Annotated in this window: 51 protein-coding genes, 3 pseudogenes and 1 riboswitch (2 of these 55 cut by a window edge); of the genes and pseudogenes, 22 read left to right on the forward strand and 32 right to left on the reverse strand. The window is 45.0% G+C overall.

All coding sequences use genetic code 11. The features are described from left to right. The 3 genes from metF to A3CS_RS01000000110950 form a co-directional block, all read left to right on the forward strand. On the forward strand, positions 1-793 hold the 3' portion of the coding sequence (gene metF, locus A3CS_RS0105800; protein WP_005589001.1) for a methylenetetrahydrofolate reductase. It extends 92 nt beyond the left edge of the window; 793 of the gene's 885 nt are visible here — the last part of the coding sequence; the start codon falls outside the window, past its left edge; it ends in the stop codon at positions 791-793. A 149-nt stretch (positions 794-942) separates the two neighbouring features. Then, the gene (locus tag A3CS_RS0105805; RefSeq protein WP_005545842.1) at positions 943-1,758 is read left to right on the forward strand and encodes a shikimate 5-dehydrogenase; all 816 of its coding nucleotides are present in this window, start codon (positions 943-945) and stop codon (positions 1,756-1,758) included. Positions 1,759-1,906: 148 nt separating this feature from the next. Continuing rightward, on the forward strand, positions 1,907-2,494 hold the full coding sequence (locus A3CS_RS01000000110950; protein WP_019518322.1) for a hypothetical protein: 588 nt from the start codon (positions 1,907-1,909) through the stop codon (positions 2,492-2,494). Positions 2,495-3,722: 1,228 nt separating this feature from the next. Here the strand turns inward: A3CS_RS01000000110950 and hypE are convergent. The 12 genes from hypE to dsbC all read right to left on the reverse strand — a co-directional run bounded on the left by hypE (position 3,723) and on the right by dsbC (position 13,888). Further along, the gene (gene hypE, locus A3CS_RS0105825) at positions 3,723-4,736 is read right to left on the reverse strand and encodes a hydrogenase expression/formation protein HypE (RefSeq protein ID WP_005573702.1); all 1,014 of its coding nucleotides are present in this window, start codon (positions 4,734-4,736) and stop codon (positions 3,723-3,725) included. Beyond that, on the reverse strand, positions 4,736-5,848 hold the full coding sequence (gene hypD / locus A3CS_RS0105830) for a hydrogenase formation protein HypD (protein ID WP_005573700.1): 1,113 nt from the start codon (positions 5,846-5,848) through the stop codon (positions 4,736-4,738). The genes hypE and hypD overlap by 1 nt, the downstream gene beginning before the upstream one ends. A 26-nt stretch (positions 5,849-5,874) precedes the next feature. Further along, on the reverse strand, positions 5,875-6,684 hold the full coding sequence (hypB, locus tag A3CS_RS01000000110955) for a hydrogenase nickel incorporation protein HypB (protein ID WP_019518323.1): 810 nt from the start codon (positions 6,682-6,684) through the stop codon (positions 5,875-5,877). Between the two features lie 78 nt (positions 6,685-6,762). Then, a complete protein-coding gene (locus A3CS_RS0105840; protein WP_005545838.1) occupies positions 6,763-7,386 on the reverse strand; it encodes an energy-coupling factor ABC transporter ATP-binding protein in 624 nt (207 codons plus the stop codon). After that, positions 7,383-8,048, reverse strand: coding sequence for an energy-coupling factor transporter transmembrane component T family protein (locus A3CS_RS0105845; protein ID WP_005566748.1), 666 nt, complete (start codon positions 8,046-8,048; stop codon positions 7,383-7,385). The genes A3CS_RS0105840 and A3CS_RS0105845 overlap by 4 nt, the downstream gene beginning before the upstream one ends. Continuing rightward, a complete protein-coding gene (gene cbiM / locus A3CS_RS0105850; RefSeq protein WP_005545836.1) occupies positions 8,045-8,698 on the reverse strand; it encodes a cobalt transporter CbiM in 654 nt (217 codons plus the stop codon). The genes A3CS_RS0105845 and cbiM overlap by 4 nt, the downstream gene beginning before the upstream one ends. Next, complete coding sequence (locus A3CS_RS0105855; protein ID WP_005566749.1) at positions 8,698-9,201, reverse strand: hypothetical protein; 504 nt, start codon at positions 9,199-9,201, stop codon at positions 8,698-8,700. The genes cbiM and A3CS_RS0105855 overlap by 1 nt, the downstream gene beginning before the upstream one ends. Positions 9,202-9,207: 6 nt before the next feature. Next, on the reverse strand, positions 9,208-9,903 hold the full coding sequence (locus tag A3CS_RS0105860) for a DUF4198 domain-containing protein (protein WP_005538320.1): 696 nt from the start codon (positions 9,901-9,903) through the stop codon (positions 9,208-9,210). Positions 9,904-10,081: 178 nt separating this feature from the next. Next, the gene (locus tag A3CS_RS0105865; protein ID WP_005545834.1) at positions 10,082-10,774 is read right to left on the reverse strand and encodes a 5'-methylthioadenosine/adenosylhomocysteine nucleosidase; all 693 of its coding nucleotides are present in this window, start codon (positions 10,772-10,774) and stop codon (positions 10,082-10,084) included. A 16-nt stretch (positions 10,775-10,790) separates the two neighbouring features. Continuing rightward, the gene (locus tag A3CS_RS0105870; RefSeq protein WP_005545833.1) at positions 10,791-11,462 is read right to left on the reverse strand and encodes a thiol:disulfide interchange protein DsbA/DsbL; all 672 of its coding nucleotides are present in this window, start codon (positions 11,460-11,462) and stop codon (positions 10,791-10,793) included. Positions 11,463-11,470: 8 nt separating this feature from the next. Continuing rightward, positions 11,471-13,192, reverse strand: a complete 1,722-nt coding sequence (recJ, locus tag A3CS_RS0105875; RefSeq protein WP_005545832.1) for a single-stranded-DNA-specific exonuclease RecJ — start codon at positions 13,190-13,192, stop codon at positions 11,471-11,473. Positions 13,193-13,204: 12 nt separating this feature from the next. Beyond that, positions 13,205-13,888 (reverse strand): bifunctional protein-disulfide isomerase/oxidoreductase DsbC, encoded by a 684-nt coding sequence (dsbC, locus tag A3CS_RS0105880; RefSeq protein ID WP_005545830.1) that lies wholly within the window; start codon positions 13,886-13,888, stop codon positions 13,205-13,207. Positions 13,889-14,055: 167 nt separating this feature from the next. Between dsbC and prfB the strand changes: the two genes are divergently transcribed. The 7 genes from prfB to rnb all read left to right on the forward strand — a co-directional run bounded on the left by prfB (position 14,056) and on the right by rnb (position 21,880). Next, a protein-coding gene (prfB, locus tag A3CS_RS0105885) for a peptide chain release factor 2 (RefSeq protein ID WP_181893445.1) occupies positions 14,056-15,154 on the forward strand; the annotation gives its coding sequence in 2 pieces (ribosomal slippage) (positions 14,056-14,130 and positions 14,132-15,154; 1,098 coding nt in all). Between the two features lie 56 nt (positions 15,155-15,210). Beyond that, a complete protein-coding gene (gene lysS, locus A3CS_RS0105890; protein WP_005545825.1) occupies positions 15,211-16,719 on the forward strand; it encodes a lysine--tRNA ligase in 1,509 nt (502 codons plus the stop codon). Between the two features lie 39 nt (positions 16,720-16,758). Continuing rightward, positions 16,759-16,803, forward strand: a riboswitch (PreQ1 riboswitch). A gap of 105 nt (positions 16,804-16,908) precedes the next feature. Then, positions 16,909-17,334, forward strand: coding sequence for a 6-carboxytetrahydropterin synthase QueD (gene queD, locus A3CS_RS0105895; protein ID WP_005545823.1), 426 nt, complete (start codon positions 16,909-16,911; stop codon positions 17,332-17,334). A 26-nt stretch (positions 17,335-17,360) separates the two neighbouring features. Then, on the forward strand, positions 17,361-17,969 hold the full coding sequence (locus A3CS_RS0105900; RefSeq protein WP_014167720.1) for a 7-carboxy-7-deazaguanine synthase QueE: 609 nt from the start codon (positions 17,361-17,363) through the stop codon (positions 17,967-17,969). Between the two features lie 224 nt (positions 17,970-18,193). Then, complete coding sequence (locus A3CS_RS0105905) at positions 18,194-18,949, forward strand: Nif3-like dinuclear metal center hexameric protein (RefSeq protein WP_005566757.1); 756 nt, start codon at positions 18,194-18,196, stop codon at positions 18,947-18,949. A 90-nt stretch (positions 18,950-19,039) separates the two neighbouring features. Beyond that, positions 19,040-19,828, forward strand: a complete 789-nt coding sequence (locus tag A3CS_RS0105910; RefSeq protein ID WP_005545817.1) for an enoyl-ACP reductase FabI — start codon at positions 19,040-19,042, stop codon at positions 19,826-19,828. Between the two features lie 72 nt (positions 19,829-19,900). After that, positions 19,901-21,880, forward strand: coding sequence for an exoribonuclease II (rnb, locus tag A3CS_RS0105915; RefSeq protein ID WP_005545815.1), 1,980 nt, complete (start codon positions 19,901-19,903; stop codon positions 21,878-21,880). A gap of 118 nt (positions 21,881-21,998) precedes the next feature. On the opposite strand, the gene A3CS_RS0105925 is transcribed toward rnb, so the two are convergent. Beyond that, positions 21,999-22,481 carry a Dps family protein gene (locus tag A3CS_RS0105925; protein ID WP_005544145.1) on the reverse strand — a complete coding sequence of 161 codons (483 nt, stop codon included), beginning with the start codon at positions 22,479-22,481 and terminating at the stop codon, positions 21,999-22,001. Between the two features lie 208 nt (positions 22,482-22,689). Between A3CS_RS0105925 and A3CS_RS0105930 the strand changes: the two genes are divergently transcribed. The 5 genes from A3CS_RS0105930 (at position 22,690) to A3CS_RS1000000112255 (ending at position 26,300) form a co-directional block, all read left to right on the forward strand. Next, on the forward strand, positions 22,690-23,850 hold the full coding sequence (locus tag A3CS_RS0105930; protein WP_005545814.1) for an EmrA/EmrK family multidrug efflux transporter periplasmic adaptor subunit: 1,161 nt from the start codon (positions 22,690-22,692) through the stop codon (positions 23,848-23,850). A 9-nt stretch (positions 23,851-23,859) separates the two neighbouring features. Further along, the gene (locus A3CS_RS0105935; protein WP_005545812.1) at positions 23,860-25,377 is read left to right on the forward strand and encodes a DHA2 family efflux MFS transporter permease subunit; all 1,518 of its coding nucleotides are present in this window, start codon (positions 23,860-23,862) and stop codon (positions 25,375-25,377) included. Positions 25,378-25,520: 143 nt separating this feature from the next. Then, complete coding sequence (locus A3CS_RS0105940; RefSeq protein ID WP_005545810.1) at positions 25,521-25,802, forward strand: helix-turn-helix domain-containing protein; 282 nt, start codon at positions 25,521-25,523, stop codon at positions 25,800-25,802. 49 nt (positions 25,803-25,851) lie between these two features. Continuing rightward, positions 25,852-26,190 (forward strand): HipA N-terminal domain-containing protein, encoded by a 339-nt coding sequence (locus A3CS_RS1000000112250; protein WP_005573679.1) that lies wholly within the window; start codon positions 25,852-25,854, stop codon positions 26,188-26,190. Continuing rightward, positions 26,184-26,300, forward strand: a complete 117-nt coding sequence (locus tag A3CS_RS1000000112255; RefSeq protein WP_005545808.1) for a hypothetical protein — start codon at positions 26,184-26,186, stop codon at positions 26,298-26,300. The genes A3CS_RS1000000112250 and A3CS_RS1000000112255 overlap by 7 nt, the downstream gene beginning before the upstream one ends. A gap of 118 nt (positions 26,301-26,418) precedes the next feature. Here the strand turns inward: A3CS_RS1000000112255 and A3CS_RS0105960 are convergent, their stop codons facing one another. The 5 genes and pseudogenes from A3CS_RS0105960 to A3CS_RS0105980 form a co-directional block, all read right to left on the reverse strand. Continuing rightward, positions 26,419-27,312 (reverse strand): hypothetical protein, encoded by an 894-nt coding sequence (locus tag A3CS_RS0105960; RefSeq protein ID WP_005545804.1) that lies wholly within the window; start codon positions 27,310-27,312, stop codon positions 26,419-26,421. Between the two features lie 66 nt (positions 27,313-27,378). Then, positions 27,379-30,243, reverse strand: a complete 2,865-nt coding sequence (locus A3CS_RS0105965) for a valine--tRNA ligase (RefSeq protein WP_019518325.1) — start codon at positions 30,241-30,243, stop codon at positions 27,379-27,381. 83 nt (positions 30,244-30,326) lie between these two features. Continuing rightward, the gene (locus A3CS_RS1000000111525; protein WP_019518326.1) at positions 30,327-30,755 is read right to left on the reverse strand and encodes a DUF2726 domain-containing protein; all 429 of its coding nucleotides are present in this window, start codon (positions 30,753-30,755) and stop codon (positions 30,327-30,329) included. Between the two features lie 186 nt (positions 30,756-30,941). Beyond that, a pseudogene (gene yqfB / locus A3CS_RS1000000111865) lies at positions 30,942-31,247 on the reverse strand (N(4)-acetylcytidine aminohydrolase). A gap of 38 nt (positions 31,248-31,285) precedes the next feature. Further along, the gene (locus tag A3CS_RS0105980; RefSeq protein WP_005545265.1) at positions 31,286-31,735 is read right to left on the reverse strand and encodes a DNA polymerase III subunit chi; all 450 of its coding nucleotides are present in this window, start codon (positions 31,733-31,735) and stop codon (positions 31,286-31,288) included. Between the two features lie 209 nt (positions 31,736-31,944). Between A3CS_RS0105980 and fumC the strand changes: the two genes are divergently transcribed. Further along, positions 31,945-33,339, forward strand: coding sequence for a class II fumarate hydratase (fumC, locus tag A3CS_RS0105985; RefSeq protein WP_019518327.1), 1,395 nt, complete (start codon positions 31,945-31,947; stop codon positions 33,337-33,339). Between the two features lie 103 nt (positions 33,340-33,442). Beyond that, entirely contained in the window at positions 33,443-34,048 is a 606-nt protein-coding gene (locus A3CS_RS0105990) for a hypothetical protein (protein ID WP_005545269.1), read from the forward strand. A 23-nt stretch (positions 34,049-34,071) separates the two neighbouring features. Here A3CS_RS0105990 and A3CS_RS0105995 read toward each other — a convergent pair. The 3 genes and pseudogenes from A3CS_RS0105995 to nfsA all read right to left on the reverse strand — a co-directional run. Next, positions 34,072-34,347, reverse strand: a pseudogene (locus A3CS_RS0105995) (YqiA/YcfP family alpha/beta fold hydrolase); the annotation flags it as partial. After that, positions 34,344-35,261: an ATP-grasp domain-containing protein gene (locus A3CS_RS0106000; protein ID WP_005545271.1), complete on the reverse strand. Its 918-nt coding sequence runs from the start codon at positions 35,259-35,261 to the stop codon at positions 34,344-34,346. The pseudogene A3CS_RS0105995 and the gene A3CS_RS0106000, both read right to left, overlap by 4 nt. Before the next feature lie 6 nt (positions 35,262-35,267). Further along, positions 35,268-36,002 (reverse strand): oxygen-insensitive NADPH nitroreductase, encoded by a 735-nt coding sequence (gene nfsA / locus A3CS_RS0106005; protein ID WP_005545273.1) that lies wholly within the window; start codon positions 36,000-36,002, stop codon positions 35,268-35,270. A gap of 126 nt (positions 36,003-36,128) precedes the next feature. On the opposite strand from nfsA, the gene A3CS_RS0106010 reads away from it, so the two are divergent. Beyond that, complete coding sequence (locus A3CS_RS0106010) at positions 36,129-36,392, forward strand: GrxA family glutaredoxin (protein ID WP_005545275.1); 264 nt, start codon at positions 36,129-36,131, stop codon at positions 36,390-36,392. 254 nt (positions 36,393-36,646) lie between these two features. Here A3CS_RS0106010 and A3CS_RS0106015 read toward each other — a convergent pair whose 3' ends face one another. After that, a complete protein-coding gene (locus tag A3CS_RS0106015) occupies positions 36,647-36,874 on the reverse strand; it encodes a sugar-binding domain-containing protein (protein WP_005567402.1) in 228 nt (75 codons plus the stop codon). 261 nt (positions 36,875-37,135) lie between these two features. Between A3CS_RS0106015 and A3CS_RS0106020 the strand changes: the two genes are divergently transcribed. Further along, positions 37,136-38,350 (forward strand): aromatic amino acid transporter, encoded by a 1,215-nt coding sequence (locus A3CS_RS0106020; protein WP_005545280.1) that lies wholly within the window; start codon positions 37,136-37,138, stop codon positions 38,348-38,350. Between the two features lie 82 nt (positions 38,351-38,432). Here A3CS_RS0106020 and araD read toward each other — a convergent pair whose 3' ends face one another. The 4 genes from araD to ulaG all read right to left on the reverse strand — a co-directional run bounded on the left by araD (position 38,433) and on the right by ulaG (position 41,955). After that, complete coding sequence (araD, locus tag A3CS_RS0106025) at positions 38,433-39,128, reverse strand: L-ribulose-5-phosphate 4-epimerase (RefSeq protein WP_005545282.1); 696 nt, start codon at positions 39,126-39,128, stop codon at positions 38,433-38,435. Then, positions 39,122-39,982: an L-ribulose-5-phosphate 3-epimerase gene (locus A3CS_RS0106030; protein WP_005573669.1), complete on the reverse strand. Its 861-nt coding sequence runs from the start codon at positions 39,980-39,982 to the stop codon at positions 39,122-39,124. Before A3CS_RS0106030 ends, araD begins: the two co-directional genes overlap by 7 nt. 40 nt (positions 39,983-40,022) lie before the next feature. After that, entirely contained in the window at positions 40,023-40,772 is a 750-nt protein-coding gene (ulaR, locus tag A3CS_RS0106035; RefSeq protein WP_005545287.1) for an HTH-type transcriptional regulator UlaR, read from the reverse strand. A 91-nt stretch (positions 40,773-40,863) separates the two neighbouring features. Next, entirely contained in the window at positions 40,864-41,955 is a 1,092-nt protein-coding gene (ulaG, locus tag A3CS_RS0106040; protein WP_005541905.1) for an L-ascorbate 6-phosphate lactonase, read from the reverse strand. Positions 41,956-42,302: 347 nt separating this feature from the next. Here ulaG and A3CS_RS0106045 point away from each other — a divergent pair, with 347 nt between their 5' ends. The 3 genes from A3CS_RS0106045 (at position 42,303) to A3CS_RS0106055 (ending at position 45,342) form a co-directional block, all read left to right on the forward strand. Further along, positions 42,303-44,075: a PTS ascorbate-specific subunit IIBC gene (locus tag A3CS_RS0106045; RefSeq protein ID WP_005545289.1), complete on the forward strand. Its 1,773-nt coding sequence runs from the start codon at positions 42,303-42,305 to the stop codon at positions 44,073-44,075. A gap of 54 nt (positions 44,076-44,129) precedes the next feature. Then, the gene (locus A3CS_RS0106050; RefSeq protein WP_005545291.1) at positions 44,130-44,591 is read left to right on the forward strand and encodes a PTS sugar transporter subunit IIA; all 462 of its coding nucleotides are present in this window, start codon (positions 44,130-44,132) and stop codon (positions 44,589-44,591) included. Between the two features lie 76 nt (positions 44,592-44,667). Further along, positions 44,668-45,342 carry a 3-keto-L-gulonate-6-phosphate decarboxylase UlaD gene (locus A3CS_RS0106055; protein ID WP_005545293.1) on the forward strand — a complete coding sequence of 225 codons (675 nt, stop codon included), beginning with the start codon at positions 44,668-44,670 and terminating at the stop codon, positions 45,340-45,342. Positions 45,343-45,451: 109 nt separating this feature from the next. On the opposite strand, the gene pbpC is transcribed toward A3CS_RS0106055, so the two are convergent. The 6 genes and pseudogenes from pbpC to A3CS_RS01000000110965 form a co-directional block, all read right to left on the reverse strand. Then, complete coding sequence (pbpC, locus tag A3CS_RS0106060; protein ID WP_012820960.1) at positions 45,452-47,809, reverse strand: penicillin-binding protein 1C; 2,358 nt, start codon at positions 47,807-47,809, stop codon at positions 45,452-45,454. Between the two features lie 119 nt (positions 47,810-47,928). Beyond that, positions 47,929-48,945, reverse strand: coding sequence for a YeiH family putative sulfate export transporter (locus A3CS_RS0106065; RefSeq protein WP_005588835.1), 1,017 nt, complete (start codon positions 48,943-48,945; stop codon positions 47,929-47,931). Between the two features lie 163 nt (positions 48,946-49,108). Further along, on the reverse strand, positions 49,109-54,880 hold the full coding sequence (locus A3CS_RS0106070) for an alpha-2-macroglobulin (protein WP_019518328.1): 5,772 nt from the start codon (positions 54,878-54,880) through the stop codon (positions 49,109-49,111). Positions 54,881-54,930: 50 nt separating this feature from the next. Next, on the reverse strand, positions 54,931-56,379 hold the full coding sequence (tldD, locus tag A3CS_RS0106075) for a metalloprotease TldD (RefSeq protein WP_005545302.1): 1,449 nt from the start codon (positions 56,377-56,379) through the stop codon (positions 54,931-54,933). A gap of 295 nt (positions 56,380-56,674) precedes the next feature. Further along, positions 56,675-57,535 (reverse strand): ModD protein, encoded by an 861-nt coding sequence (gene modD, locus A3CS_RS0106080; RefSeq protein ID WP_019518329.1) that lies wholly within the window; start codon positions 57,533-57,535, stop codon positions 56,675-56,677. Then, a pseudogene (locus tag A3CS_RS01000000110965) lies at positions 57,532-57,671 on the reverse strand (ATP-binding cassette domain-containing protein); it runs 471 nt beyond the window's last position. The gene modD and the pseudogene A3CS_RS01000000110965 overlap by 4 nt, the downstream one beginning before the upstream one ends.

Consider the following 57,671-nt stretch of genomic DNA (forward strand, 5'->3'; position numbering starts at 1 on the left):
AAGTGAAAAAATGGAAAATCTTCTGTGGGAATCCATCCATCGCTTAAAAGTGCTAAAACCGAAATTTGTATCCGTGACTTACGGCGCCAATTCCGGCGAGCGTGAACGCACTCACGGGGTGGTGAAACGCATTAAGCAGGAAACCGGTCTGGAAGCTGCGCCGCATTTAACCGGTATTGACGCTACCTCGGACGAATTGCGTCGCATTGCCAAAGGTTATTGGGATAGCGGCATTCGTCGCATTGTGGCACTGCGCGGTGATGAGCCGAAAGGCTACGAGAAAAAACCATTTTATGCCGCCGATTTAGTAGCATTATTACGTGACGTAGCAGATTTTGATATTTCCGTGGCGGCATACCCTGAGGTTCATCCGGAAGCCAAATCGGCGCAAGCGGATTTAATTAATTTAAAACGTAAAATTGATGCCGGTGCCAATCATGTGATCACACAATTCTTTTTCGATATTGACAGCTATCTGCGGTTCCGCGATCGCTGCGCGTCTATCGGTATTGATGCAGAAATCGTGCCGGGGATTCTGCCGGTGACCAACTTCAAACAATTACAAAAAATGGCAGCAATCACTAATGTGAAAATTCCGGCTTGGATGAGCAAAATGTATGAAGGCTTGGATGATGACCAAACCACCCGCAATCTGGTGGCGGCGAGCATCGCCATGGACATGGTGCGTATACTGTCCCGCGAAGGGGTAAAAGACTTTCATTTCTACACCCTGAATCGCAGCGAACTCACCTATGCCATTTGCCACACGTTAGGCATTCGTCCGAGTTTGTAAGTTAAAAACACAAAAAGAAATGACCGCACTTTGATCTATATCCCGAGTATTTTTTATCAACTTACTCACACGCCTCACAAGGCGCGCGCCATCAGGAACTGCTATACTCACCGTATTATTTTCCATCCACACCAACGAAAAGGCTGACTATGCTCAACAAAGACACCCAACTCTGTATGTCCCTGTCCGGTCGTCCCGGCAATTTCGGTACACAATTTCACAATTACCTTTATCAAAAACTTGGTTTGAATTTCATTTATAAAGCCTTTACCACCAACGACATCGAACACGCAGTGAAAGGCGTGCGGGCGTTAGGGATTCGCGGTTGTGCGGTGTCCATGCCGTTTAAAGAAAGCTGTATGCCGTTTTTAGATGAAATCTCCCCTTCCGCACAAGCCATCAAATCGGTAAATACCATCGTCAACGACAACGGATTTTTACGTGCCTATAACACCGATTACATCGCCATCGTGAAACTTATCGAAAGATATCAACTGGATAAAAACGATTCCGTGATCGTGCACGGCAGTGGCGGCATGGCAAAAGCGGTGGTTGCCGCCTTTAAAAATTCCGGTTTTGAGAATGTCAAAATCTTTGCCCGTAACGAAAAAACAGGCAATTATTTAGCCGCACTTTATGGCTACGGCTACATCAATTCCCTCAACAACCAAAACGCCGACATTCTCATTAATGTCACCCCCATCGGCATGAAAGGAGGCAAAGAAGCATTCGATCTCGCCTTCCCCGAAACCATGATCCGCCACGCCAAAACCGCTTTTGACGTCGTCGCCCACCCCGCCGACACCCCGTTAATCAAAGCCGCCCAAGCCCTCGGCAAACAAACCATCTCCGGTGCCGAAGTCATCGTCTTACAAGCCGTCGAACAATTTGAACTCTACACCGGCAAACGACCAAGCGAGGAACTCATCGCCGAAGCCGTGGAATATGCAAGAAAGAATGCGTAAAGTGCGGTGGGTTTTGGAAGTGTTTTTACAACATTAATAATTATTGCTAGCGAAGGGATTAACTATTTCAAATAGTTGAGTTAGATCACAGACAAAAAATTAAGAAACTCCTATAATTAGAAAAGTCTAGTTATAGGAGTTTTTATTTATGAAAAAAATTTTTTTGATTAGTAGTATATTAACTATTACATCATGCTCGTCTTTTACTTCTGATAATATTCTTAGTGGAGATATATCTGTTAGTGATACATCTGTATCTGACGAAATTTTATGCCTTTCTGCATTCACTTCTGAAGTAAAACTACCAAAATCTAAAATTCAACAAAATATAATTAATGAGATAACTAAAAGAAATATTACACCAGAGCAATGCTACAGTTATGCAGTTTCCAAAGCTGGTGGAGTAGATTCTTTTTGTTCTGATTTCAATCGCGGATATGTATCAGGTGACAGTGCAAAAATGACTAGTTTTGGGCATTATATTACCTTGCAAGATATGCTGTCAGTACAAAAAACTTTGGGTATTGATTGCAATACAAAACAGTATGTACAGGAGTACAATAGAGCGCGTGAACAAAATAATTGGGTGAATGAACCATCTAGTGAAAATAATAATTTCTCAAAAGCATGGGGAATGTTTCAACCGAAAACAAATGTTATAAGTTGTATGTCACTTGGTTCTTCTACAATGTGTAATGACACAAAAGGTAATTCTTTGCATATAAATAAATGGTAAACACCCATCATTTTGATAGCACCAGCGTCCACGCTGGTGCTATCCTTTTGTCCAAGCGTGGACGCTTGAACTATCACAAAAACAAAAAATGTGCGGTCAAAATCTCAAACGTTTTCAACGCTAAAAAACAATCCTAAAACTCACCGCACTTCACTCTGATAGCACCAGTATCCAAGCCCTCTTGCCGACGCATATTTCATAACCTGTGCCCGAAATATTTGAAAGTTACAGCGCACGATGGGAAGCGTGCGCTATCATGGTGCGGCGAGATACTGTACGGCACACAAATTACATGAACCGAGCAGCAGATGGATGATTTTTACTACAATCGTAAGCCACGGCGTTTTTCGGATAATCGCCACTTATGTCTATTTGCCGATAATCCACACGGCTACATGTTTTCAATACAGGGTCGTCTTGTTCCATCACCTGAATGACGACGGGGAAGCTATCCGTTTATCGTATGAAGAAATCGGACCGAAAGGACCTAACATCGGGACTGCGGATTCTACAATGATCGAGCCATCCAAATGAAATGCGACGCCTTTCAAATCGGTTTCATTGAAATTGCCGTCGTGCGTAAACCTGCACGGGTCATTTCTTGTTTGGTATCCGTGCCCCTTGGTGGCACCGATGATGAAGCAGTTAAAAACATGCTCTCTCCCGATCTCCCAATAATAGGGCTGCCCTTTAACGGCAACATAAGGCTCGGGTAAGGGCTCTCGCGGGGTGGCGCAGGCGGTGACTAGGATACAGCAAAGACTCACCATCATAAAACGCCCTTTCCCGATCACTTGAATAATATGGTTCACTATAGTCATTTGTTATTATCTCCTAGATAGCCTTGGTGTTTTTTGCCTAGGGTAACAAGTTACCCTAGATTAAGCATAGTCATTCCCCTTTGGGGAATTTAGGGAACAGAAGTGCAGTCATAAAAAACAGTATTTTTAAGCGTTTTCAACGATAGAAAACGATTTCAAAATGTACCGCACTTTTTTGATGCTCCGACAAAACAGGGGGCCCCCATCTGAGCCGCCTGAGCGATTTGCAATTTTTAGGAAATTTTCGCCTGTTTGAGCCATGAAATGGCGAGTTCGAAAATTTTCGTTAAGAAAATTGCAAGTGAGCGAGGATAAGCGGTGAAGCTGGGGTGCACTTTTCTTTGCTTACTTTCTTTTATGCAAGTAAAAGAAAGTAAGGCGCCCATCGGGCGAAACCCGATAAAAAATCAACAAATCCTTGGTAACGGCTCATTCACCGGCAAATCCAACAGCCGTGACTGCCCGAAGCTGCCCAACAATCTCACTTTTTTATCCGTCGTCACTTCGCCGATGACTGCGGCATTTTTTCCCAGTTCGTGCGAGTGAAGTGCGGTCAGAATTTCAGGTGTTTTTTCAGGGGCGGCGATGATGACCAGTTTGCCTTCGTTAGCAAAATTCAGCGCTTCTAAGCCGAGCAGTTCGCAAATGCCGCGCACTTCAGGACGAAGCGGCAGGTCTTCTTCGTTGATTTGCATACCCAGTTGTTGGGTGGCGGCAAATTCGTGCAGCACCGCGTTTACCCCGCCACGGGTAGCGTCGCGGACGGCTTTCACGCCGTCAATGGGGCGCAATAAATCAATGAGCGGGGCAAGAACGGCGCAGTCGCTTTTCAGATCAGTCTGAATGCCAAGGTTTTCGCGCAGGTTCAAAATAGTAGCACCGTGTTCGCCGATGGTGCCGCTGACAATGATGTTATCGCCCGCTGTAATACGGTGCATTCCCCAATCGATACCACGCGGGATCACGCCGATGCCGCTGGTGTTGATGAAGATTTTATCTACCGCGCCTTTTTGCACTACTTTGGTATCGCCCGTCACCACCTGCACGCCGGCAGCTTTGCAGGCTTGCGCCATAGCTTGAATGATTTCTTTTAATTCGGTTAATGGTAAACCTTCTTCCAAAATAAAGCCGCAGGAAAGGTATTTGGGAATAGCGCCGCATACCGCCACATCATTTAACGTGCCGCATACGGCGAGCTTGCCGATGTTGCCACCAGGGAAGAAAATCGGGTCAATGACGAAACTGTCGGTGCTGAAAGAAAGCTGTTCGCCCTGCGCCATCAATTCCGCCAACGGCAAACGGGCTTGATCTTCTCCTTGGGCGAGAATCGGGTTGTCAAAGGCTTCGACGAAATAATACTGAATTAATTTTTGCATTGCCGCGCCGCCGTTGCCGTGCGCCATGGTAATAAAATCTGTCATTATTCTCTCCGGTATTGATAATAGGCGGCGCACGCCCCTTCTGAAGACACCATTAAGGCGCCGTAGGCATCATCCGGGTTGCATTGGCTGCCGAATAACGGGCAATCGCAAGGTTTACATTTGCCGGTGAGCACATCGCCGCAGCGGGAATTGGGGTCGTCCGCCACTTGTTGCGGGTGGCTGTGGAAATAGATTTCCGCGTCAAAACGTTTGTACGCGTCGGTGAGTTCCACGCCTGACTCTTCGATTTCGCCCAAACCGCGCCATTCGCTGGATTTCTTCAATTGGAACACTTCACGCATGGCTTGTTGCGCCAGCAGGTTGCCTTGGGAATGCACGATGCGTTTATATTGGTTTTCGATTTCACAACGCCCGTCCACGAATTGTTGCACCAACATCACGATGGCTTGCAGAATATCCAACGGCTCAAAGCCCGTAACCACAAAAGGCTTATGGTATTTATCCACAATGGATTGATAAGGCGAGGCGCCAATCACCATGCTCACATGGCCGGGCGCAATGAAGCCGTCAATTTTCACATAATCTTGCGAAAGCAGGCTGTGTAAAGTGGGGATAATGGTGATGTTTTGACATACCACCCAGAAATTTTGCAGATTCAGCTTGTTCGCCTGTTGAAGGGTCACCGCCGCGCTCGGCATAGTAGTTTCAAAACCGAGGGAAAAGAAAACCACGTTTTTTTCGGGATTGTTCACGGCGATATTCAGCGCGTCCAACGGCGAATAAACGATTCGCACATCGGCGCCTTTGGCTTTTGCCTCCAGCAAGGAACCGCACCGTCCTTTCACCCGCATGGCGTCACCGAAGGTGCAGAAAATCACATTGGGCTTTTGCGCGATTTCAATACACACATCAATGCGCCCCATGGGCAACACACACACCGGACAGCCCGGACCGTGAATAAACTCAATGCTTTTCGGCAACAGGCGATCCAAGCTGAATTTAAAAATCGTATGGGTATGACCGCCGCAGACTTCCATAAGATACAACGGATTTTCCGGCGTAAAGTGCGGTAGTTTTTCCATGAGTTTTTGCAAACGCTCCACCAAACTTTTCGCCAGTTTGGGATCACGAAATTCATCAATGAATTGCATAACAGTCCCCTTACTCCGCAAAAATGCTAGGCGTTTTGTAACCAATTTAACCAGTCTTTTAAGCCTTCGCCCGTGGTAGCGGAAAGTTGAATCACCTCAATTTGCGGGTTCACCTGTTTGGCGTAGGCGATACATTTTTCCACGTCGAAATTAAGGTAAGGCAGCAAGTCTATTTTGTTTAAAATCATGAGTTTGGAGGCAGCAAACATATGTGGGTATTTCAGCGGTTTGTCTTCGCCCTCGGTGACGGACAAAATCACCACTTTGGCTTTTTCGCCCAAATCAAATTCCGACGGGCAAACCAAATTGCCGACATTTTCAATGAATAAGAGGCTGTGTTGTTTCGGTTCCAGTTTGAACAAGGCGTCGTTGATCATCTGCGCATCCAAATGGCAACCTTTACCGGTGTTCACCTGAATCGCAGATACACCGGTGGCGCGAATGCGATCGGCGTCGTTTTCCGTTTGTTGATCGCCTTCAATCACATAACAAGTGCGGTCATTTTTCAGCGCGTTTAGCGTGGTAGTAAGCAAGGTGGTTTTGCCGGAACCCGGGCTAGACACCAAATTCAATGCAAGAATGTGCTGTTGTTGGAAAAGAAAACGGTTGTGCGCCGCAATTTGATTATTTTTACCTAATACGTCCTGCTCCACTTTCAACAAGCGTTTTTGCGTCTCGGATGTGTCGGACGGCTGCTGAGCCGAGTGAAATTTGAAATGAGAAAAGTCCGGATTTTTGACTGCACTTTGCGTGCCGTAGTGGCTGTCATGATGAGAATGTGCCACTTCGCCGATTCTTACTTGTTCGGGATACCCGCAACCAAAAGTCGTACACATATTATCCCCCTGATTTATCGCGATAAAATAAGTATGTATTAAGGATAGCACAACGCCTGCGCAGGGTTTTGATTGAGATCATAAAGTCAAAACTTCGTCCGCCAATTTTGCAGTAAAGCCGTGGTGATGGGACGCCACCAACATGGGCAACGACAATTCGCGCAAAAGTGCGGTCAGTTTTTCGGTATTTTTGCTATCCAAGCCGTTAGTCGGCTCATCTAACAGTAACATTTTCGGCTGCATCGCCAACACGCCCGCCAGTGCGGTAAAATTTTTTTCGCCGCCGGACAGGGTATGCACCGTGCGGTCTTGCAAATGGGCAATTCCCAGCCGTTCCAACTGTTGCAAAGCGATGGCATACGCCTGTTGACGCGGCAAGCCTTGATTTAACGGACCGAACGCCACATCGTCCAACACCGTCGGACCGAACAGTTGATCGTCGGCGTGCTGAAAACAAAAACCCACACTGCCACGAAAAGGAGCAAAATCCCGTTCTTCCCGACAAAGCTGCCCGAACAGGCGAATTTCTCCCCCCGCAATAGGAACAAAACCGAGCAACGCCAGTAATAAGGTGGTTTTTCCTGTGCCGATTTCGCCCCGGATAAAAAAACGTTGCCCCGCGTCAAGTTGAAAGGACAGATTATCAATAATCCGCCGTTCTCCCCGCTTAATTTGCAATCCTTTGACTTGTAAAACCGTCATTTTTCCCCGCCTAGCGTTTGTTGATTGCCGAATCGAAAGCTGCGACATTTCAACGCAATCTGCGCCGTTTCCGCTTTTAACAAGGCATGAACAAGCAATAACGCCACCCGTTGCGCAGTGATATATAACGTGCGGCGATTCAGTCCCGCGCGATACCCGCGCGCGCGCATTGCCAGATCCATTTTCTGCCGCAACTCGCCCAATAATGCAATGTAACGCACAGTCAACACAAAAAGCCAAATGAGCTTAGGCGGTAACGGCAATTTACCTATTGCCTGCACTAGCACCGCGTCGTTCATTTTCCACAAGAACAACCACAAGGAAAACAACAACAGATTCATACGTAACGTGATGAGCAGCGCCGTTTCCATGCCTTCGGGATTAAGCTCCATGCCCTCGGCACCGATCCGCCAGCTCAATGTTAGCCAAAGCAAAAACGTGAATCCATTTAACCACAGCCAACGTTTTATATAGGGGGAATAAGGTTCTGCATTGCCGTAAATGAATGCCGCCAACAACACCAACGCCGCACCGTTCAAGCAGAATAGCAAAGACGATTGGTGCAACGCACTGATGACTAAGCCCCAAAGAAACAAATAGATCAGGCGTAGATGAGGCGCGAAAAAGTGCGGTGCAAAAAAAAGACGAAAAACAGAACTCATTGCGCACACCGTTTGCTGTAACCGACGGCTTTTTGTGAGGTGGCGACAGGTTGCAGTGCGACGGGATACATTTTGCCGAGCAAAGAAATCACGCCGTAGCTGATAATGCCGTCCAGCACAAATACCGGCAAATGGGACAGCAACAACAGGGCGATTAAATCCTGATAATGTTTACCGCCGTCCAAGGCTAAAACCAAAGACGCCAACGCGCCCGCGCCACCTACACCAATCACGCCGACACCCACACCGGCGAACAATTTCGCCATTTTTCCCATGTCAGGATGCAAATAACCGCGTAATAAATAATGCGCCGCCACCGCCGGCAACGCCATCACGCACAAATTCACGCCTAACACGGCAAACCCACCGAAGGAAAAAAACAACACCTGTAACAACAAGGCGATAAAAAAGGCGGGAAACACCGCCCAACCAAGAAATAATCCCGCTATGCCGTTTAAAATCAAGTGTACGCTACCGATGCCAACCGGCACATGGATGGTGCCGGCAACAAAAAAAGCGGCGGCAAACAGTGCCGTTAACGGCAAACGTTCGTTATCCAGGCGACGCAACCCTACCGCTACACCGACCACTGCCAAAGCCACTCCGGCTAACAACACCGGTGTATGCAACACGCCTTCCGATAAATGCATTATTGATGTCCCTTTCTTAACTTACGGGCCTTCAGCCAAGCGGCAATGCCCGCAATTCCCACAATGTAACCGATTCCGCCTAAAATATCGTGCAGATAAATTTTATCGCGCAACTGCGCAATATCACCGCGTAACAACAGCAGACTTTCATCGCCCGCCCGAGTTGTTGCGCCGGCATTCGCCGTAATTCTGTCCGCCACGACCGTCGCCCGATGCCCTTCCTCACCTTCCACCACCACTTTCAACGCCATATTCGGATCCGCTTTTAACGGCAGGTGAAAATAACCGCCATTGTCGGTTTTGCCCGTCAGCAACGGCTGATTTTCCCCTTGGCGTAACACCTCCACATAGGTTTCGACGGCGGGGGTCATGTCGGAATAATAGGATTTTCCCGTCACGGTTTGCCCGTCATACTGGGCAAATACATAAAGGGCGTGCGTCCAAGCGTGAGGTGCAACACATAAGCCCAAAAGTGCGGTCAAAAAATACGGCGTTTTTTTCATTGCGCCCTACTCCGCCTCAAAGGTCAGCATATATTCCACCGAACGGCGATCGTAATCGGGGTTGCCTTTCACGTTTTCCGAAAATTCTGCCCAAACTTTGTTGTTGCCTTTTTGCGGTGTAAATTCGGCTATGCCTTTTTCATTAGTCAGATTGAACGGCGCGTCTTCACCCAATCCCACTTTAATATCTTTCACCGGCTTGCCGTTGTGTAACACCAAAATCGGTAGCGGTTTACCCGCTTGCGCTTTCTCTTGCGGCACCAGTTCATATTCCATGCCATGGGCTTTCAACGCCTGCGCGTCCCAACGCAACAACGCTTTGCCGAACTTCACCGGGTTCACGGCAAATTCCGCAGTGGGCTCTTGTTGTTTGCTTTTTTCTACATATTTGCCGCTTGGCAGCTTTGACCAGACGCCGTTATCAAAACGGATAAAAACTTGTGACGCATTTTCAGCATTGAGATAGGCTTCGCCTTGTTTAAATTGATGGGTTGCGTTAGTGAGGTTGCCGTTGTTATCCAGCAATTTAACGGTTTTTAGCTTGTGTTCCGGATAAATTTCCGTTTGTTCATGCCCGAATTTCACTACATATTGCCCGGTAGAATTCGCCTCCTTGACGGGTTCCAGCCATACGTTGTGAGCGTTAGCAACGGATGCCGCGAAAAGTGCGGTCAAAATAGCGGTTGTTTTTTCGAATTTCATGTGATCTCTCCTTTTATCAATTAAAATTTGATACCATAATAAAATATGAAGTAACTTTAGAATCAAGTGTTTTTTTGAGAAAAATACGGGAAAAATGAGAGAGATAAGTGTGTGGATAATTAGGTTTCCGCGTACGGCAAACGCGTACGCGGCGGGAATGCAGAGGGAAAATAAACCGTTAATTCAACTCCGCCAACATGGCGACAACCATGTCGGACGATTGTTTGGCAGCGAGCGGTAGAAATTCTTCAAAAGACATATTAGCTTTGCCATCGCCCGCATCGGAAATGGCGCGCACCACCACGAAAGGCACGTTAAACGCATGGCAAACTTGCGCAATAGCTGTGGCTTCCATTTCCACCGCGATGACATTTGGGAAATCCTGCTTAATCTGCGCCAAACGTTCTCCGCCTTGAATAAAGCTATCGCCGGAACAAATTAAACCGCGTTTTACCCGTTGCCCAAGCTGTTTTGCAGTACGTTCCGCCAATTCGACCAAACGGGCATCAGAAACAAAAGTGACAGGGCATGCGGGTAGCTGTCCTTTGGCATAACCGAAGGCGGTCACATCGGCGTCGTGGTATTGGGTTTCGGTGGATACAATCACATCACCGACGTGCAATCCCTCCGCCACCCCACCGGCGGAACCTGTGTTAATCACCAGGTTCGGTTTAGCAAGTTGCAATAAAGCGGTGGTGCCCATGGCAGCAGCGACTTTGCCAATACCCGATTGCAACAAGGCAATATTTTTGCCATGAATTTTACCTTCATAAATCGTACCGGAAACCAATTTTGTGACGTTTTTATCCGTCATTAACCCAACCAAAATTTCCACTTCCTGCGCCATGGCGCCGACAATACCAATTTTCATATTTATCCTTGCGTTATTATTTTCTATTTACTAAAAAATCCAACACGGCGAGCGCATAATCATCGTTATACAGCGTGCTGGCGGTCAAAACGTATTTGCCGTTGATGATCACATAAGGAAAGGTGAACACACCATACTCTTCCGTCATCAGCACGGCGTCATTCACTTTTTGGTGAATCTGATCGGAATGATACATTTCCAAGAAACTATCGCGCTCAATGCCTTGTTTTTGCAGCCAATGTACCAGATTTTCAATGCGGGATAATTTGATATAACGCTGCCGTTCCGAGGTTTCAAACAGTAATGCGGAAGACAGATGCTCCACATTTAAAGCTTGTAAACTGAAGAAAACACCGGCAGTGAAGCGCGCTTTGTTGGTAGCGACGGGGAATTCTTCCAATACTACACGATCACGGTTGATTTGCGTGTAAAGTTCTAAAATATCCTGTGCGGAGGAACAAACACGGCAGTCATAATCAAAAAAGAACTGAATAATAACGCGGTGATCATTACGGGCAGGCATGGCGATAGGATATTCGTAAGAGAAATAATCTTTGCCATCTTCAAATTCCGGACTTTCTTCATCAAGCAAAACAGCAGGATCAGGCGCAACGGATTCATCACCGGCTTGTGCCGCAGCGAATCCGCCTACGCATAATAGCATGATAAACAATCCGACCCGCAACATGACTGGCTCTAATTCTCTAAAGGTTCAATATAATCAATTAATAACTGAATATCCCGATTGCCGCGAAATTCATTAATGTCTAACTTATATACCAGTTTTGCTGTTTTTATTGATAAATCAGGATAATAGCGCGTATCCACATTAAATGCGATAGCATCCATCAATGGTCCGCCCAGTTTGGATTCCACCATCATTTTTAAATGTTTTTCCCCTACCAAGCGCTGTTGTAGGATTTTAAACTCGCCGTCAAATAAAGGTTCGGGGAAGGCTTGCCCCCAAGGGCCGGCAGATTTTAAACGTTCCGCCGTATTCAGATTCAGCTCATTCACGCTCAGTTCGCCATCCGTCCAAATGCTGCCTTGTAATTGTTCCTGAGCCAACAACTCACTGACCGTCTCGTTAAAAATGCGTTGAAAATCGGCAAAATAGTTTTCATTAATGCTTAAGCCCGCCGCCATTGCATGACCGCCGAATTTTAAAATTAAATCCGGGTGCTGCGAATAAACCCGTTCCAGCGCATCACGAATATGTAAACCCGGAATGGAGCGTGCGGAACCTTTTAAAATGCCATCTTGCTCCTGTGCAAAGGCAATCACCGGGCGGTGAAATTGGTCTTTAATACGCGATGCCACAATGCCCAGTACACCTTGATGCCAATCCGCCTGATACAGCACGATGGAATGTGGCAATTGGTTTTCAAGTGCGGTGAGATTTTGGCATATTTTTAAAGCTTCCAGCTTCATGCCCTGCTCGATTTCTTTGCGCGCTTGATTTAAGCCGTCTAATTCTAACGCCAAGGCACGGGCGCTTTCCATGTCTTCTGCTAGCAATAATTCAACGCCTACGGACATATTATCCAAACGTCCCGCCGCATTTAATCGCGGTGCAATAGAAAAACCCAAATCCGATGCGGAAAATCCCGCTAAATCCCGTTTTGCCACTTCTGCCAAAGCTCGAATACCAAAACGGCAACGCTGCGCTTTAATACGCGCCAAGCCCTGATACACCAGAATGCGATTGTTTTGATCCAACGGCACTACATCAGACACCGTACCTAACGCCACCAAATCCAGCAGTTCGGTGAAATTCGGCTGATTTTTGGCGTCAAACATGCCCAATTCACGAAATTTCGCCCGCAAAGCAAGCATAAGATAAAACGCCACGCCCACACCGGCAAGATTTTTCGACGGAAAACCGCAATGGGCAAGATTCGGATTGATGATGGCATCGGCACTCGGCAAGCTTTCCGGCGGCAAATGATGGTCGGTGACGATAACATTCACGCCCCGTTCTTTTAGAAACGCTACGCCCTCATGAGAAGACACACCATTATCCACCGTGATAAGCAGTTCAACATCCAGCGCCAATGCCTCTTGCGCCACTGCAACACTTAAACCGTAACCTTGCTCGAAGCGATTCGGTACCAAATAAGCTACGTTGACAAAACCAAGCTGGCGCAACGCCAACACCGCCAATGCCGTGCTTGTCGCACCGTCCGCATCGAAATCGCCGACGATAACGATTTTTTGCTGTTTTTCGTAGGCTTCCAGCAAAAGCGCTACAGCATCATCCAAACCGGACATCAGATTCGGGTTGTGAATGGCGGCTAAAGTGCGGTCTAACTGGCAAGCGTTTTTAATGTGCCGCGAGCGATAGAGACGATCCAAGAGCGGATCGTCACAGAGTTTATTACCTGCCGGCACTTCACGGCGTAAGATTTGTTTTTGCACAGATGACCTGTATTATCCTTCTAACGCCGCAAGTAAATCAGCAGGTTTTAGATAACCACCAATAACTTCGCCTTCACTGGTAATGATAGTCGGCGTTCCGTTTACACCAAATTGAGCGCCAAGCAAATAATGTTTTCTCACCACATTCGGGGTCTTCAATTCTTTTGGAAGATTGCCTTTTTCCGCTTCGTTTAAAGCGAATGTTGGGTCTTTTGCGGTAAAAATCGCTTCCATTTGCCCTGCAGTTTGACTCTCCATACCTGCACGCGGGAACGCCAAATAACGTACGGTAATGCCTAAGTCGTTATATTCTTTCACTTGTTGATGTAACAAATGGCAGTAATGGCAGGTAATATCCATAAATACAGTAATGACGTGTTTTTCATTTTTTGCCGGATACACAATCATTTCATTTTTCAGCGCATTTAATTTATCCAGCAACACTTTATTAGTGACGTTGCTAATGCCTTTATCGGTTAATTTGTAGATTTTACCTTGTAATAAATATTCGCCGTCTTCACTTGCGTAAAAAATGCCTTGGTCGCTTACGACAGTTTTCAAGCCTTTAATCGGTGAAGTTTGAATATCAATATCTTTCACACCAAGCTTTTCCAATTTACTTTTCAGTGCAACATCATTTGCCGTTACACTCATAGATATAGCCAAAAGAGAAAGCGTAGTAATAATTTTTTTCATTTCTGTTGTTCCTAAATAAGTGAAATTGAGCGTGAATTATAAAAGTAATTGACGCGTTATGCAAAATTCACAGAATTTCACAGTTGGAGTTTCGTTCGCTCTACCCAATTCCCGCAAAATCCCTTATAATCCCGCACTTAATTTACCTTTTTACGACATTCATTATCATGTTTGAAATTAATCCTATCAAAAATAAAATCGCCGATTTAACCGACCGCACTTCCGTGCTTCGGGGGTATCTTTGACTTCGACGCCAAACTGGAGCGTTTAGAAGAAGTCAACGCCGAACTGGAACAGCCTGACGTATGGAACGATGCAGAGAAAGCGCAGGCGCTCGGCAAAGAACGCGTTTCTTTAGAACTGGTGGTCAACACCATTAAAAATCTGGAACAAGGCTTGGAAGATGTGGACGGACTGTTGGAACTTGCCGTGGAAGCGGGTGATGAAGACACCTTCAACGAAGCCATCACCGAATTAAATGCGCTTGAACAACAACTCGAAAAATTAGAATTCCGCCGTATGTTCAGCGGTGAACACGATGCCTGCGATTGCTATGTGGATTTACAAGCGGGTTCAGGCGGTACGGAAGCGCAGGACTGGACGGAAATGTTATTGCGGATGTATTTGCGTTGGGCGGAAAGCAAAGGCTTCAAAACCGAATTAATGGAAGTTTCCGACGGCGATGTGGCAGGGTTGAAATCCGCCACCATCAAAGTGAGCGGCGAATACGCCTTCGGTTGGTTACGCACCGAAACCGGCATTCACCGTTTGGTGCGCAAAAGCCCGTTCGATTCCAATAACCGTCGCCATACCTCTTTCAGTGCCGCATTTGTGTATCCTGAAATTGACGACGACATTGACATCGAAATCAATCCGGCAGACTTGCGTATCGATGTCTATCGCGCGTCCGGCGCAGGCGGTCAGCACGTAAACAAAACCGAAAGTGCGGTGCGAATTACCCACATACCAAGCGGCATTGTAGTGCAATGTCAAAATGACCGTTCCCAGCACAAGAATAAAGACCAGGCAATGAAGCAGTTAAAAGCGAAGTTGTACGAGCTGGAATTGCAAAAGAAAAACGCCGACAAACAAGCCATGGAAGACAATAAATCCGACATCGGCTGGGGCAGCCAAATTCGTTCTTATGTGTTGGACGATTCCCGCATTAAAGATTTACGCACCGGCATTGAAAACCGCAATACGCAAGCGGTGTTAGACGGCGATTTGGATCGTTTTATTGAAGCGAGTTTAAAGGCCGGCTTGTAAAAGTGCGGTCGTTTTTAAGAACGTTTTTTAAAGTTAAAAATGAAAGGTAAACAAAAATGTCAGAACAAGAAGTCAAAGAATTAGACCTGAACGGCGAAATGTTGGTGCGTCGTGAAAAATTAGCCGCCTTGCGCGCCAAAGGCAATGCCTTCCCGAACCAATTCCGTCGCGATGCGCTTGCACAGGATTTGCACGATAAATATGATGCCGAAGAGGGCGAAGCATTAAAAGAAAAACACATTGAAGTTACCGTTGCCGGACGTATCATGACTCGTCGCGCCATGGGTAAAGCCACCTTTATCACCATTCAAGATATGAGCGGCAAAATTCAGCTTTATGTGGCGCGCAATAACTTGCCTGAAGGCGTGTATAAAGATGATGTAGGTCACTGGGATTTGGGTGACATTGTCGGTATTAAAGGTTCGCTATTCAAAACCAAAACCGACGAACTCACCGTGAAAGCCACCAAAGTTCAGTTATTAACCAAAGCCCTTCGCCCGCTGCCGGACAAATTCCACGGTTTAACCGACCAAGAAGTGCGTTATCGTCAACGTTATTTGGATTTAATTTCTAACGAAGAATCCCGCCGCACTTTCATCATTCGTTCTAAAGTCGTCGCCGGCATTCGTGAATATTTCCTTTCCAAAGGCTTCATGGAAGTGGAAACCCCAATGTTGCAAGTGATTCCGGGTGGTGCAGCGGCTCGTCCGTTTGTCACACATCACAATGCCTTAGACGTGGATATGTATTTGCGTATCGCACCGGAACTTTACTTAAAACGTTTAGTGGTGGGCGGCTTTGAACGCGTATTCGAATTGAACCGCAATTTCCGCAACGAAGGTGTTTCCGTGCGTCACAATCCCGAATTCACCATGCTGGAATACTACCAAGCCTACGCCGATTACCATGATTTAATGGACAACACCGAAGAATTATTGCGCAAATTGGCGATTAATATTTTAGGCACCACCATCGTGAAATATGGCGACTTAGAATTTGATTTCGGCAAACCGTTCGAGCGTATCACCTTACACGACGCCACCATTAAATACGGCGCCGAAAAAGGCATCGTAAAAGAAGATTTATACGACTTCGACCGTGCCAAAGCTACCGCAGAACGCTTAGGCATTGAAGTACAAAAATCCTGGGGCTTAGGCAGCATTGTGAACGCCATCTTTGAAGAAGTGGCAGAACATCACTTAATTCAGCCGACTTTTTTAATGGCTCACCCTGCTGAAATTTCACCGCTCGCCCGTCGTAACGATGAAAATCCGGAAGTCACAGACCGTTTTGAACTCTTCATCGGCGGACGTGAAATCGGTAACGGCTTCTCAGAATTAAACGACGCCGAAGACCAAAACGACCGTTTCGACGCACAAGTCGCCGCCAAAGAAGCCGGTGATGACGAAGCGATGTTTAAAGATGAAGACTTCGTGATCGCACTCGAACACGGCTTACCACCAACAGCTGGCGAGGGCTTAGGCATCGACCGCCTGGCAATGCTCTACGCCAACGCGCCATCTATCCGTGATGTGATTTTATTCCCGGCAATGCGGCAGAGGTAATAACCTTGAAAAAAGTGATGATCTGAAAAGGTCATCGCTTTTTCTGTAGTTCGCAAACCTCCTACATAAAAAAACTAGGTATCACATGACATTTCAACTTCTCCTTTCAAAACACATTTGTGATCACCGATTGAATTTTATTCGGGCGGCAATGCCTAAATAACGATTAACCGAATTAATAGGCTTAGTATGTTTAAAGTTTCTAAAGAATTTAGCTTTGATATGGCGCATCTGTTGGATGGGCATGATGGGAAGTGTCAGAATTTACACGGGCACACCTATAAATTGCAGGTGGAAGTGCGTGGAGATTTGTATCAGGAAGGCGCGAAACAAGGCATGGTTATTGATTTCAGCGATTTGAAGAAAATCGTCAATCACGCCATATTGGAACCGATGGATCACGCATTTATTTACGATCAAACCAGTGAACGTGAGAGCAAAATCGCATCTCTATTGCAACAGCTTGATTCTAAAACCTTCGGTGTCCCTTTTCGCACTACGGCGGAACAATTGGCTCAATTTATTTTTAATCAGTTGAAATATCAGAAAAACCTTCCCGTTTCCGCCATTCGTCTATGGGAAACGCCCACATCATTTTGCGAATATGGGGAATAAGTGCGGTGCAAAATAGCAGTGTTTTTATGCCTTCTTACAACATCGTTGAGATTTTTGAAAGCCTGCAAGGCGAAGGTTTTAACACCGGTATGCCGTGCATTTTCGTGCGCTTCGGCAAATGCAATCTCGCCTGTCCTTGGTGTGATACTAATTATAATCAATTCGAACGCATGACGCTGGCGCAAGTGATGGAAGAAGTGCGGTCATTTTCTTCAAAGAATATTATCATCACCGGCGGCGAACCGACGATTGTTCCAAATATTGAAATCCTGCTTGAACAAATGAAATCGGAAGGTTATTTCCTCGCCATTGAAACCAATGGGCTGAAACCGATCCCACCACAAATTGATTACATCGCGACCAGTCCGAAACGCTTGTATCCACACAAATATGAACGACGTTGTATTGATTTTGCCCATGAAGTTCGTATCGTTGCAGATGAAAACGTTATGGCATTTTGTGAACTTATTGAAGACAAAATCCGCGCCGAGCGCTATTACCTTTCTCCTTGTGAAATTAACGGCAAAATGAATTTGCTGGAAACCATCACCCAACTTGGGCAATTAAATCAACGTGTAAACAGACCAAAATGGTTATTAAGTGTACAAACACATAAATTAATTGGCATTGAATAAATTTTTTTAACGAAATAAGCAGATTTTACTTGATCGCTATATATTAAATTGTATAATGAAGCTGTTTTTATTTAAGGTGGTCGTCATTCTTAAACACAGTGGCCGGTGCAAACAACTCCCCCATGTCTTTACCAAAAGATCTTCGCACCGGTCATTTTTTTCTTCTTATTCCTCCCCAAAGCCATTATCATTACGCCATTCCTTTCTTTATTCAGAGAATAGTTATGCAAAATTTAGCCCTGGAAAATCTACTTAATCAAAAGCTCAGCAGCCATCTTATCAATGATTACGCGCCGAACGGATTACAGGTAGAAGGCAAACCTGAAGTTAAAAAAATCATCACCGGCGTGACCGCCAGCCAAGCCTTAATTGACTATGCCGTTGCACAAAAAGCCGACGCGCTACTCGTTCATCACGGTTATTTTTGGAAAAGTGAGAACCCTTGTATTCGCGGCATGAAAGGCAGACGTATCAAGGCGTTGCTGGTAAATGACATCAATTTGTACGGCTATCATCTGCCACTGGACGTCCACCCCGAACTGGGCAACAACGCCCAATTAGCCCAATTATTAGGCATTGAAAACCTTCAACCATTGGAACAAGGCAGCTTCAGCATCCCGGTTTGGGGCACTTTAAAAGAACCGCTTAGCGCCGAACAATTTGCCCAACGCATTGAGCAAACACTCGCCCGCAAACCGTTAATTTGCACGGAAAACGGACCGCACTTTATTCGCAAAGTCGGTATTTGTACCGGCGGCGGACAGGGTTATATCGATCTTGCCGCCGCACAAGGTTGTGACGCCTTTATCACCGGTGAAGTTTCGGAACAAACCATTCATTCCGCCAGAGAACAAGGGGTTCATTTCTTTTCCTCCGGTCATCACGCCACCGAACGTTACGGGGTGAAAGCATTAGGCGAATGGCTGGCAAACGAATATGGTTTTGAGGTGGAATTTAAGGATATGGATAATCCGGCGTAACTGGTTAAACCAAAAATCGTTACATTGCTCAAGGTCGGCAAAACAAGTATAATCTCGCCAATTTTTTCACTAAAACAAATAGGAATAACTATGGGTTTCTTAACAGGTAAACGTATTTTAGTCACAGGTCTCGCCAGCAATCGTTCCATCGCCTACGGCATTGCGAAAGCGATGAAAGAACAAGGTGCGGAACTGGCTTTCACTTATTTAAATGAAAAATTACAACCGCGCGTAGAAGAATTTGCCAAAGAATTCGGTGTGAACATCGTGCTTCCGTTGGACGTTGCCACTGATGAAAGCATTCAAAACTGTTTTGCGGAATTAAGCAAACACTGGGATAAATTTGACGGTTTCGTGCACGCCATTGCATTCGCACCGGGCGATCAACTCGATGGCGATTACGTGAACGCGGCGACCCGTGAAGGCTATCGCATCGCCCACGACATCAGTGCTTACAGCTTCGTGGCAATGGCGCAAGCGGCACGCCCGTATTTGAATCCAAACGCCGCCTTACTTACCCTTTCTTACTTGGGCGCAGAACGTGCTATTCCTAACTACAACGTCATGTGTTTAGCCAAAGCTTCTCTTGAAGCGGCAACCCGCGTAATGGCAGCGGATTTAGGCAAAGACGGCATTCGTGTGAACGCCATTTCTGCCGGCCCGATTCGTACCTTGGCGGCATCCGGCATCAAAAACTTCAAGAAAATGCTTTCTGCTTTTGAGAAAACTGCGGCATTACGCCGCACCGTAACCATTGAAGATGTGGGCAACTCCGCCGCATTCCTATGTTCTGGTTTAGCTTCCGGCATCACCGGTGAAATCGTGCACGTGGATGCCGGTTTCAGCATCACCGCCATGGGAGAATTAGGCGAAGAATAATTTTTTCTTCCTTCACTTATCGGCAGGTTTTTTAACCTGCCTTTTTAGTTTTTATACCAATTATTAGACGTTATGTTTCAAGATAATCCCCTACTCGCCCAATTAAAACAACAAATTCACGACAGCAAAGAACGTGTGGAAGGCACGGTAAAAAGCACTGATAAAGCTTACGGTTTTTTAGAATGTGAAAAAAAAAGCTATTTTATTGCACCGCCGGCAATGAAAAAAGTGATGCACGGCGACAAAATCAGCGCCACTATTGAAAAACAGGGCGACAAAGAACAAGCGGAACCGGAAGCCCTGATCGAACCGATACTCACCCGTTTTATCGCCAAAGTGCGGTTCAATAAAGACAAGAAATTACAGGTATTGGTCGATCACCCGAATATCAATCAACCCATTGGCGCCGCGCAAAACAAATCCGTAAAAAAAGAGTTACAGGAAGGCGATTGGGTGGTGGCATCACTTAAAACTCATCCGCTGCGTGATGATCGTTTTTTCTATGCGCAAATTACCCAATTCATTTGCCACGCCGATGATGAATTGGCGCCTTGGTGGGTCACCCTTGCCCGTCACGAGCAACCACGTGAGCCTGTTCAGGGGCAAGATCAATATGAAATGCAGGATAAAGAAACGCGCGAAAATCTGACCGCACTTCACTTCGTCACCATCGACTCGGAAACCACGCAGGACATGGATGACGCCTTATATATTGAGCCGTTAACCTCAAATAATGAGCAAACCGGCTGGCAATTGCTTGTGGCGATTGCCGATCCGACGGCTTATATCAGCTTGGATTCGCAAATCGAGAAAGATGCTAAGCAACGCTGTTTCACCAATTATCTGCCGGGCTTCAACATCCCAATGTTACCACGCGAACTCTCCGACGAGCTTTGTTCCTTAAAACCTAACGAAACCCGTCCCGCACTGGTTTGTTATATTCAAACGGATTTACAGGGCAATATCATCGCGCCGGCAAAATTTGTGTTAGCGAATGTACAATCGAAAGCTAAATTGACTTATAGTCGGGTGTCCGATTATTTAGAAGGCAAAGAAAATGCCTGGCAGCCGGAAAACCAAGACATGGCACAGCAAATTCATTGGCTGCATCAATTTAGCCTTGCCAGAACACAATGGCGCAAAACCCATGCCCTATTGTTTAAAGAAAAACCGGATTATTCTTTCGTGTTGGGAGAAAACGGCAAGGTGCAGGAAATTAAGGCGGAATATCGCCGTATTGCCAACCAAATCGTGGAAGAATCCATGATTATCGCCAATATCTGCGCCGCTCAATTTTTACAGAAAAACCTGCAATGCGGTATTTTCAATACGCACAGCGGATTCGACAAAAAATTCCTGGAAAACGCCCATCATTTTCTGTTAGCCAGTTTAGCAAACGAAGAAAACAAAGCGGAACTACAAGCCCGCTATACCGTAGAGCATTTAGCGACGCTAAACGGCTACTGCCAAATGCGTCACGATATTGAACCGATTGAAGGGGATTATTTGGAATTCCGCCTGCGTCGATTCTTAACTTTTGCAGAATTTAAAGCGGAATTGGCACCGCACTTTGGGCTGGGATTGAACGGTTACGCTACTTGGACGTCACCGATTCGGAAATATTCCGACATGGTGAATCATCGCCTGATTAAAGCTTATTTAGCCCATCGCCCTTATGAAAAACCGGAAGAAAGCGTGCTGGTGCGCTTGCAAGAAGCCCGCCGCCAAAATCGCCTGGTGGAACGTGACATTGCCGATTGGCTATATTGTCGCTATCTTGCCGATAAAGTTGCCGAAAAAGTGGAATTTGAAGCAGAAGTACAAGATATTACCCGTGGAGGTTTACGTGTTTTATTGTTGGCAAACGGCGCGTCCATATTTATTCCTGCCTCAACCTTGCACGACAACAAAGAGGAAATTGTTATCAATACCGACGAAATCGCCTTCTATGTCAAAGATCAGCGTCTTTACAAGATCGGAGATATTTTACGCGTGCAACTCACGGAAGTGAAGGAAGCAACACGTAGTATTATGGGGATGGTCATCAAGTAAAAAAGTGCGGTGAATCTTAAAGATGTTTTCAAAACGCTCGAAAAAATCACCGCACTTTTGACCAAAAAAATCCTGCTTAACGATTTATTTAAGCAGGATTATTTTTTTAGCTAATTAATTAGCTTGCACAAGCTTGACAAGCTGCCTGGAACATCCAAACCAGTTTTTCTTGCTCTTTTATGTAATCACTCATTTGTGAAACAGTGCCTTCATCACCGGCTTCGCCGGCAAGGGCTAAAATCTCCCGCTGTTGGGCAAGCAACACTTTAAAGCCTTCTAGCGTGCCTTTTAAACAAGTAATTGCGTTGCTTACAGCAATATCTTCTTTAATACGTGCGAGAGTTAAATACTGACTGAATGCGTTATTTGGTGTATAACCCAAAGTTAAAATGCGTTCTGCAACCCCATCTACTTTTTCCACAAGGTCAGTATAAACTTCCTCAAATTTTGCATGTAATTCAAAGAAATTGACATCTTTAATATTCCAGTGATAGCCACGCACGTTGGTGTAAAAAACTTGGTAAGTCGCTAATAATTCATTTAACTTTGAAGCCAACATTTCTGATTGAGCAGTATCTAAACCAATAAATGTTTTTGACATAATATTTCTCCTCTACTTTATGGTTTGTGCATCTTACTAATTTAATAAAAAAGATAAACGATCTAAACTACAAGACCGAGCATTTTATTCGCTTGAGTATAGAAAAAAGTTCATAATAGAGCAAGTTGTTACATTAAATAGAATTGATAGACTTTAAAAATCAAATAACAAATAATAATTTTCAAAGTATTAAAGTTAAGGATAATAAATGAGCGAAGTAAGCCAACCACAAGTTGAAAAATCAAAAAACACACGCCGAAAAGCATTAGGTATTTTCTTTTTTATTTTGATTCTTATTAGCTTCTTGAGCGGACTGTACTGGTTCTTTTTTGTAAAAACCTATCAAACTACCGAAGATGCCTATGTAAGTGGCAATCAAGTGATGATTTCCGCACAAATTGCCGGTAATGTGCGCCAAATTAACGCGGAAAATATGGATTTCGTTCACGCCGGCGATGTATTACTGGAGCTTGATGATGCCGATTATCAACTGAGTTTCAGCCAAGCACAAAATACTTTGGCAAGCGCCGTACGTCAAATTTCACAACTGGGTTATACAGTCAAACAGCTTGAAGCTACCGTTCAAGCCAATCAAATTGCACTGAATAAAGTACAGGGTGACTTAGCGCGTCGTGAAATGCTGGGGAAAAGCGGCGCAATTGATAAAGAATCGCTGCAACATGCCAGAGAAGCCGTAGTGATCGCAGAGGCGAATCTGAAAGCGGTTAAAAATCAGCTTGCCGCCAATCAATCCTTACTTCTGAATGTGCCGCTTAAGGAACAACCGGAAATTCAAAAAGCCATTAGTTCGCTAAAACAGGCTTGGTTAAATTTACAACGCACCAAAATTGTCAGCCCGGTGGACGGTTATGTGGCACGTCGCAGCACACAAATCGGGCAAAAAGTCGCTGTTGGCAGTACATTAATGGCTGTTATTTCCAACGACAAAATGTGGGTGGATGCCAATTTCAAAGAAACCCAACTGAAAGATATGCGAATCGGACAACCGGTAAAACTGTCTTTTGATTTATATGGTCATGATGTGAAATTCGATGGCAAAGTAGAAGGCATTGAAATGGGCACCGGCAGCGCATTTTCTTTATTGCCTGCACAAAATGCCACCGGCAACTGGATCAAAGTGATACAACGGGTGCCGGTGCGCGTTAGCTTAGACGCGCAACAACTTGCCCGTTACCCCTTGCGAATCGGCTTATCTACCTTGGTTGAAGTGAATATTGCCGACACGAGCGGTGAAATCTTATCGCAGAAGAAACGCACGACACCGCTCTACTCCACCAACACCCTAGATTACGACCAAAGTGCGCTGGAAAATTTGATTGAAAAAATTATCAGCGACAATACCAACTAGAGTTTTGGAATGATGCAAAAACCGATTGAAGGCGTCGCCCTTGGCATAATTACGCTGGCGTTATCCCTCGCCACATTCATGCAAGTGTTGGATTCTACCATTGCCAATGTGGCGATTCCCACCATTGCAGGCGATCTCGGCGCGTCATTCAGCCAAGGCACTTGGGTCATCACATCTTTCGGGGTGGCGAACGCCATTTCCATTCCTATCACCGGCTGGCTCGCCAAACGCTTCGGCGAGGTAAAATTATTCTTAATTTCGACCGCACTTTTTGTCTTCGCCTCTTGGCTATGCGGCATTTCCCACAGTTTGGAAATGTTGATTTTATGCCGAATATTCCAAGGGTTGGCGGCAGGTCCGATTATTCCTTTATCCCAAAGTTTACTACTCAATAATTACCCGCCGGAAAAACGCGGAATGGCGCTGGCATTTTGGGCGATGACGGTGGTTGTGGCGCCGATTTTCGGCCCGATTCTCGGTGGCTGGATTAGCGACAACCTGCACTGGGGCTGGATTTTCTTTATTAACGTCCCCATCGGCTTAATCGTCATCGGTTTCAGCTGGAAAATTTTGGCACCACGGGAAAGTGAAATTCAGCACCAACCCATTGATACCGTCGGCTTGATCTTATTGGTATTAGGTGTCGGCTGTTTGCAATTAATGTTGGATCAAGGGCGCGAACAGGACTGGTTCAGTTCCAACGAAATCATTATTCTTGCCGTGGTTTCTGCCGTTACCTTAACCGCGTTGGTGATTTGGGAACTAACTGATGACAACCCTGTGGTGGATATTTCTTTGTTTAAGCAACGCAATTTTACCGTCGGTTGCTTATCCACCAGCCTGGCATTTTTGATCTACCTTGGATCCGTCGTGCTGATCCCATTATTGCTTCAACAAGTGTTCGGCTATACTGCCACTTGGGCAGGCTTGGCTTCCGCACCTGTGGGTTTATTTCCGATTTTGCTATCGCCACTTATCGGCAAATTCGGTTACAAAATCGATATGCGTATTTTGGTCACTATCAGTTTCGTGGTGTACGCCGTCACTTTTTATTGGCGTGCCGTTACCTTTGAGCCGAATATGACGTTCATTAATGTGATATTACCGCAAACGGTGCAGGGCTTGGCGGTTGCCTGTTTCTTTATGCCGTTGACAACCATTACGTTATCGGACTTGCCGGCACATAAAATGGCATCGGCTTCAAGTCTGTTCAACTTTTTGCGCACGCTTGCCGGTTCCGTGGGAACCTCGTTCACTACGTTTTTATGGTATAATCGTGAAGTCGTGCATCATACTCAACTCACCGAAGCCATTACACCGTACAACCTTATCGCACAACAGTATTATTACATGATGGAGCGTTTCGGCATGAGTGAAGAACAAACCTCTTCTATACTTGCCCGCAATATTACTTCACAAGGCTTTATTATCGGTGCCAACGAAATCTTTTGGCTATCTGCGATTATGTTCCTTATTTTGTTCATCTTAGTCTGGTTTGCTAAACCCCCTTTTAGCGGTCGCCATTAAAAGTGCGGTAGGAATTTTAATCATTTTATTTTATATCGCATAAGATATAAACCATAATTTATACTTTACAAGATATAAACACAATTCTATACTTCATAGCGTATAAAATAAAATCTATATGCTATGGCGTATAAGGAGCAAAAATGGTTATTACCATCGCAAAAATGCTTTCTCATGTTATTCGGGAATTTCGTTATCAAGGCAACCTCTCACAAACAGATGTCGCCAAGCTTGCTAGCACCACCCAAGCCAGAATATCGGTTTTTGAAAATGAGCCGGAACGCACGAAATTAGAAACGTTATTTAAAATTTTGGCAGGATTAGAGTTAGAACTTATCGTACAACCGCGCAAAAAATCCGCGGTTACGGAAAATTTAATCAGCGAACCAACACCTGCATTTTCCGATGACGATGAGGCGTGGTAATGAATAACGCTATCTTGAAAGTCGCAATGAACGGCTTGCTGGTCGGCGAATGGCGAAAGCTCACAAATGGCCGACGGAATTTCAATATCCCCCAAAATGGCTTGATTCTGCGCGCTCCCGTCCAATTTCATTATCATTGCCTTTATCCCATAAAGTTTACCGAGAGGATTCGGTTTACAATTTCTTCGATAATCTTTTGCCCGACAATGAACAAATTCGTTCACGCATTCAGCAACGTTTCCAGACCTCGACCAAATCCCCCTTTGATTTGCTTTCGGCTATTGAGCAGGATTGCGTTGGGGCGATTCAACTTTATCACGGTGAAAGTCGCTCTGTTCGGCAAATTTATGCGGAGCCGTTAAATGATAAGAAGTGTAAAACGTGTTGAAAAACTACCGCACTTTTCCGTTAGGCATGGAAGAAACCGATGATTTTCTCATTTCGCTTGTCGGCACACAGGAAAAAACGGCTCTACTCTACTATCAAAATCAATGGTAATGTCCCTTACATTCCCCGCTACTAGCCATATTTTTAAATTACCTATCGGTATCGTCGGGCAGGAGCAACTTAATCTTTCCCATAATTGCGAGAACGAATGGCTTTGCCTGAAGTTCGGCTAAGACAACCATTGAATAAGTATATCTATAACCTCAATCAGTCCTGCACCGGCTAAAATAACCCCGATTAATCCTAACCTCCAATTACGTTTTTCATTAATACACTGTTCTGCTTTTTGTTGAGTATAACTCAATATTTGGTGGACCTGTGCCAACTGAGAAGTAACCTCATTGTTTTTATCTCTAAGATGATATGCCTCTCGTATATGTTCCCAAGCACGAAATGTCGGATAACGAGAAAACTCAATTGGATTATCAAAATAATAACGCGCATTAAAAATTGCTGCTTCAGTATACAACTTATCCAACTCTTGAATATTATTCGGCTTAGCCAAAACATTTGCTAACTCTTCGCTAATTTTATGTAACGCGCTGTAATATGCTAAAGCCAACATAATTAAAAACACTTGCCTATAAGCATTTGTCACCGTACCAAAAGATTCAAAAATAGCCATACCTCGGCCATCTATTGCACGCCACTCATTGCTCAAATGGAAAAATTCATTTTTATCTAACGTATCAGAACTACGGATAAACCAAGAAGAATTTTTTATGACTAAGCTTTCTTCCGAAGGAATTACACCTGATGCAATAACAACACTTCCTAAACTTTCTTTTCTATCTAATTTATCAAAAAGTACTGCATTTAATTCTGCTTTAGTATCAAATAGTTTATTCGGAGAGTAAGAACAGAAATGCAAGGTTTGAGCAAATCGATTTCCTTGGAAAAAAGTTACTTTAAGATCATATTGTTCAAAATTGTCTTCCGTAAACGTAGTTTGTAATAAAAGAGGATTCAAAAATTTAATTTGTTGTTTACATAACGAAGGTTTATTTGTTAAAGATATATGTTTTTCTAAAGGGTATATTTTTCCAAAATAAATATCTTTCATTATTCTCATCCTTCACAATAAAAAATATCCCTTCTGAAAATAAACAGAAGGGACATAATTCTTCAACTACAACGCCTCAATCACCTTATACTGCTCACGGATTTTTTCCAATCCGGATTGGTATTCGGCCATTTTTTCGCGTTCTTTGGCGATGACGGCTTCCGGGGCTTTGGCGACGAAGGCGTCGTTGCTGAGTTTGCTTTCGATGCGTTTGACTTCGTTTTGGTATTTTTCAATCTCTTTGGTCAAACGGGCAAGCTCGGCATCTTTGTTGATGAAGCCCACCAGCGGCACGAGAAGCTCGGTGTTGCCGACTAGTTTTGCCACCGCTAACGGGGCTTGTTCGCCTTCCTTAAGCACACTAACGTTATCCAACTTCGCCATGGCTGTTAAAAGTGCGGTCTGTTTTTCCAGTATTTTTTGCTCGTCCGCCGGAATATTACGGAATAACAAATCCAAACCTTTGCTCGGCGCAATGTTGCATTCGGCGCGAATATTACGTACGGCGACGATGACCTCTTTCAACCATGCGATTTCGGCTTCCGCGTCCACATCAAACGCCGTCATGTCCACTTGCGGGAACGGCTGCAACATAATGCTGTCGGCGTCAATGCCGACGAAACCTTTCACTTTCTGCCAGATTTCTTCGGTAATGAATGGAATAACCGGGTGCGCTAAACGCAGTAATTTCTCTAACACATGCACCAAGGTCTGGCTTGCCGCGCGAATTTGCGCTTGGTTGCCGTTTGCGAATACCGGCTTGGTGAGTTCCAAATACCAGTCACAGAATTGGTTCCAAGTGAATTCATAAAGCGCGGTGGCACATAAGTCAAAACGGAATTGGCTTAATGCGTTGCGGAAGGTTTCCACAGTGCGATTGAATTCCGATTGAATCCAACGATCGGCAACGGAAAATTCAATTTCGCCTTGGCTTAAATCCAGCTTTTCATTGGTAAGCACGAAGCGGCTGGCGTTCCACAATTTGTTGCAGAAGTTGCGGTAGCCTTCCAAACGTTTCATATCCCAGTTAATGTCGCGACCGTTCGTTGCAAGGGCGGCGAGGGTGAAACGTAAGGCGTCGGTGCCGTGCGCCACAATGCCTTCCGAGAATTCTTTGCGGGTGGATTTGGCGATTTTCTCCGCTAATTGCGGTTGCATCATGTTGCCGGTGCGTTTTGCCACCAAATCTTCAAGGCTGATGCCGTCAATCATGTCTAACGGGTCAATCACGTTGCCTTTGGATTTCGACATTTTTTGCCCGTTTTCGTCACGAATCAAGCCCGTCACATACACGGTTTTGAACGGCACTTGCGGCTTGCCGTTTTCGTCTTTGATGAAGTGCATGGTGAACATAATCATGCGCGCCACCCAGAAGAAAATAATGTCAAAACCGGTAATCAGCACATCCGTTGAATGGAACATTTTCAATTCTTTGGTTTGTTGCGGCCAGCCGAGCGTGGAGAACGTCCATAAACCGGAGGAGAACCAAGTGTCCAGCACGTCTTCATCTTGTTTAAGTGCCACATCAGGATTTAACTGATATTTTGACCGCACTTCCGCTTCACTGCGCGCCACATAAATGTTGCCTTCCGCGTCATACCACGCCGGAATGCGGTGTCCCCACCAAAGTTGGCGGGAAATACACCAATCCTGAATGTCACGCATCCAAGAGAAATACAGGTTTTCGTATTGTTTCGGCACAAATTGAATTTCGCCGTCTTCCACCGCTTTAATCGCTACTTCGGCGAGCGGTTTCACGCTCACATACCATTGGTCGGTCAGCATCGGCTCAATCGGCACGCCGCCGCGATCGCCGTAAGGCACCTTCAAATCGTGCGGTTTGATTTCATCAAGAAGACCAAGGGCTTCAAAATCCACCACGATTTTCTTCCGCGCGGCGAAACGTTCCAAGCCACGATAATCTGCCGGAATAAGCGCTTCATAGCCCGCCATAGGCTTACCATCGGTGCCGATAATTTCCGCTTCATCACGAATATCCGCGTTCAGCGTCAATACATTGACCATCGGCAACTGATGGCGCTTACCCACCTCGTAGTCATTGAAATCGTGCGCCGGGGTAATTTTCACCACGCCCGTACCGAACTCACGATCCACATAATCATCGGCAATAATAGGAACTTCACGATTTGCCAGCGGCAGTACAACGGTTTTGCCGATTAAAGACTGATAACGTTCATCTTCCGGGTGAACGGCAACGGCAGTATCGCCCAACATGGTTTCCGGACGGGTGGTCGCCACCACTAAATAATCTTTTCCGTCTGCGGTTTTCGCACCGTTCGCCAGCGGATAACGGAAATGCCACAGGCTGCCTTTGGATTCTTTGTTTTCCACTTCCAGATCAGAAATGGCGGTGTGCAGTTTCGGATCCCAGTTCACTAAACGCTTGCCGCGATAAATCAAGCCTTCTTCGTGTAAACGCACAAACACTTCCTTCACCGCGTCGGAAAGACCGTCATCCATCGTGAAGCGCTCACGCGTCCAGTCCACGGAGTTACCCAAGCGGCGAATCTGTTGACTAATGGTGCCGCCGGATTGCGCTTTCCATTCCCAAATTTTGTCGATAAAGGCCTCACGACCATAATCATGACGGGTTTTATTTTCTTCCGCGGCAATTTTGCGCTCCACCACCATCTGGGTTGCAATGCCCGCATGGTCGGTTCCCGCTTGCCAGAGGGTATTATGTCCTTCCATGCGGTTAAAACGAATTAAGGTATCCATCAAGGTTTGCTGGAACGCGTGCCCCATGTGCAGACTCCCCGTCACATTCGGCGGCGGAATGGCAATAGAATAACTCGGCGCATTCGCCTCTTCCGACGGTTTAAAATAACCGCTTTCTTCCCAGTGTTGATAAAGGGCTTGCTCTACCGCAGACGGATTAAAACGGTCTGCCATTTCGAATTTTTGTGTCATTTATATTTTCTCTTTGGTAGGGTGCAATTTGGTGCACCTTTTGATTAAAATGAGAACAGTGCAGCAAGTTGCACTTTATGGAATTATTTTCTAACAGTATGAGAAAGCAAAATTCTTGAAACTTCTTCTAATTTTCTATTATTCTCTTCAATCGCTGCGTTCTTATCATCTTTAAAATAAAAGATAACTAAAGGTAAATTAACCTGTTGACAAGCATATTGTTTGCGAATATCTCGATAAGCAGGATTTTCTATATTATGTCCGTAACCATTATATTCAATTAGTACTACAGGATAACCCAAACAATCTACAATAATAAAATCAGCTCTTAATGAATTTATTGCCAAAAAAGCATTTTTCTCATTTTGAGAAGCTGATTTATAAGGTGTCTTTGTATTTATAATGCCACCAAGTCCAACTTGAGAGAATAGTCTAAAATTTTTTCCCTTATACTTTTCATCATTCAATAGATCTGTTAGTGATTTGAATATATTAAACTCACTTTTATTCATTATTGGTATTGTTTTGAAATCTGTAGATAGAATTAGTTTTTGTCGTATATTTTCCTTCTCTTTCTCTGAAAATTCTTGCGGTTGATAAGTAGTGAAAATTTTATTTTTCTTCTTGTTTCTTTTACTTTAAAAAATAAATGAAAGAAATATAGCCAAAATTAGAATAACAACTTTCATTTTTGAACCTTATATTTGATTAAATGTAATTATGAAAAACTTTTTTTTACTCAGATAAATCTCACTAATCACCTCTTTCAACTCCGCCAACGTCATATTTTCTTGTTTCGCGTGTTGTTCCGTCAGTTCATCAAGGGTAATCGGTGAAACACTTAACACTTCAATTGTGCAGAAATATTCATCATCTTAAAACCGCCCGACACGTAAAATATCACCGGCTTTAAAGTGGCTTTCGGATTTATCCCGAATGGTGATGGTTTTTCGTCCGGCGAGAATATCATCTTGGAAACATTGATAAAAAGTGATGTCGTTCATAAAAGTGCGGTCATTTTTTTCAGAGTTTTTACGACCTTCTACCCCGCCTGCTCCGTACTCAATTCCCAGCCCAACTGCCTCAATTGTTTATAACGTTCCCGCGCTAAAGCTTTTTGTTGTTCTTCGGCGGGTACGAAATCGATAATTTGGTTAAAGCTGTTGATGAATTCCGGCAGCTGCGGTTGTAAATTAATCAGCAAATCGCGGCTTTGTGCGTTGCGTTTGCCCGTCCAGCTGATTTCGATGGGCGTGGCATACGTGGTGGCTTCGCCGGAAAGGTTGTGCGGGACGAATTCGTCCGGTTCCCGTTGCCAAAGGGCTTCATCAATATTGAGCGCCTGCGCTTCATTTTCACACGCCAACAGAACCCGTTTTCCCAAACGCCAGGCGGACGCCGCCAAATTGCAGGCAAGGCTTTCCACCGCAGACAAATTCGTCTGTGCGGGAGAGGCATCGGAAAGCAGGTAGAATTGCGCATTTTTTGGCATATAAAGCCCTAAATATGAAAAATGAGTCGCAAGATTTTAGCGGAAATCAGCTCAAATAGAAAATGTTAATTTCCGAAACGTTTTGCAAGCGAACCGCACTTTATGATCTAGGTCACAAAACCGTTTTTCTGTTTGTAATTTCGGTTCATAGATTCGTTTACCAGTGCTAGAATCTGGTTAATCTTGTTAATCATTAAGAGGTAATCACAATGGCATTTCGCATTGAAAAAGACACTATGGGTGAAGCTCAAGTTCCGGCAGACAAATATTGGGCTGCACAAACCGAACGTTCCCGCAATAATTTTAAAATCGGTCCTGCGGCATCTATGCCACATGAAATTATCGAAGCCTTTGGTTATTTGAAAAAAGCGGCGGCGGTTGCCAATGCGGATCTCGGCGTATTGCCTGCGGAAAAACGCGATTTGATCGCGCAAGCCTGCGATGAAATTTTAGCCAACAAATTAGACGATCAATTCCCGTTGGTTATCTGGCAAACCGGCTCCGGTACGCAATCCAACATGAACGTGAACGAAGTGGTGGCAAACCGCGCACACGTTTTACACGGCGGTAAATTAGGCGAAAAATCCATCATTCACCCGAATGACGATGTGAATAAATCCCAATCCTCCAACGACACCTTCCCGACAGCAATGCACATTGCGGCTTACAAAAAAGTGGTAGAAACTACCATTCCTGCAGTAGAACGTTTGCAAAAAACCTTCGCGGCAAAATCCGAAGCCTTCAAAGATGTGGTGAAAATCGGTCGTACGCATTTAATGGACGCAACCCCGCTCACATTAGGTCAGGAATTCTCCGCTTATGCGGCGCAATTGCACTTCGGTTTAATCGCGTTGAAAAATACCCTGCCGCATTTGCGTCAATTAGCCCTCGGCGGTACTGCTGTGGGTACGGGGTTGAATACACCGAAAGGTTATGACGTGAAAGTGGCGGAATACATCGCGAAATTTACCGGTTTGCCGTTCATCACTGCCGAAAACAAATTCGAAGCCTTGGCGGCGCATGATGCCATCGTGGAAACCCACGGTGCATTACGTCAATTAGCCATGAGCTTGTTCAAAATCGCCAACGACATTCGTTTATTGGCATCCGGTCCGCGTTCCGGTATCGGCGAAATCTTAATTCCGGAAAATGAACCGGGCTCTTCCATCATGCCGGGTAAAGTGAATCCGACCCAATGCGAAGCCATGACCATGGTGTGCGCGCAAGTGTTCGGTAACGACACCACCATCTCGTTCGTCGGTTCACAAGGTCATTTCCAATTGAACGTGTTCAACCCGGTGATGATCGCCAACTTCCTGCAATCCGCCCAATTATTGGCAGACGCCTGCGTTTCCTTCGACGAACACTGCGCAACCGGTATCGAGCCGAACTATCTGCGCATTAAACAACAACTTGAAAATTCATTGATGTTGGTGACCGCACTTAATACCCATATCGGCTACGAAAATGCGGCGAAAATCGCAAAAACCGCACACAAAAACGGTACCACCTTGCGTGAAGAAGCCATTAACCTCGGTTTGGTTTCCGCCGAAGACTTCGACAAATGGGTGCGTCCGGAAGATATGGTGGGCAGCTTAAAATAAGGCTTACACATTAAATTAAACCATTAATAATGAAGAAAGGCGGGATCAATTTCCCGTCTTTTTTGCTATAATCGCCCACATAAATTTTTATGACGGACTTTTTATGAAATTAAAATCGCTGTTATTCATTTTAACTTTATTTCCTACCGCACTTTCGGCGCACTGGCTCAATGTCGGAAACGCCGATTATAACTGGGGTCCGTTCCTCGTTTATACCATCGAGTTAGAAACGGAAAACGGGGCTTATGAAGCCAATCAGTTGCCGTTTATGCTTTCCTTTAAATACGAAAAACCCATTGAAGGCAAAAATTTTGCCATCAGCCTGGCGAAAGAAATGGAACATCTCAACGTGGATAAAGCGCAAGGCGATTTGTGGTTGAAGCAAATGCAGCAGCTTTTTCCCGACTTCTCACCTAACGACATTTTGCGTTTTGTCGCCCTGCCGGAAAAAAGTTACTTCATTTTAAACGACACCATTTTGGATCATGAATTCGAACCGCAATTTGCACAAGCGCTGATTAGCATTTGGTTGTCGCCGAACAGCAACTTTATTCAATTACAACCGCAGTTACTGGGCAAAGAAAAAAATGCAAACTCACCGGAGAAGTTTAAACGCATGCCGGAAGTGGATCCGCTGGGCGAAGATGACGCCAGCCCGCAACTGCCGCCGAATTTTCAATTTCAGGATCAAGATCCGGAATTCAGTTAACTGCCTGTCATGTTTCCCTACAGGAATAAATTCGGGTTAAAAATCGCTTGCTTAATGCCACATAAAAAGCCGATACGTTCCGCCCAATAACCACCAAGCCAACACCGCAAATGAGTGGGTTTTCTTCTTTAGATTGAGACACCAATTATGCACTTCATTGAGCAAAAACGTCATGTCGTGACGTGGATGCAGGGTGCTGCAATTCACAAAACGCACATCGTCGTCAATAAATTTTAATTGCATCACTTTTTCATGATTACAAAGTTATCGGAATCAAAACCGTGTAAATAAATAATCATTTTATTACTCCAACTTGATTACGGATTTTCTGCTCTAAATATAAAATCATTTGTAACGCGATATTAATACCGCTGGTTTTCTCAATCATTTCAAGCCCCGGGCTGGCATTCACTTCCAACACCAACGGGCCTTTCGCCGAGCGAATCAAATCCACACCGGCAACATCTAAGCCGAGCGCGTTGGTCGCACGCAAGGCGATTTGCTTTTCCTGTTCGGTCAACACCACTTTTTCTGCTGTCGCGCCACGATGACAATTGGCGCGAAATTCACCGTTTTGCCCGACCCGTTGCATGGCGGCAACCACCCGTCCGCCAATCACAAAACAGCGTACATCCGTGCCGTCGGCTTCTGCCACAAATTCCTGCAACAACACCGGCACGTCCGCTTGTTTTAAAGTTTCCAAAATACTGACCGCACTTTTTGTTCGCTCCGCCAGAATCACGCCGATGCCCTGAGAACCGCTCAAGGTTTTCAAAATGGTTGGCGCGCCGATGTGTTGCACCGCATGATTAGCATTGACTTCAATGCCGGCGAGCAAAGAATCCGGCACCGCAACACCTTGTTGCAGCAACATTTGCAGACTAAGCCATTTATCGCGGGCGTTGCGAAAGGCATCGACGTTATTCAAACAAGGAACGCCTTGCGCTTGGAAATAATGCAACACGCGACAGCCCATAAGCATACTGGTGGTGCCGAAGCGGGGCAACACCGCGTCATAATGTGGCAAAAGCTGCGCCTCACTCTCCGCGTCCGCTTGATAATACAACACAAAGTGCGGTGGATTTTTTTGGAGTTTTATCAGGCAACGATTCGGATCCAAAATATCCATTTGGTGCCCGTTTTCCTCTGCCGCATCCTTGAGCCGTTGACAGCTATATAAACGCGGCTCACGGCACAACATTAAGAATTTCATACAAAATTATTTTTTAATAAAGCCCTGTTGCTGCAAATAAGCCAATACGTTCGGACGAATCGGCTTATCCAAACTTTTTATCACATTGCGCGACCAATCCATGTCAATGTTGCTGCGCTGACAATAATAGTCAGCAACCGTCGCGTTATATTCGTCCAGTTTGGTGGTATCCAACGGCTGATAACGGTTTTCAAAAAACAGGGTTTCTTTCGGCAGGCGTGGCTTGCTCGGCGGATCCTGATCCGGATAGCCCAAACACATTCCCACCATCGGCAGGCAATGTTCCGGCAGATTGAGCAATTTGCCCACTGCTTCCATTTCATTACGCAAGGATCCGATATACACCCCGCCTAATCCTAAACTTTCCGCCGCCAACAGCACGTTTTGCGACATAATGCCGGTGTCCACCGCGCCGATCAGCAACACTTCCGCATAATCCAGCTGCGCCGTCGGGCAAATTTGTTTATGCTTATTAAAATCGACGCAGAATACCCAAAATTCAGGCGCGGATTTCACATACTCCTGATTGGAGCTGTACACCATCATTTGCTCACGAATCGCCTGATCGGTAATACGCACGATGGAAACACATTGCAAATGGTTGGACGTAGAAGCAAAACGCGCCGCATTCACCAAACGGTCGATAATATTGTCATCAACAGGCTCATCGGTAAAACGGCGAATAGAACGGTGGGCTAAAATACAATCTAAGGTTTCGGAGGTATATTTTTTCTCAGACATAAAAATTCCTTGTGTAGCACATTAAACTCGCCATATCTTACACTAATTACAAGAATGCCGAAAAACACTTTATTGTTTTTTCGCGAATCCTTAAAATCAGCACAAATTCACTCAAAAGGAAACATTATGTTCGTTACAATTTATGGTCGCCTAAGCTGCCCTTATTGCGTTCGCGCCAAAACCTTAGCGGAAAAATTAAAAAATACTGTGGAAAATTTTGATTATCGTTACATCGACATCATCGAGCAAGGCATGAGCAAAGAAGACATCGCCAACATCATCGGCAAGCCGGTGCAAACCGTGCCGCAGGTTCTGATTGGTGACAAGCCGATCGGCGGTTGCACCGATTTTGAGGCCTTAATGGCCGAACAGTTTGGCGATATTGATTAATTTCGCTTAATAAAAAAGTGCGGTGGAAAAAACATTTAGATTTTTCTGCATGATAAAAAAATAGTGCAATTTGTTCCGTTAGAATAATTTGCTCAAACCCCGAACAATAATTTTCCGCCACCAAACGCGCGGGTCAAATAATTATCACTGAACTTCATGCGCCGCACCATCGGAAAAGCTACATTCCTCCGAGATTTTCGCTTCACTGAAATCCTCCCACGGTTCCGTTTTAATGAAAAATACTGCGCATCCCGTTACAGCAGATAAACATCACGAAAAATCCCCGACATACGGAATTTATCCTGTTCCTCCAAATAACTGCCGTCACACCATTTCAGCACGATAATATCGAGGATATTCTCGTCTAACTGTAAATAATTCGTTACATCAAATTCAGAGGTGCAATGGCTGATTTGGCTATAACCCACGAATTGCCCGTTCAACACCATAAAATAATCGTAAAATTCTCTTGGATTTTCCACCGCACTTTGGTCATTGGCATGGGGAATAAAATAGGCGTGTTGCGGTGTTGATGTGTAATGTGTCTAAATCCTGAAAGTAATTGAGTAATGTCATGGCGGAACCCCTTACAGCGGAATGAAAATTTTTACTATACTCAATCCGCCCCATAAATTTCACCTAAAATTAAGATTTTGCGGCTTATATCACGATCTTTGTTTTACAGAATGTAAAATTTAAAATACAATCTCCGTCAACTTTTAAATACACAATAAGGAAAATCTATGAACAAAACCGTAGGAAGTACGCTGTTAGTGGCAGGAACCATGATTGGCGCCGGCATGCTGGCAATGCCGCTCACCTCCGCCGGCATCGGATTTAGTTTCACTTTACTTTTATTATTAGGCTTGTGGGGATTACTCACCTTTACCGCGCTGTTATTCGTCGAACTTTACCAAACCGCCCCGAGCGACGCCGGCATCGGCACCCTTGCCGAACAATATTTCGGTCGACCGGGACGCATTATCGCCACCGCCGTATTAATCATTTTCTTATACGCCCTCATCGCCGCTTACATCAGTGGCGGCGGTTCCTTATTGGCTGACACCCTACCGACCATCGCCGACAAAGACACCACCGGCAAAATCGCCGTATTAATCTTCACCCTTTTCTTCGGTATGTTTATCGTCATCGGCACGCACAGCGTCGATAAAATCAACCGTTTGTTATTTTTCACTATGATCGGCACATTCATCGTGGTATTGGCGCTCATGTTGCCGGAAATCAAACTGGATAACTTAATGGCAATGCCTATTGATAACGCCCTCATCATTTCCGCCGGCCCGGTGTTTTTCACCGCATTCGGCTTCCATGGCTCCATTCCAAGCCTGAACAAATACCTCGGCGGCAATGTAAAAGCCCTAAGAATCTCCATTTTAGTCGGCTCGGGCATCACCTTATTCGCCTACATTTTATGGCAACTTTCCACCCACGGCTTGCTGACCCAAAACGCGTTTTTACAAGTCTTACAACAAGATCCTACGCTGAACGGTTTGGTCACCGCCACCTTAACCATCACACAAAGCAGCATCATGGCAAACGCGGTGAAAATCTTCTCTACCCTAGCACTCATCACCTCATTTTTAGGTGTCGGCATCGGCTTATTGGAATGTATAGAAGACTTGTTAAAACGCTCATTTAATGTTCACACCAGGCGCTTCTCTTTGGGTTTACTCACGTTCATTCCGCCCATCGTTTTCACCCTGTTCTACCCGCAAGGCTTCATTTTAGCCTTAGGCTACGCCGGACAAATGTTCGCCTTTTACGCCGTCGTCCTACCGGTCGCCCTCGTGTGGAAAGCGCGCAAAATCCACCCGAACCTGCCATATAAAGTCTTGGGTGGCAATTTAACACTGGCGGTGGCGTTGGTCCTGGGCGTGATCATCACCTCCATCCCCTTCGCCATCCGCGCGGGTTATTTGCCGTTTGTAGTGGGCTAAAAAACGCTGGAAAAAATAACCGCACTTTGATCGGGAAGATCAAAATGCGGTCGGTTTTTAAGATGGATTTTAATACGGTTGATTACTGCCCGTAATAAGCATTTTTACCGTGTTTGCGTAGATAATGTTTATCCAGTAATTCTTGTTGCATCGGTTGTAGGTTCGGGCGGAGTTGGCGGCTGAACAGGTTCATGTAGCCGATTTCTTCCAGCACCACCGCATTATGCACGGCGTTGTCGGCGTCCGTTCCCCACGCGAATGGGCCGTGGGAATGCACCAATACGGCAGGTACGTCTTTCGGATCGATGCCGCGTTTGCGGAAGGTCTCCACGATAACTTTGCCGGTTTCTAATTCATACTCGCCTTGAATTTCCGCCGGGGTCATTTTGCGGGTGCAAGGAATGGAACCATAGAAATAGTCGGCATGGGTAGTGCCTGCGGCGATAAGATCTTCGCCCGCTTGTGACCAGATGGTAGCGTGGCGGGAATGGGTGTGCACGATGCCGCCGATGGTCGGGAACTCGCGATACAATTCCAAGTGGGTCGGCGTGTCGGAAGACGGTTTTTTGCTGCCTTCTACCACTTTGCCGGTGAATAAATCCACTACCACCATATCTTCGGCGGTCATGACATCGTATTCCACGCCGGAAGGTTTTATCACCACCAGATTTTTTTCGCGATCAATGGCGGAAACGTTGCCCCAAGTGAAAGTCACCAAATTGTATTTCGATAACGCCAGATTTGCTTTTAAGACTTTTTCTTTAAGTGTTTCTAACATGGAAAACCACCTTCTTTCATTTTTTGTTCAATCCAACGGCGGGCGTTAATAATTTCCGCAATCGGTTCTTCCGCTTTTTCCGTCCACATTTCAATTAAAAATGCGCCGCGATAATTCAATTCTGCCAATGTTCTGAAACAGGCAACAAAATCCACACAACCGTCACCGAACGGCACGTCACGGAATTGCCCTTTGCAGGTGTCGGTAACTTTATAAGTGTCTTTCAAATGAATGGCGGAGATTTTGTCGATGCCCAGCTTCAATTCTTTCGCGACGTTGTCATTCCACGCACTTAAATTGCCGAGATCCGGATACACAGTGAACCACGGCGATTTGATAAGGTCATCCCATTTTTTCCAGCGACTGATGGAGCTCATAAATTGGGTATCCATAATTTCTACCGCAATGGTCACTTGATTACTTGCCGCCAATTCCACCGCCCATTGCAAGCCTTCTTGGAAGCGCTGAATAGTGCCTTCGTCCTGCTCTTCGTAATACACGTCATAACCCGCCAACTGAATGGTGCGAATACCTAAATCGACGGCTAATTTAACGGCTTTTTCCATGATTTCATAAGCTTTTGCGCGGGTTGCTTCGTCACGGCTGCCGAAAGGAAAACGACGATGCCCGGAAAGACACATAGAAGGAATGGTAACGCCGGTTTTGATAATGGCTTTCACCAACTGAATGCGTTCTTTTTCGCTCCAATCCAAACGCGCCAAACGCTCATCGCTTTCATCGATAGAAATTTCGACAAAATCAAAACCGCAGGCTTTGGCGATGGACAAGCGATCCTGCCAGCTAATATTTTTCGGCAGGGCTTTTTCATAAATACCCAATTTATGTTTTCTCACAATACACTCCTTTACTTATGGATCAGCAGTAAACGCCACATCAGGCAAGAATAACTTCTAATCCTTTGTCTTTTAATTCTTGAATAATCTTTGGATCGGCCTCTTTTCCGGTCACCAGTAAATCAATATCTTTCAATTCGCTAAACAGCATGCCCATTTCGCGTCCGAGCTTTGAACTGTCAACCAAAGCAACCAGTTTGCTGACCTTAGGTAAAATATGCTGTTCCGAATTGGCAATAATCATATCTGTTTTGTATAAGCCGTCTGTGGTCATGCCTTTACCGCTGGTAAACATAATATTGGCGGCATAAGCCGGTTCGTTAGTGGAATTCAGGGATAAAGTCACCGCTTTATTTTTATTATATTGACCGCCCATAATCACGACATCGTCATGATTATGTTCAATGAGGAAATTAGCCAAAGGCAAATAGTTGGTAATGATCTGTACATTGCATCCGCACAGGCTATCCGCCAGCATTTGCATGGTGGTGCCGCAAGTCAGTACGACGCTTTGCCCGTTTTCACAAAGTTTTGCTGCGGCTTCGGCAATGCGTTGTTTTTCTTCGGCATTATTAACAACACGGGGCTGCGCATATTGTTTACCGTTAAGGGCAAGGTATTCGGCGCCGTTACGGACTTTTCTAAGCAACCCTTGCGCATTTAATTTATTAATATCGCGACGTGCTGTTGCCGGCGAGATGTTAAAGGTATCGATAATTTCGTTGGTCGAAAGAAGGGTTCGCTCTTTCAGTAAATCTAATATTTGATTATGACGATAACGTTCGTTCATTATGTTTTCCTTTTCATTTCCTACATCCATAACCTAATGAACTGCCTGAGAATTGCCGCCGCTAAAAAGCGACGGCAATATTTTATTTAACTTAAAGCATGGATTTAAACTGGATGTTCGGTTCCTGCTCAAAGCAATCATCAAAACCGCGCGGATGATGATATTCAATCAAATCTTTATCACGCGGGTACACATATTTACCGCCGACTTCCCAGATAAACGGATGGAATTTATACTGCAAACGATCTTTACGCATACGCCATAGCGCAAGAATTTCATCGGTACTCGCCATAAAGTTGGTCCAAATGTCGTGATGAACAGGAATGATAACATTGGTACGCAAACATTCTGCCATACGGAGTAAATCAATTGAAGTCATTTTATCGGCAATCCCCACCGGATTTTCACCATAGTTATTCAGTGCCACATCAATATCGAAATCTTTACCGTGCTTGGCGAATTGAATGGAATAATGCGAATCTGCACCATGGTAAATATTACCGCCCGGTGTTTTGAACACATAGTTCACCGCTTTACGTCCCATTTCTTCATCAGACGGGCAAAGCCCTTTTAATTCACCGCCTTGTTCTTCCGCACCTTCAACCGGCAATGTCACCAGGCAAGTGCGGTCGAAAGAATCCAAGGCGTAAATTTCGACATCTTTTAATTTCACCATATCACCCGGTTTAACGATAATGATGCGTTCTTCCGGTACACCCCAATTTTTCCATAATTCGGCGCAATGCCATGGACCAACAAATTTCACATGATCCAATTTCGGGTTATTTACGATTGCCGCCGCAACGTTTACATCAATATGATCGCTGTGATAATGGGAGGCTAAAATGAAATCCACTTCGTTAATGGCAAACGGATCCAAAACCATTGGCTGGGCACGCAGGTTCGGTTGTAATTTACGCACGCCTGCCATGTTCGCCATTTGGTGACCGCGCACCATGTCTTTTACTTTTTTAGTACTCTTACCACGATTGCACCATAAGTCCATGCAAATATTGGCGCCCGCGGGGGTTTTTATCCACACACCGACACAACCTAACCACCACATGGCAAAATTGCCCTCGGGAACAACTTCGTTCTCAATTTCTTCATTTAACCAAGTGCCCCATTCAGGAAAAGTAGAAAGGATCCAACTTTCACGGGTGATTTCATTAACTTTAGCCATACAATAACTCCTTTTTTTAGGTTTAGTAGAATAATTTAATCATTTATAATCATAAACAATCATTTTCATTAATGGAATCTTTTTTTTTAAATTTTTCTATTAAAATATGTTAAAAATTTATTAAATTCCAGACTTAGCTAACATTTTAACCTTAGATAACAACGCCAACTCTTGATTCGAAATTTCTAATCACACATAAGTATTTAAATAAAATAAATCGTGACATTGCTCACATTTTATCAAAAAACATCTTTGAAAAATCATTATAAATATTTATTATCCGCCGCCAACAAACGAAATTTACGCATGAATATTTATATTAACTCTACATTTCAAGGAGCATTACCATGGAAATCTTCATGTGGATCAACGAACAGATCCTATCTAAAGCGCCCTTACTGCTCGGTATCGTAGCCTGTATCGGTTATATTCTGTTAAGAAAAGACACAGCAACTATTATCAAAGGCACGATTAAAACCATCGTGGGCTTTATGTTGGTACAAGTGGGGGCGGCCACATTGGTTGCCGGTTTTAAACCAATTATTGAAAATCTGGCAAAGTTCCATAATTTAACCGGTGCAGTCATTGACCCTTACACCAGCATGCAGGCGACCATCCAAACCATGGGAGATAACTACGGTTGGGTCGGCTATGCCGTATTATTGGCACTGGCATTGAACATTTTATTAGTGGTATTCAGACGCTTTACCGGTATTCGTACCATCATGCTTACCGGCCATATCATGTTCCAGCAGGCGGGTTTGGTTGCGGTGTTCTATATGATCATCGGTGCTTCCATGTGGGAAACCATCGTTTATACAGCAGTCATCATGGCATTATATTGGGGGATTTCCTCTAACATTATGTATAAAGCAACCCAATCAGTTACCGGCGGTGCGGGCTTCTCCATTGGTCACCAACAACAGGTCGCCTCATGGATTGCCACCAAAATCGCACCGAAACTGGGTGATAAAAATGACAACGTGGATCACATGGATTTACCGAAATGGTTACATATTTTCCACGACAGCATCTCCGCCACCGCTATTGTTATGTCCGTCTTCTTCGGGATTATTTTACTTTCCTTCGGACTGGATAATCTGCAAACCATGGCGGGCAAAACTCACTGGTCAATTTACATTTTGGAAACCGGTTTAAAATTCGCCGTCGCCATTCAAATTATCGTTATGGGTGTGCGTATGTTCGTCGCCGAATTATCGGAAGCCTTTAAGGGGATTTCCGAACGGGTGATTCCAAATGCGGTACTCGCCATTGACTGTGCAGCGATTTACGCCTTCTCCCCTAACGCCATGGTATTCGGTTTCATGTGGGGTGCCATCGGTCAATTCGTGGCGGTAGGTATCCTGCTCGGCTTCAGCGCACCGATTTTAATCATTCCGGGCTTTATCCCGATGTTCTTCTCTAACGCCACCATCGGCGTCTTCGCCAACCACTTCGGCGGCTGGAAAGCGGTCATGAAAATCTGTTTCGTGATGGGGATCATTGAAGTATTAGGTTCCGCCTGGGTTATTCAACTCTTAGCAACCCAAGGCACTACCTTCAACGGTTGGATGGGTATGGCGGACTGGGCGTTATTATTCCCACCTGTTTTGCAAGGTATTGTGAGCATTCCGTTCTTCTTCTTTGTTATCGTCGCCCTTTCCTTGGTTTATATGTTCTTCGCTTCTAAAAAATTGCGTGCCGACGAAGCTGCTGCCGCTGCTGCAGGCAAAACCTTGGAGCAAATGGACGGTTACAACTTAGACGACGAACCGGTGACCGAAATACAACGTGAAGCGCAACCTGCCGAACAAAGCGGTGAGTGCCCGATTCGTATCTTAGCCGTATGCGGTTCCGGTCAAGGTTCTTCTATGATGATGAAAATGAAGATCAAAGGTTATCTGGACAAACGTGGCATTCCAAATATTATGGATTCCTGCGCAGTGACCGACTATAAAGGTAAACTCAACGAAGTGGATATTATCGTTGCATCCAAACACTTAGCCGGCGAAATTGAAGTGGGCGAAGGCAAAGCCGTACTCGGCGTGCAAAATATGCTTAACCCTAACTCTTTCGGCGATGAATTGGTCGAGTTAATCAATAAACATCATTCTGCCTAATCACTGACTTCCCCTACGCTGTAGGGGAAGTTAGGTATCAAAAGGAGTAACGTCATGCTAAAAGAATCCCTTATCGAAAATAATTCCATCAGACTCAACCAATCTGCATCCAACTGGGAAGAAGCCATTAAAATCGGTACGGATTTACTGGTCGCTTCAGGTGCCATAGAACCGCGTTATTATGACAATATTGTCAACAACATCAAAAAGTTCGGGCCTTATATCGTTCTCGCCCCGGGGCTTGCCATGCCGCACGCCCGCCCGGAAGAAGGTGTAATTAAAACCGCATTCGGCTTAACCACATTAAGCGTTCCGGTAGATCTCGACGGCGAATCCATTTCCGTGCTACTCACTCTTGCCGGCAGCGATTCCAATTCCCACATGGAAGGCATTATGGAAATCACCCAAATCTTCGACGATCCCAACAGCGATGACGGTGTGAACATCCAAAAATTCCTGGATTGCAAAACTACGGAAGAGGTGCTTGCCGTAATTGATGCCACACTGAATGCTTAATCCAAATGCACGGTTGAAAAACGTCGTCAAAATCAACCGCACTTTTATGAATGAAAATTGACAGAGGAAAACAAAAATGAACAAACCATTACTTCAAATCGCCTTAGATGCACTGAGCTTAGAAAAAGCCGTGTCCGACGCCAAACAAGCGGAAAATTTAGTGGAAATTATTGAAGTGGGCACCATTCTTGCCTGCGCCGAAGGCATGAAAGCGGTGTCCACCCTACGCGCCCTTCACCCGAATCACATTATCGTATGCGATTTAAAAACCACCGACGGCGGCGCCATTTTAGCCAAAATGGCATTTGAAGCCGGTGCCGACTGGCTCACCGTCTCCGCCGCCGCCCACCCGGCCACCAAAGCAGCATGCAAAAAAGTTGCCGACGAATTCAACGCAGAGCACCCGGACCTCAAAGTGAAAAAAGAAATCCAAATCGAAATTTACGGCAACTGGACATTAGATGACGCCAAAGACTGGGTTGCGTTGGGTGTGACGCAAGCCATTTACCACCGCTCACGGGATGCCGAACTTGCCGGCAAAGGTTGGACAGCGGAAGACGTGGAGCTCATGAAGCAATTATCGGTTTTAGGGCTTGAACTCTCCATCACCGGCGGCATCGTGCCAAAAGACATTCATTTATTCAAAGACATCAAAAACGCCAAAGCCTTCATCGCAGGCCGCGCATTAGTGGGCGAAAACGGCAAAGCTACCGCCGAAGCCATCCGCGAACAAATCAATCAATACTGGTAATTAAAAACACCGAAAAAAATGACCGCACTTTGATCGAGCAACGCCAAGTGCGGTCTATTTTTACAGTGAATTTTAAAGTTTATCGCTTCCCATCTTCCTTATTTTCCCCCTACCTCACCACACTCACCACCACGCTCACACCGGTTCTGTGTCCTTGTTCATCGGCGACGGTGATTTGGTAGGTGCCGCTTTTGGTGGGTTGCCATAAGAAGGCTTTGGAGGCGGGGCTTTCGCCTAAGTAGACGTTATTCACGAACCAATAAAGGTGTTGAACTTCGCCGGAGGTTGTCGCGGTCAGCGGAATGTGGTTTTCCGGGCTGTTCATATTGATGTAGTAAGTGCGGTTTTCCAGTGGCGATGTCATCTTCAGCGGATTATGCGTAATGTGTTGCAAGGACTGGTTTTGTTGCTCGTAAGGGCATTCGACGTTGACGATAGGATTGCGTTTCATGATGCCCGCCTGCGCAAACATTTTTTGATAGTCACTGCCCCAGATTTCATAAATTTTTTGCTCCATTTGCGCATTCGGATCCGTTGCGCAAGCCAGGACGTCTGTGCCTTTACGCACGCGTAATTGTTGATAGATATTGCTCACCTGAATAGGCGATTTACCCGGGATAAACAACGTCTTCGTGAGCTGCTGACAATATTTGTTCGGCAGGTTGCCGTCGGCGGCACACACAGCAACTTCCGTTAAGTTCAGCTTGTCACGGCTAAGCGGGTCTTTCATGTTCGGGTATTGCGCAATAATGCTGTCCGCCAGTTGTAAAAATAACGGCGCGGCAAGGCGGCGACCGATAAAGTGCGGGTTACTTTTATTGTTAAAATTGCCGAACCACACCACCAGCGTGTAATTGCCGAAATAGCCTGCCGTCCAGGCATCGCGCAAGCCGTTTGACGTACCGGTTTTCCAATAAATCGGCAGTTTGGTTTTGATGGCTTTGTTGTAAATATCGGTACGAATATTCTGCGACAAAATATCGCCCAGCATATAGCTGCTTTCGGAGCTTAGTAAGGTGGCGCTTTGCGTCGCCGGCGAATGCTTTAATGTTTGTAATGGTTGCCATTGCCCGCCATTGGCAAGGGCGGCATATAGCCCCGCCAATTGTTGCATGGAAAGCTCCGCGCCGCCCAGCACTAATGACAACCCGTAATGTGCTTTCTCCTTCGGCAAGGTGATCTTTGCCTGTTTAAGTAAATCGTAAAGATCGGGATATTTCAGCCTTTGCGCCATGCCTACCGCCGGAATATTACGGCTTTGCAGTAACGCCTGCGTAACGCTTACCGGTCCCAGAAAATTGCCTTCATAATTTTCCGGTTGATAATCGGCGAAGGTGGTAGGCAAATCTTTTAAAATCGTTTTGGGGTGTACCAAACCTTGATCAAACGCCAAGCCATAAATAAACGGTTTTAACGTGGAACCGTAAGATCGCTTTGCCAGCGTGCCGTTAATCTGCCCGCTGATATGTTGATTAAAATAATCGCCGGAACCCACCAGCGCCTTAATTTGCATGGTGCGATTATTCACCAGCAGAACGGCAAGATTATTCACGCCATACGGTTTTTGCTGTTGCAGATAACGCAAACTAATGCGCTCCACCAAACGCTGTAAACCGCTGTTTAAGCCGGTAATGATTCGTCCGTTTTGAATCGCCTCGCTTTCGACGTATTGTTGCAACACTTGATCGGTAAAGTGCGGTGCAAAAAACGGGAGTTTTTCAAGCGGGCGCAACGGGTAATTTAATTTGAAATGCGACTGCCATTGACGATCTTTCGGATGGCTTTCCACCCAGCGGGCATAAAGTTTATTACGCGCATTAAAAAGCTGCGGATTAAGTTGCTGATTGTTCTGCTGAATGTAAGCGTTCGGATTTTTCGGTAAAATCGCCAAGGTCATGGCTTCCGCCAAATTCAGGTTCTTATTGGCACGGTTAAAATAAATCAGGCTCGCTGTGCCCGCCCCTTCAATGTTCCGTCCATAAGGAGCAAAGTTGAAATAGGCTTCCAGAATTTCCCGTTTGGAATACTGTAATTCCAGCTGAACGGCGCGTAGAATCTGCTCGATTTTCCCGCCGATGTTGCGGCTATCAATACTCCACAATATTCGCGCCAGTTGCATGGTGATAGTCGAACCGCCTTGCGGTGAGCCGCCGAATAAATAGGTTTGTGTCGCCCCGCGCAATAAACCGTAAGGATTGACCCCGAAATGATAATAAAACCATTCGTCTTCCTGAAATAACACTGCATCCACCAGTTGTGGTGAAAGTTCTTCCAACGGCGTCCAAAGACGATATTTCTGATCCTTTGCCGTGGTCAGGCGTAACAGATTCTGCTGTTCATCATACACCGCGACGGAATAAGGGAAACGCTGTTTTAACGGAATGTGAGGTAAAAAACGCCCCCCTATGCAGGTAAGCAATAAGCCGCATAGAACAAAATAAAGACTTTTACGGGATATCTGTGACATAAAATCAATTATGGATAAAAGCACTCAGAAAAGTGCGGTATGTTCCTGATGTATTTTAATAAGATATTAAAAATAATAATTTACTTTTGAATTAAACAACCCACAACCAAATCACTTTTCTACAACGAGAAAAAGAGAGCTGCTTCATAGTTCAAAAAGAATCCGCCGACGATTAACCAAATATAAATCAATGTGCCGAGAATTAACGGTTTTAATCCTGCCTGTTTAATTGCGCCGAGGTGTGTAGTTAATCCTAATGCCGCCATCGCAGTAACGAGTAACAAAGAATCCAGTTCGACTAAAAGTTTCACTAAAAAATCCGGCAATAAATTGAAAGAATTGAATACCGCAACCGCAATAAACCAAAGGGCAAACCATGGAATGATAATTTTACGTTGTTCCCCGCCTTGAGAATCTTTGTTAAGCAACCAAGACAATCCCAACAAGAATGGCGCCAACATCATTACCCGAATCATTTTGGTAATGACTGCCGTGTTCGCTACAACGGGGCTAATATTGCCACCTATGGCATACACCTGAGCTACCTCATGCACACTGGAACCCACATAAATACCAAACTGGTGCGGGGTAATCAATACGCCTACCCAAGAATATAAAGACGGATAAAGAAAAATGGAAAGTGTACCAAAAATCACCACCACAGCAATTGCTACCGAAACTTTATGAGATTCCGCTTTAGTGACCGGCGCTGCCGCCATCACTGCAGCAGCGCCACAAATGCTACAACCGGAAGCTGTGAGATAAACAAGTTGTTTATCCATTTTAAGGTAACGGATCCCGATGAAGCAGGTCAGAAAAAACGTAGAGAGTAACATCAGGGCATCCGTTAAAATCGCATTCATGCCGACCTGCGCAATGTCATGCAAAGTAAGCCGAAAGCCATACAATACAATCCCTATCCGTAAAATTTGTCCTTTTGCAAATAAAATGCCTTTTTCAAGGTGCTTCTCATATCCTTTATAAACACTGTTACCAAATATCATCCCCAGCAAAATTGCGATGATTAATGCACTTAAATGTAACTGAAGAGCAAATGTCGTTTGGCTTATTTTTTCGGCTATTAGTGCTAAAAAAGCGACACAAATTAGCCCTAAGTATAATGTTCGATTTTTCATTTTATTTATTATAAAAGGGAAAAGAGGCTTCATTATACGCCGAGAAAAAAAAAATGCAGTTGATTCTCACCGCACTTTAATCAATAAAACTAGAAATATGGCTTATTGCAAAAAAGAAAAAAACTCTCCGTCGAGCTGAGGAGAGTTTTTATTTTTCAAATAGTTATTGTATAACTTCAATATAACCTTTATCGGCAGACTGTGCGTTCACCGTGCGGTTGTACATATTTTCCGTATAGGCGCGCGGAATTTGGAATTTACCCGCGTTTACGGCTTTTAATTGGTAGTTAATCACCGTAGTAGTATCACCCACTGAACCGTAACTCAACATACGATCTTCACGCAAATCGCGATGAATGAAGTTAAACATATAAATTATGTCACCTTCTTTGACATTCACGGTTTCATCGCCATTACTGTTCACCACTTCAAAACCTGCCGGATAGAGATCGGTAATCACCATATTATCCAGTTCATTTTGTAATGAACGCACCCTAACTTGTACGTTAATCACATCGCCAAGTTTCACTGAAGTCACCGGTTTGCCTTCTTGATCTAAATAAGTGCGGTCGATTTCCACACCGTTTTTAATTGCTTCGGCAGGCGCCTGCTGTACATAACCGGATTGACTAATGGCATACCAGGCTTTTTGCGTGCTTTGGTTGACGAAATTTAATTGCGCTTTATCCGCATTGATATTGGCTAACACGAAGGCCCCCTGCACGCCGCCAATATTTTGCCCGTCCTGCTGAATATGCAGGTTTGCAATTTGTTCGGCATGTTGCTTACTATAAGCATCTAACGCCAACAACACCATAGCGGAAGACAAGGTGTTATAACGATTGTCGTTTAAATCCTTCACGATGCTACTTAATAAGGTGTCGGATAATTGTTCCGCCTGTTCAGGGAAATGACGCGCTAATACATACAAAACAGCCCCCTTCTCAATCAACGGATCCAAATAATCTCGGTAGAACCACGCGTTTTTAGGCTGCAAATTATTAAATTTCGCCATCACATTGCTAATTAGATTATCCGCATCTTCTTCCTGTTTCACCAATTGATAAGCGCCTGCCAGCCAAGCTACAGTTAAATCAAATCGCCATTCTTCCGCTTTGAAATTGCGTTCCAATAGGCTGCGAATAGACAGCAAACTGTCACTTGGCACTTGCCCTAAACGTGCTAATAGATAAGTAGCATAAGCACGCTGGCGCAACATGGCTAAATCATCTTCACTTTCAGGGCGGCTTAAACGCTCTAACGCTGTGATGGATTTATTAAATAAACCATTTGGCGTAATCCATGCCGCCGGCAATTGCACACCGTGTTCTTGCGCTTCAATTAGGAAATGTGCCACATAAGCGGTTAAAAATCCGTCATCCTCATCTAATCCCGACCACAAGCCAAAACCTTCGTTAACAGTTTGACGTGCCGGCAACAAACTAAAGACGCGGTTCAGATTACTCTGAATTTGCTGTTTGCTACTTTGTGTCGCGGTGTTATCTCCCACTTGCGACAAGATACCGAGCAAGCTTTGGTATTCAGGATTATTGGCAAATAACAAATTCGGTACGGCAGCGCTGATAATCTGCTCCGTGCATAAGTTGTCGTAATTGCCTAAATAACTGCTTATGCCTTGCGCCAAGGCTAACGGTGCAGGCGAAATCAGCGCGGTTTGCTCGCGTAGTTGCGGGAATAATACATTCGGAAAGCCGCTTTGAGCCTGTTGATTCGCCGCCACTTCACCCACTTTGATGAATTGCTGTTTTGCCGTTAATGGACGAACGGAAATACCGTATTTTCGCTCAACCTGCGCCGGTTGTTGCTGTTCATCCAAATACGCGGCAGTGAAGTATAAAATACCGCTACCGAGCTGGTCCGTGGCTTTCAACTGGAAATTCACGACACCTTCGCTCATCGGCTCCAACATAATCGCGGTTTGCGCATTACTCAACACTTGGAATTGCGGTGCCACATTGAGTTGAACCAGAACGTTTTGCTTGCTTTTCGTGTTATTGGAAACAGTCAGACTCACTTTGGTTTCGTCATTCGGCGCTAAAGTAATCGGAGCAGTTGGTGACAAAACCATATCATCACGCACTAAGGTTTCCGTTTGACCGATATTCATTTGCAAACCATCGTTTGTCACAGCAATCGCCATCACTTTAAGATTGCCGTTAAAACCTTGCGGCACTTGATAAGTCACGGTTTTTGTACCGTCCACATCGATGATATTTGACCAGAACACCGCCGGTTTGTCGGTTTTACGTTTAAACGGATTAGTATTCGCTGCGATGGCCTTTGCTAGTGCAGCTGTCTCTTCGGCGTCACCACCGGTTTGCGCAAACTGCAACACTTTACGGAATTCCGGCAAAATCAGATCCAGAATTTGCAAAGTTTCCACTTGCAACGCATATTTCGGGAAGAAAAATTGTAACGGATCCTCCTGTCTATGCCCCGCTACCTGCAAAATGCCTTCGTTCACCGCATAAATCACGGCTTTACTTGGTCTGTCAGTAGATAACGTAAATTTGACTTTCTCGCCGGATTTCACTTGTTGCGGCGCACTCAGATTTACCTTCAAACGGTGGTTATCTACATTAACACTAAATGGTGCCACACCATAACTTAGCGGGCTGGTGAAAATGTCATCAGATTGCATATCGCGGGAGAATTGCACATTAATGTAACCGCTGCCTTCAAAATTCTCCGGGATTCTGATTTTTTGTACCGAACGATTGGTTGTGGATTTAAACCATTTATGAGTATACACACGCTCGCGTTCGATAGTGATTAAACCGCTGCCTGCATAAGGCGCGTTAATTGCTACTTCGATTTCTTCACCCGGCATAAATTGTTTTTTGTTCAGATTCAACTTAAGTTCGGTGTTTTTATCCATGGCAACCGTAACATTGCTGTTACCGATAACCGTATAAGGAATACGGTTGACGGTTTCGCCGTATTGATTATTAATCACTAACACGAAATCGCCGCTACGCTCGGTATTCAAAGCAAAATCCGAACCGTTCTGATCGATATTAAGCGGTTTTTCATCCAGCTGGCTTTCTACCATTTTGGATTCATATTTATAGGCACCGGAACGCTGCTCGGTTAGCACGGAAACATATTTACGTTCCATTAGCACCGCACTTAATCCTCGCACTGAGGTTTTTTGCAGGCTTGGATTAATAGCGATTAAATTTACCTTGCTCTCGCTCTTTTCTCTTAAATAATTTAAGTCTTGCGCGCTGCTGTAGCCCACTAACCAAGGTTGCGCAGAAACCAATATCGATTGCACTTTAGACACACCGCGACCGCTGTTATTTTCATAACCATCCGCCGTGAAATACAACATTTGTACGGTATTTTCCGCTTCATGCTCCAAATTCAAGGCAAAAATCGCATTACCGTTATTATCTGTCGTTTGATCCTGCAATTCAGTTTCTAACAAAATGGCATTTTTGTTACGCTGATTATCATAGAATTGATAATTTTTATACTGCGGAAAACTTGGGAAAATAGCATGCAGCATAATATTCGCTGCCACTCTGCGTTTTTGTGCCGGTGTGCCGAATAAATTGGTTAAATGCACGGTAGCATTCAAATCTTGTGGCGAAACCCAGCCCAGCTGTTGGCTGTTATCAAACATCGTATTGATTCTTAAGGTATCCGGTTCAAATTCCTGCACTTGGAATGTCATGGAACCTACATCAATTTTCTCCTGTTGCTGACCAATATAAATATGTGCCAGCCATTCGCCGGTTTCCGCACTATCCGATAGCGGGTAAGTCAGCTCATTAAAGCCGCTTTCGCTCACACGAATATTCTTTTGCCATTGGGTTTTACCGGACGGCGAGGTAACTTCCAACGTCAACGGCACATTGGCTAAGGATTTCTTCCAATCCAAGGCCTTACTGATCATGCCAATATGGACAGATTCGCCCGGGCGATAAATACCACGATCATTAAACAGGAACGTTTTAATAGCATTTTGTTCCTGTGACATTTCCTGACCGCGAATATCAAAACGGGAGAAATCTAATGTACGGTCGGATTTATCAATCGGCAAGAATGACTGATCTTGCCCGCGTGCCACCAAATACATCACCGGCTCAAGCTCCTGCTTATAATTCTCTAAAGAAGGGAGTTGGGCAACGCCAAGTCTGTTAGTGTATTGGCTGGCGATAACGGTGTTATTGCGGGAAATCACTTTCACCAGAGCACTTGAAACCGGCGCGCCGCTTGCAATTGATTGTACAAATACGGATTGTGTGCCGTCCGCCGCTTTTTTGGTAATGATACCTAAATCTGTCAAGATGATTAAACGGTAATCACTTTTTTGTGAATCCGGATCAGCATCAAAATAATAGCCATCGTCATCACCACGGTCTTTTAAACTACCGCCTTCAGATTTATCCTTAGCATTGACCGCACTTGCCTTCACCCAGAAGATCCCTTGCTTCGGTAAACCTCTTTGTGATAAATCCACGCTGAGGTAATCGGATTTGCGAGGATCGCGATTGGCAACGGTCAGAGTTTCCGTTTTAAAGGTTGCGATGTCATCAAATTTCAAGTTGCCTAAATCCGGTTTTTGGAAATTTTTGCTATTCAAATTTGCCACATGGCGCAATTGTTCCGCCTGCACACGACCAATATCCAATCGCACACGATCTGTATTACGCACAGCAAGTGTAACTTTGCCATCGCCGTATTGAGACAATAAGGAACCTTTCCCCACAAAGTTCACATAAGTCGGATAATTCGGTGCACATTCCAGGCTACCGATAGCTTTTTTCAATTGGTAGCCGCCTAATGCGGTGAATTTATTATCCAACTGCAAATAAAGACAACGCCCTTCCGGAATATTAAAACGGAAGGATTGATTGTTGGCATACGGACGTTCACTTGGAATAAGCTCCGGTTGAATGCGTTCACCACGCTTCACTACGGCCTCGGTTAATTTTTCCACTTCCCAGCTTTTACCTTCCGGCGGTTCAGGCAGTAACACTGCGCTTAAATTATCGGCAATGTCTTTCCCTTTCACCCCATAATTAAAGTTGAAAGTTAATACCTGATCTGCTTCATTTTTCTGATTGTTAACGATTTTGAAGCTGTTGTGGGAATTTTGCAGACTATATTTCGACGGCACTTGCACCAGTTTGGTAATTTCTCTTTCTAAAGTATTCGCCCCGGTTTTCGCGCGTAATGCCCGGCTGATTTTGGTCTGTACAAATTGATTCGGCTGGGTGGACAAAGAAAGTTCATCGGACCTAATCCAAGCTTCCAGCTTATTATCGGAATAACGAATTTTAAATTTCAACGGGTTAATCAAATTCAGCGACTGATCTTGATTTTTATGCACCAAGTTCACTTCAACCGCTTTTTCCAAATCTTTCGGATCCACCGGGTTGGAAAACACCAAATGAGTCAACGCATGGCGAATATGGGATAAATTCGGATCCTGATAAAATTCCGATTCGGATTCCACCACACTAAAAGGCTGAGTTTTCACGGAATGGGTATCCGTAACGGATTTCGCGTAAGTCAAACTTGGATTTAATACTTTCTTATCCAAGGTAATTTTATATTCTTGCCCTGTCGGCCAATCCTGCGTCGGGGTAAAGCTAAGCAAATAGTCGCTTGACCAGATCCATTTCCCCTCAATGGCAGGTTCCATTTTTATACCCTGGGTGATTTCGCTTTTTACTTTGTCAATAGGTGCCGCCGCGCCGCTGAATTCCACGCTTAACGGGTAAATCGTATTTGTCGTTTGCCCTTCACCGGATTGACCGTAAGACGTTTGCTCAATCGGATTAAATTTCACTTTAATCGTATTGCCGCCATCGGTTTTTTGGTGTTGATACCAATAAGCACCACCTGCTGCGGCAGCCAGCACGAGTGCGCCAAGTACTGAAAATTTTATTTTGCTCTGCATAGGACTTCTCCGTTCCTAAAATAATATTCTGCTAATCAATTTAACGTCTGTTAGTTTGTGCCGCCCACGGTAATCTGATCGATTTTCAACGCCGGCTGCCCCACGCCTACCGGTACGCTTTGACCTTCTTTACCGCAAGTGCCTACACCGTGATCCAATTCCACTTCGTCGGCAACCATAGACACATTTTGCATTACTTCGATGCCGCTGCCGATGAGGGTTGCCCCTTTCACCGGCTTGGTGATTTTTCCTTTTTCGATCAAATAGGCTTCAGAGGTGGAAAACACAAATTTGCCGGAGGTAATATCCACTTGTCCGCCACCAAAGTGCGGTGCGAAAATCCCTTGTTCCACCGATGCCACCAAATCCTCAAATTTATCTTTGCCCGCCAGCATATAAGTGTTGGTCATGCGCGGCATCGGCAAATGAGCATAAGATTCACGGCGACCGTTCCCTGTCGGTTGCACGCCCATCAAACGGGCATTCATTTTATCCTGCATATATTTCTGCAAAATGCCGTTTTTAATTAAAACATTATGTTGGCTCGGCACACCTTCATCGTCCACGGTAACAGAACCGCGACGATCCATTAACGTGCCGTCATCCACAATGGTACACAGCGGCGATGTCACCAATTCACCGATTTTGCCGGTAAACAAAGAGCTTTCTTTGCGATTAAAATCGCCTTCCAAACCGTGTCCAACCGCCTCATGCAACAACACGCCGGGCCAACCTGCGCCTAACACCACCGGCATTAACCCTGCCGGTGCCGCAACCGCGCTTAAATTCACCAACGCCTGGCGCACCGCTTCTTTGGCAAAATAGACCGCACTTTGCTCGCCGTTATAGTTTTCAAAGAACCAATCCAAAGCAAAACGTCCGCCTGCGCCTGCGCCGCCCCGTTCACGTTTGCCGTCTTGTTCCACCAACACGGAAACGGACAACCGAATCAACGGACGAATATCCGCCGCTAACGTGCCGTCGGTCGCCGCCACCAGCATTTCTTCATACACCATGCTTAACCCGGCGTTCACCTGCACCACACGCGGATCTTCCGCACGGGCGGTTCTGTCCACCAAACGCAAGAGTTCGATTTTTTGTTCCTGACTTAAACTGTGCAACGGGTTAATCGGCTGATAACGCAAAGTCGCGTCCACCGGGTTAAACTTCACCGGCAGAATAAAATTACATTGAGAAGGTTGCGCAATGCCACGCACTGCCTGCGCACATTGCTGTAAATTGGCTAAATTAATCTGGTCGGAATAAGCGAAACCGGTTTTCTCACCGCTCACCGCACGCACGCCCACGCCGCGATCAATATGAAACCCGCCTTCCTTAATAATCCCGTCTTCCAACACCCAGTTCTCGTCCTGACTGAGCTGAAAATACAAATCCGCATAATCCACATTGCGCTGCGCCAAGGTATCAAACACATTCGGCAAATCCGCAAGCGTCAAATGGCTCTGCACCAATAAACTTTCGGTCACTTTTTTTAACATAGAAATCTCGGTCATTTTATCGATAAAAAATTGGTCGGGATTATAACGTATTTTCCGCCAAAACCGAAAAGGAAAGTTACCTGAAAATGGCAATAAATCCGATATTTTCCAAAGAAAAAGAGCGGTTTATCCGCAATTTATTTAAGGGTATAAATTCTATTTTGTTGAATTGTGGAGGGGAATAAAAAGTGCGGTGAATTTTTAATTTGTTTTTTAACCGCACTTTTAATAACGTTTTTTTAAGAATTTCTGCGTTGTGTTTTTTAACTATTTAAAAAAAAGTGCGGTCATTTTTTTAAGTGTTTTTGTTCCGCATCCGCTCAATCACCACTTTAATATCTTCCGGCGGTGCATAGTAAGGCGCGGAGATGATAAATAAATTTATCCCTAACTTGGCATAATCTGCTATGTTGTTTTTATTCACCCCGCCGGCAACAGAAAGGAGCGTTTTTTTACTTTGCTTTTTTAACAAAGCCAATGCCTGTTGAACCTGTTCCGGCGACCATTTATCCAACTGAATAATATCCGGTTCGGCTGCAAGCATTTGTTCAAATTGCGAAAAATTATCAGCTTCCAAGGTGATTTTATTTTCCGGAGCTTCCCGTCTCAATTGGGAAACGATTGCTTGATAATCAGTGCGGTTATCCAGCAAATTGCGATGGTTGGTAAACACAAGTAAGGTTTCGCTTAGTCCCTGGCGATGAATATGCCCGCCGGCGGCAAGCACCGCAGCAGTTGCCAATTTACGCGTATTCGGAATACTTTTACGGGTACACGCCACAATAGCCTGTGGATTGAGTGCTTTCGCATTGGCAATCATTTCGGCGGTGTATTGCGCCACGCCACAAGACCATTCCAACACCAGTTGAACCACTTTCCACGCCTGATGTAATTTATCGGCATGCCCATCTCCACTCAACAGCAATGTGCCGGCAGCCACATTTTCACCGTCCGCAATATGAACTTTCACTTGAACATCCAGCTTACGTAACAGCTTTTCCGCGATGCTCACGCCCGCCACTCTTCCTGTGTTTTTACGCTTAAACAAAATCCTTGCAGGAACATCATCCAATCCTAAAGCATGGGTAGTGAGATCACCTCGGTAAATATCTTCCAATAAAAAATCATTAAGTTCTTTGTCTGAAAAGTAAATCATGGCTTGTCCTTATCAAGAAATTGTCCTTGCTTAAGCGAAATTGTTCGGTTTGCCAAATATTCGGCTTCTTTGAGTTCATGCGTGACCAAAAGGGTCGTCATTTGATATTCCTGCCTTAATGCGTTTAACATCTGCC

This window comes from Aggregatibacter actinomycetemcomitans DSM 8324, from assembly GCF_000372365.1.
Lineage (GTDB): Bacteria > Pseudomonadota > Gammaproteobacteria > Enterobacterales > Pasteurellaceae > Aggregatibacter > Aggregatibacter actinomycetemcomitans.

Coding starts and splice junctions, on each gene's coding strand:
- ulaR (WP_005545287.1), bottom strand. CDS start 40,772: ATGAACGAACGTTATCGTCATAATCAAATATTAGATTTACTGAAAGAG.
- araD (WP_005545282.1), bottom strand. CDS start 39,128: ATGTTAGAAACACTTAAAGAAAAAGTCTTAAAAGCAAATCTGGCGTTA.
- A3CS_RS1000000111525 (WP_019518326.1), bottom strand. CDS start 30,755: ATGAATAAAAGTGAGTTTAATATATTCAAATCACTAACAGATCTATTG.
- A3CS_RS0105935 (WP_005545812.1), top strand. CDS start 23,860: ATGATGCAAAAACCGATTGAAGGCGTCGCCCTTGGCATAATTACGCTG.
- tldD (WP_005545302.1), bottom strand. CDS start 56,379: ATGTTAAAAAAAGTGACCGAAAGTTTATTGGTGCAGAGCCATTTGACG.
- A3CS_RS0106050 (WP_005545291.1), top strand. CDS start 44,130: ATGCTAAAAGAATCCCTTATCGAAAATAATTCCATCAGACTCAACCAA.
- A3CS_RS0105860 (WP_005538320.1), bottom strand. CDS start 9,903: ATGAAATTCGAAAAAACAACCGCTATTTTGACCGCACTTTTCGCGGCA.
- A3CS_RS0105940 (WP_005545810.1), top strand. CDS start 25,521: ATGGTTATTACCATCGCAAAAATGCTTTCTCATGTTATTCGGGAATTT.
- A3CS_RS0105855 (WP_005566749.1), bottom strand. CDS start 9,201: ATGAAAAAAACGCCGTATTTTTTGACCGCACTTTTGGGCTTATGTGTT.
- A3CS_RS0106065 (WP_005588835.1), bottom strand. CDS start 48,945: ATGAAAAATCGAACATTATACTTAGGGCTAATTTGTGTCGCTTTTTTA.
- pbpC (WP_012820960.1), bottom strand. CDS start 47,809: ATGTCACAGATATCCCGTAAAAGTCTTTATTTTGTTCTATGCGGCTTA.
- fumC (WP_019518327.1), top strand. CDS start 31,945: ATGGCATTTCGCATTGAAAAAGACACTATGGGTGAAGCTCAAGTTCCG.
- A3CS_RS0105900 (WP_014167720.1), top strand. CDS start 17,361: ATGCCTTCTTACAACATCGTTGAGATTTTTGAAAGCCTGCAAGGCGAA.
- A3CS_RS0105965 (WP_019518325.1), bottom strand. CDS start 30,243: ATGACACAAAAATTCGAAATGGCAGACCGTTTTAATCCGTCTGCGGTA.
- queD (WP_005545823.1), top strand. CDS start 16,909: ATGTTTAAAGTTTCTAAAGAATTTAGCTTTGATATGGCGCATCTGTTG.
- A3CS_RS0105805 (WP_005545842.1), top strand. CDS start 943: ATGCTCAACAAAGACACCCAACTCTGTATGTCCCTGTCCGGTCGTCCC.
- modD (WP_019518329.1), bottom strand. CDS start 57,535: ATGATTTACTTTTCAGACAAAGAACTTAATGATTTTTTATTGGAAGAT.
- cbiM (WP_005545836.1), bottom strand. CDS start 8,698: ATGCATTTATCGGAAGGCGTGTTGCATACACCGGTGTTGTTAGCCGGA.
- A3CS_RS0105865 (WP_005545834.1), bottom strand. CDS start 10,774: ATGAAAATTGGTATTGTCGGCGCCATGGCGCAGGAAGTGGAAATTTTG.
- rnb (WP_005545815.1), top strand. CDS start 19,901: ATGTTTCAAGATAATCCCCTACTCGCCCAATTAAAACAACAAATTCAC.
- ulaG (WP_005541905.1), bottom strand. CDS start 41,955: ATGGCTAAAGTTAATGAAATCACCCGTGAAAGTTGGATCCTTTCTACT.
- lysS (WP_005545825.1), top strand. CDS start 15,211: ATGTCAGAACAAGAAGTCAAAGAATTAGACCTGAACGGCGAAATGTTG.
- A3CS_RS0105960 (WP_005545804.1), bottom strand. CDS start 27,312: ATGAAAGATATTTATTTTGGAAAAATATACCCTTTAGAAAAACATATA.
- A3CS_RS0105845 (WP_005566748.1), bottom strand. CDS start 8,048: ATGAGTTCTGTTTTTCGTCTTTTTTTTGCACCGCACTTTTTCGCGCCT.
- dsbC (WP_005545830.1), bottom strand. CDS start 13,888: ATGAAAAAAATTATTACTACGCTTTCTCTTTTGGCTATATCTATGAGT.
- A3CS_RS0105925 (WP_005544145.1), bottom strand. CDS start 22,481: ATGTCAAAAACATTTATTGGTTTAGATACTGCTCAATCAGAAATGTTG.
- A3CS_RS0105930 (WP_005545814.1), top strand. CDS start 22,690: ATGAGCGAAGTAAGCCAACCACAAGTTGAAAAATCAAAAAACACACGC.
- A3CS_RS0105990 (WP_005545269.1), top strand. CDS start 33,443: ATGAAATTAAAATCGCTGTTATTCATTTTAACTTTATTTCCTACCGCA.
- A3CS_RS0105905 (WP_005566757.1), top strand. CDS start 18,194: ATGCAAAATTTAGCCCTGGAAAATCTACTTAATCAAAAGCTCAGCAGC.
- A3CS_RS0106055 (WP_005545293.1), top strand. CDS start 44,668: ATGAACAAACCATTACTTCAAATCGCCTTAGATGCACTGAGCTTAGAA.
- A3CS_RS0106000 (WP_005545271.1), bottom strand. CDS start 35,261: ATGAAATTCTTAATGTTGTGCCGTGAGCCGCGTTTATATAGCTGTCAA.
- A3CS_RS01000000110950 (WP_019518322.1), top strand. CDS start 1,907: ATGAAAAAAATTTTTTTGATTAGTAGTATATTAACTATTACATCATGC.
- A3CS_RS0106070 (WP_019518328.1), bottom strand. CDS start 54,880: ATGCAGAGCAAAATAAAATTTTCAGTACTTGGCGCACTCGTGCTGGCT.
- A3CS_RS0106020 (WP_005545280.1), top strand. CDS start 37,136: ATGAACAAAACCGTAGGAAGTACGCTGTTAGTGGCAGGAACCATGATT.
- A3CS_RS0105980 (WP_005545265.1), bottom strand. CDS start 31,735: ATGCCAAAAAATGCGCAATTCTACCTGCTTTCCGATGCCTCTCCCGCA.
- hypE (WP_005573702.1), bottom strand. CDS start 4,736: ATGACAGATTTTATTACCATGGCGCACGGCAACGGCGGCGCGGCAATG.
- A3CS_RS0105840 (WP_005545838.1), bottom strand. CDS start 7,386: ATGACGGTTTTACAAGTCAAAGGATTGCAAATTAAGCGGGGAGAACGG.
- A3CS_RS0106045 (WP_005545289.1), top strand. CDS start 42,303: ATGGAAATCTTCATGTGGATCAACGAACAGATCCTATCTAAAGCGCCC.
- hypD (WP_005573700.1), bottom strand. CDS start 5,848: ATGCAATTCATTGATGAATTTCGTGATCCCAAACTGGCGAAAAGTTTG.
- A3CS_RS0106010 (WP_005545275.1), top strand. CDS start 36,129: ATGTTCGTTACAATTTATGGTCGCCTAAGCTGCCCTTATTGCGTTCGC.
- A3CS_RS0105870 (WP_005545833.1), bottom strand. CDS start 11,462: ATGTTGCGGGTCGGATTGTTTATCATGCTATTATGCGTAGGCGGATTC.
- nfsA (WP_005545273.1), bottom strand. CDS start 36,002: ATGTCTGAGAAAAAATATACCTCCGAAACCTTAGATTGTATTTTAGCC.
- hypB (WP_019518323.1), bottom strand. CDS start 6,684: ATGTGTACGACTTTTGGTTGCGGGTATCCCGAACAAGTAAGAATCGGC.
- A3CS_RS0105910 (WP_005545817.1), top strand. CDS start 19,040: ATGGGTTTCTTAACAGGTAAACGTATTTTAGTCACAGGTCTCGCCAGC.
- A3CS_RS1000000112250 (WP_005573679.1), top strand. CDS start 25,852: ATGGCGAAAGCTCACAAATGGCCGACGGAATTTCAATATCCCCCAAAA.